This is a genomic window from Blautia sp. OF03-15BH (assembly GCF_003463065.1).
In the GTDB taxonomy this organism is placed as follows: domain Bacteria; phylum Bacillota; class Clostridia; order Lachnospirales; family Lachnospiraceae; genus Limivivens.
In genome coordinates, this window is sequence record NZ_QSCM01000002.1 from 216,762 (window position 1) to 274,432 (window position 57,671).

At 41.6% G+C, this 57,671-nt stretch carries 60 protein-coding genes and 2 pseudogenes (1 of these 62 only partly in view); 43 read left to right on the forward strand and 19 right to left on the reverse strand.

Annotated features, from left to right (window positions below; translation table 11 throughout):
- The first annotated feature begins 259 nt into the window (after positions 1-259).
- From DXA57_RS03805 to DXA57_RS03830, 6 genes are all read left to right on the forward strand, one after another.
- The gene (locus tag DXA57_RS03805) at positions 260-1,357 is read left to right on the forward strand and encodes a hypothetical protein (RefSeq protein ID WP_117764769.1); all 1,098 of its coding nucleotides are present in this window, start codon (positions 260-262) and stop codon (positions 1,355-1,357) included.
- A gap of 27 nt (positions 1,358-1,384) precedes the next feature.
- Complete coding sequence (locus DXA57_RS03810) at positions 1,385-2,221, forward strand: TPM domain-containing protein (protein WP_243005704.1); 837 nt, start codon at positions 1,385-1,387, stop codon at positions 2,219-2,221.
- A 65-nt stretch (positions 2,222-2,286) separates the two neighbouring features.
- Positions 2,287-3,936 carry a histidine kinase N-terminal 7TM domain-containing protein gene (locus tag DXA57_RS03815; protein ID WP_117764773.1) on the forward strand — a complete coding sequence of 550 codons (1,650 nt, stop codon included), beginning with the start codon at positions 2,287-2,289 and terminating at the stop codon, positions 3,934-3,936.
- Complete coding sequence (locus DXA57_RS03820; RefSeq protein ID WP_243005705.1) at positions 3,909-5,201, forward strand: ATP-binding protein; 1,293 nt, start codon at positions 3,909-3,911, stop codon at positions 5,199-5,201. The genes DXA57_RS03815 and DXA57_RS03820 overlap by 28 nt, the downstream gene beginning before the upstream one ends.
- Positions 5,202-5,243: 42 nt before the next feature.
- Positions 5,244-5,870 (forward strand): response regulator transcription factor, encoded by a 627-nt coding sequence (locus tag DXA57_RS03825; protein ID WP_117764775.1) that lies wholly within the window; start codon positions 5,244-5,246, stop codon positions 5,868-5,870.
- Between the two features lie 35 nt (positions 5,871-5,905).
- Positions 5,906-6,781 (forward strand): hypothetical protein, encoded by an 876-nt coding sequence (locus tag DXA57_RS03830; protein WP_117764777.1) that lies wholly within the window; start codon positions 5,906-5,908, stop codon positions 6,779-6,781.
- A 47-nt stretch (positions 6,782-6,828) separates the two neighbouring features.
- Here DXA57_RS03830 and DXA57_RS03835 read toward each other — a convergent pair whose 3' ends face one another.
- Complete coding sequence (locus tag DXA57_RS03835; protein WP_117764779.1) at positions 6,829-8,007, reverse strand: response regulator; 1,179 nt, start codon at positions 8,005-8,007, stop codon at positions 6,829-6,831.
- A gap of 35 nt (positions 8,008-8,042) precedes the next feature.
- Entirely contained in the window at positions 8,043-9,827 is a 1,785-nt protein-coding gene (locus DXA57_RS03840) for a sensor histidine kinase (protein WP_117764781.1), read from the reverse strand.
- A 311-nt stretch (positions 9,828-10,138) separates the two neighbouring features.
- Here DXA57_RS03840 and DXA57_RS03845 point away from each other — a divergent pair, with 311 nt between their 5' ends.
- From DXA57_RS03845 to DXA57_RS03925, 17 genes are all read left to right on the forward strand, one after another.
- Positions 10,139-11,485: a carbohydrate ABC transporter substrate-binding protein gene (locus DXA57_RS03845; protein ID WP_117764783.1), complete on the forward strand. Its 1,347-nt coding sequence runs from the start codon at positions 10,139-10,141 to the stop codon at positions 11,483-11,485.
- Between the two features lie 144 nt (positions 11,486-11,629).
- Positions 11,630-12,511, forward strand: coding sequence for a carbohydrate ABC transporter permease (locus DXA57_RS03850; RefSeq protein ID WP_117764785.1), 882 nt, complete (start codon positions 11,630-11,632; stop codon positions 12,509-12,511).
- An 11-nt stretch (positions 12,512-12,522) separates the two neighbouring features.
- A complete protein-coding gene (locus DXA57_RS03855; protein WP_117764788.1) occupies positions 12,523-13,350 on the forward strand; it encodes a carbohydrate ABC transporter permease in 828 nt (275 codons plus the stop codon).
- A gap of 263 nt (positions 13,351-13,613) precedes the next feature.
- Entirely contained in the window at positions 13,614-15,473 is a 1,860-nt protein-coding gene (locus tag DXA57_RS03860; RefSeq protein ID WP_117764790.1) for a TIGR03960 family B12-binding radical SAM protein, read from the forward strand.
- A complete protein-coding gene (locus DXA57_RS03865) occupies positions 15,463-16,161 on the forward strand; it encodes a TIGR03936 family radical SAM-associated protein (protein WP_117764792.1) in 699 nt (232 codons plus the stop codon). The genes DXA57_RS03860 and DXA57_RS03865 overlap by 11 nt, the downstream gene beginning before the upstream one ends.
- Positions 16,154-17,383, forward strand: a complete 1,230-nt coding sequence (locus tag DXA57_RS03870) for a ribonuclease E/G (protein WP_117764794.1) — start codon at positions 16,154-16,156, stop codon at positions 17,381-17,383. The genes DXA57_RS03865 and DXA57_RS03870 overlap by 8 nt, the downstream gene beginning before the upstream one ends.
- Before the next feature lie 121 nt (positions 17,384-17,504).
- On the forward strand, positions 17,505-17,810 hold the full coding sequence (gene rplU / locus DXA57_RS03875; protein ID WP_117764796.1) for a 50S ribosomal protein L21: 306 nt from the start codon (positions 17,505-17,507) through the stop codon (positions 17,808-17,810).
- Positions 17,811-17,815: 5 nt separating this feature from the next.
- Entirely contained in the window at positions 17,816-18,136 is a 321-nt protein-coding gene (locus DXA57_RS03880) for a ribosomal-processing cysteine protease Prp (RefSeq protein ID WP_117764798.1), read from the forward strand.
- Positions 18,137-18,140: 4 nt separating this feature from the next.
- The gene (gene rpmA / locus DXA57_RS03885) at positions 18,141-18,425 is read left to right on the forward strand and encodes a 50S ribosomal protein L27 (protein ID WP_117764800.1); all 285 of its coding nucleotides are present in this window, start codon (positions 18,141-18,143) and stop codon (positions 18,423-18,425) included.
- Positions 18,426-18,495: 70 nt separating this feature from the next.
- Complete coding sequence (gene obgE / locus DXA57_RS03890) at positions 18,496-19,785, forward strand: GTPase ObgE (RefSeq protein WP_117764802.1); 1,290 nt, start codon at positions 18,496-18,498, stop codon at positions 19,783-19,785.
- Positions 19,786-19,798: 13 nt separating this feature from the next.
- Positions 19,799-20,089, forward strand: coding sequence for a ribosome assembly RNA-binding protein YhbY (gene yhbY / locus DXA57_RS03895; RefSeq protein WP_117764804.1), 291 nt, complete (start codon positions 19,799-19,801; stop codon positions 20,087-20,089).
- Positions 20,090-20,106: 17 nt separating this feature from the next.
- A complete protein-coding gene (gene nadD / locus DXA57_RS03900; protein ID WP_117764807.1) occupies positions 20,107-20,745 on the forward strand; it encodes a nicotinate-nucleotide adenylyltransferase in 639 nt (212 codons plus the stop codon).
- 37 nt (positions 20,746-20,782) lie between these two features.
- A complete protein-coding gene (gene yqeK / locus DXA57_RS03905; protein WP_117764809.1) occupies positions 20,783-21,382 on the forward strand; it encodes a bis(5'-nucleosyl)-tetraphosphatase (symmetrical) YqeK in 600 nt (199 codons plus the stop codon).
- A complete protein-coding gene (gene rsfS, locus DXA57_RS03910; RefSeq protein ID WP_117764811.1) occupies positions 21,379-21,738 on the forward strand; it encodes a ribosome silencing factor in 360 nt (119 codons plus the stop codon). Before yqeK ends, rsfS begins: the two co-directional genes overlap by 4 nt.
- A gap of 234 nt (positions 21,739-21,972) precedes the next feature.
- Positions 21,973-22,344 (forward strand): hypothetical protein, encoded by a 372-nt coding sequence (locus DXA57_RS03915; RefSeq protein WP_117764813.1) that lies wholly within the window; start codon positions 21,973-21,975, stop codon positions 22,342-22,344.
- Between the two features lie 810 nt (positions 22,345-23,154).
- Entirely contained in the window at positions 23,155-24,915 is a 1,761-nt protein-coding gene (locus DXA57_RS03920) for an ABC transporter ATP-binding protein (protein ID WP_117764815.1), read from the forward strand.
- Between the two features lie 550 nt (positions 24,916-25,465).
- Positions 25,466-27,352, forward strand: coding sequence for an ABC transporter ATP-binding protein (locus tag DXA57_RS03925; RefSeq protein ID WP_117764817.1), 1,887 nt, complete (start codon positions 25,466-25,468; stop codon positions 27,350-27,352).
- Between the two features lie 253 nt (positions 27,353-27,605).
- Here DXA57_RS03925 and DXA57_RS03930 read toward each other — a convergent pair.
- A pseudogene (locus DXA57_RS03930) lies at positions 27,606-27,992 on the reverse strand (transposase); the annotation flags it as partial.
- A 356-nt stretch (positions 27,993-28,348) separates the two neighbouring features.
- Here DXA57_RS03930 and DXA57_RS03935 point away from each other — a divergent pair.
- A complete protein-coding gene (locus DXA57_RS03935; RefSeq protein ID WP_117764819.1) occupies positions 28,349-28,612 on the forward strand; it encodes a hypothetical protein in 264 nt (87 codons plus the stop codon).
- Between the two features lie 186 nt (positions 28,613-28,798).
- Entirely contained in the window at positions 28,799-29,869 is a 1,071-nt protein-coding gene (locus tag DXA57_RS03940; protein ID WP_117764821.1) for a phosphotransferase, read from the forward strand.
- A 107-nt stretch (positions 29,870-29,976) separates the two neighbouring features.
- Here DXA57_RS03940 and DXA57_RS03945 read toward each other — a convergent pair whose 3' ends face one another.
- Complete coding sequence (locus DXA57_RS03945; RefSeq protein WP_158571227.1) at positions 29,977-30,507, reverse strand: transposase; 531 nt, start codon at positions 30,505-30,507, stop codon at positions 29,977-29,979.
- Between the two features lie 713 nt (positions 30,508-31,220).
- On the opposite strand from DXA57_RS03945, the gene DXA57_RS03950 reads away from it, so the two are divergent.
- From DXA57_RS03950 to DXA57_RS04015, 13 genes are all read left to right on the forward strand, one after another.
- Positions 31,221-31,484 (forward strand): hypothetical protein, encoded by a 264-nt coding sequence (locus DXA57_RS03950; RefSeq protein ID WP_117764825.1) that lies wholly within the window; start codon positions 31,221-31,223, stop codon positions 31,482-31,484.
- A 125-nt stretch (positions 31,485-31,609) separates the two neighbouring features.
- Positions 31,610-31,927: a hypothetical protein gene (locus DXA57_RS03955; protein ID WP_147345651.1), complete on the forward strand. Its 318-nt coding sequence runs from the start codon at positions 31,610-31,612 to the stop codon at positions 31,925-31,927.
- A 428-nt stretch (positions 31,928-32,355) separates the two neighbouring features.
- Positions 32,356-34,074 carry an ATP-binding cassette domain-containing protein gene (locus DXA57_RS03960; protein WP_117764829.1) on the forward strand — a complete coding sequence of 573 codons (1,719 nt, stop codon included), beginning with the start codon at positions 32,356-32,358 and terminating at the stop codon, positions 34,072-34,074.
- A complete protein-coding gene (locus DXA57_RS03965; RefSeq protein ID WP_117764831.1) occupies positions 34,071-35,741 on the forward strand; it encodes an ATP-binding cassette domain-containing protein in 1,671 nt (556 codons plus the stop codon). The genes DXA57_RS03960 and DXA57_RS03965 overlap by 4 nt, the downstream gene beginning before the upstream one ends.
- A 179-nt stretch (positions 35,742-35,920) precedes the next feature.
- Positions 35,921-36,214: a helix-turn-helix domain-containing protein gene (locus DXA57_RS03970; RefSeq protein WP_278309132.1), complete on the forward strand. Its 294-nt coding sequence runs from the start codon at positions 35,921-35,923 to the stop codon at positions 36,212-36,214.
- Between the two features lie 239 nt (positions 36,215-36,453).
- The gene (locus tag DXA57_RS03975; RefSeq protein WP_117764835.1) at positions 36,454-37,203 is read left to right on the forward strand and encodes a LytR/AlgR family response regulator transcription factor; all 750 of its coding nucleotides are present in this window, start codon (positions 36,454-36,456) and stop codon (positions 37,201-37,203) included.
- Complete coding sequence (locus DXA57_RS03980; protein WP_117764837.1) at positions 37,185-38,486, forward strand: GHKL domain-containing protein; 1,302 nt, start codon at positions 37,185-37,187, stop codon at positions 38,484-38,486. The genes DXA57_RS03975 and DXA57_RS03980 overlap by 19 nt, the downstream gene beginning before the upstream one ends.
- Positions 38,487-38,824: 338 nt before the next feature.
- Positions 38,825-39,469: an NUDIX hydrolase gene (locus tag DXA57_RS03990; RefSeq protein WP_117764841.1), complete on the forward strand. Its 645-nt coding sequence runs from the start codon at positions 38,825-38,827 to the stop codon at positions 39,467-39,469.
- A gap of 22 nt (positions 39,470-39,491) precedes the next feature.
- Complete coding sequence (locus DXA57_RS17695) at positions 39,492-39,713, forward strand: hypothetical protein (protein ID WP_330423188.1); 222 nt, start codon at positions 39,492-39,494, stop codon at positions 39,711-39,713.
- Positions 39,682-40,122 (forward strand): hypothetical protein, encoded by a 441-nt coding sequence (locus DXA57_RS04000; protein WP_147345652.1) that lies wholly within the window; start codon positions 39,682-39,684, stop codon positions 40,120-40,122. Before DXA57_RS17695 ends, DXA57_RS04000 begins: the two co-directional genes overlap by 32 nt.
- A 411-nt stretch (positions 40,123-40,533) precedes the next feature.
- A complete protein-coding gene (locus DXA57_RS04005) occupies positions 40,534-40,971 on the forward strand; it encodes a YhcH/YjgK/YiaL family protein (protein WP_117764845.1) in 438 nt (145 codons plus the stop codon).
- 18 nt (positions 40,972-40,989) lie between these two features.
- Positions 40,990-42,219, forward strand: a complete 1,230-nt coding sequence (locus DXA57_RS04010) for an SGNH/GDSL hydrolase family protein (protein ID WP_117764847.1) — start codon at positions 40,990-40,992, stop codon at positions 42,217-42,219.
- A 39-nt stretch (positions 42,220-42,258) separates the two neighbouring features.
- Positions 42,259-43,260: an aldo/keto reductase gene (locus DXA57_RS04015; RefSeq protein ID WP_117764849.1), complete on the forward strand. Its 1,002-nt coding sequence runs from the start codon at positions 42,259-42,261 to the stop codon at positions 43,258-43,260.
- Between the two features lie 83 nt (positions 43,261-43,343).
- Here the strand turns inward: DXA57_RS04015 and DXA57_RS17785 are convergent.
- Together DXA57_RS17785 and lexA are read right to left on the reverse strand one after the other, a co-directional pair.
- A pseudogene (locus DXA57_RS17785) lies at positions 43,344-43,403 on the reverse strand (RsfS/YbeB/iojap family protein); the annotation flags it as partial.
- 131 nt (positions 43,404-43,534) lie between these two features.
- Positions 43,535-44,152 carry a transcriptional repressor LexA gene (gene lexA / locus DXA57_RS04020; protein WP_117764851.1) on the reverse strand — a complete coding sequence of 206 codons (618 nt, stop codon included), beginning with the start codon at positions 44,150-44,152 and terminating at the stop codon, positions 43,535-43,537.
- Positions 44,153-44,376: 224 nt separating this feature from the next.
- On the opposite strand from lexA, the gene DXA57_RS04025 reads away from it, so the two are divergent.
- The 4 genes from DXA57_RS04025 to DXA57_RS04040 all read left to right on the forward strand — a co-directional run bounded on the left by DXA57_RS04025 (position 44,377) and on the right by DXA57_RS04040 (position 47,098).
- Complete coding sequence (locus tag DXA57_RS04025) at positions 44,377-44,721, forward strand: LysM peptidoglycan-binding domain-containing protein (RefSeq protein ID WP_158571228.1); 345 nt, start codon at positions 44,377-44,379, stop codon at positions 44,719-44,721.
- Between the two features lie 213 nt (positions 44,722-44,934).
- Complete coding sequence (locus tag DXA57_RS04030) at positions 44,935-45,165, forward strand: hypothetical protein (protein ID WP_117764974.1); 231 nt, start codon at positions 44,935-44,937, stop codon at positions 45,163-45,165.
- A gap of 45 nt (positions 45,166-45,210) precedes the next feature.
- On the forward strand, positions 45,211-45,879 hold the full coding sequence (locus DXA57_RS04035) for an SGNH/GDSL hydrolase family protein (RefSeq protein ID WP_117764855.1): 669 nt from the start codon (positions 45,211-45,213) through the stop codon (positions 45,877-45,879).
- A 157-nt stretch (positions 45,880-46,036) separates the two neighbouring features.
- Positions 46,037-47,098 carry a tyrosine-type recombinase/integrase gene (locus DXA57_RS04040; RefSeq protein WP_117764857.1) on the forward strand — a complete coding sequence of 354 codons (1,062 nt, stop codon included), beginning with the start codon at positions 46,037-46,039 and terminating at the stop codon, positions 47,096-47,098.
- Between the two features lie 5 nt (positions 47,099-47,103).
- Here DXA57_RS04040 and DXA57_RS04045 read toward each other — a convergent pair whose 3' ends face one another.
- The 11 genes from DXA57_RS04045 to DXA57_RS04095 all read right to left on the reverse strand — a co-directional run bounded on the left by DXA57_RS04045 (position 47,104) and on the right by DXA57_RS04095 (position 56,044).
- Complete coding sequence (locus DXA57_RS04045) at positions 47,104-47,733, reverse strand: DUF4317 family protein (RefSeq protein ID WP_117764859.1); 630 nt, start codon at positions 47,731-47,733, stop codon at positions 47,104-47,106.
- Between the two features lie 323 nt (positions 47,734-48,056).
- Positions 48,057-48,347, reverse strand: a complete 291-nt coding sequence (locus tag DXA57_RS04050) for an HPr family phosphocarrier protein (RefSeq protein ID WP_243005706.1) — start codon at positions 48,345-48,347, stop codon at positions 48,057-48,059.
- Positions 48,348-48,753: 406 nt separating this feature from the next.
- Entirely contained in the window at positions 48,754-49,203 is a 450-nt protein-coding gene (gene dtd, locus DXA57_RS04055) for a D-aminoacyl-tRNA deacylase (protein ID WP_117764861.1), read from the reverse strand.
- Positions 49,200-49,835: a cytidylate kinase-like family protein gene (locus DXA57_RS04060; protein ID WP_117764863.1), complete on the reverse strand. Its 636-nt coding sequence runs from the start codon at positions 49,833-49,835 to the stop codon at positions 49,200-49,202. The genes dtd and DXA57_RS04060 overlap by 4 nt, the downstream gene beginning before the upstream one ends.
- Before the next feature lie 118 nt (positions 49,836-49,953).
- Positions 49,954-50,868, reverse strand: a complete 915-nt coding sequence (locus DXA57_RS04065; RefSeq protein ID WP_117764865.1) for an RluA family pseudouridine synthase — start codon at positions 50,866-50,868, stop codon at positions 49,954-49,956.
- A 12-nt stretch (positions 50,869-50,880) separates the two neighbouring features.
- A complete protein-coding gene (lspA, locus tag DXA57_RS04070; protein WP_117764867.1) occupies positions 50,881-51,390 on the reverse strand; it encodes a signal peptidase II in 510 nt (169 codons plus the stop codon).
- Positions 51,380-52,501 carry a 3-dehydroquinate synthase gene (gene aroB, locus DXA57_RS04075; protein ID WP_117764869.1) on the reverse strand — a complete coding sequence of 374 codons (1,122 nt, stop codon included), beginning with the start codon at positions 52,499-52,501 and terminating at the stop codon, positions 51,380-51,382. The genes lspA and aroB overlap by 11 nt, the downstream gene beginning before the upstream one ends.
- Positions 52,502-52,519: 18 nt before the next feature.
- Positions 52,520-53,275, reverse strand: a complete 756-nt coding sequence (locus DXA57_RS04080; protein WP_117764871.1) for a YlmH family RNA-binding protein — start codon at positions 53,273-53,275, stop codon at positions 52,520-52,522.
- A gap of 11 nt (positions 53,276-53,286) precedes the next feature.
- Entirely contained in the window at positions 53,287-53,883 is a 597-nt protein-coding gene (locus tag DXA57_RS04085) for a cell division protein SepF (RefSeq protein ID WP_117764873.1), read from the reverse strand.
- Between the two features lie 15 nt (positions 53,884-53,898).
- Positions 53,899-54,594 carry a YggS family pyridoxal phosphate-dependent enzyme gene (locus DXA57_RS04090; protein ID WP_117764978.1) on the reverse strand — a complete coding sequence of 232 codons (696 nt, stop codon included), beginning with the start codon at positions 54,592-54,594 and terminating at the stop codon, positions 53,899-53,901.
- Positions 54,595-54,625: 31 nt separating this feature from the next.
- Positions 54,626-56,044: an HlyD family efflux transporter periplasmic adaptor subunit gene (locus DXA57_RS04095; RefSeq protein ID WP_117764875.1), complete on the reverse strand. Its 1,419-nt coding sequence runs from the start codon at positions 56,042-56,044 to the stop codon at positions 54,626-54,628.
- 135 nt (positions 56,045-56,179) lie between these two features.
- On the opposite strand from DXA57_RS04095, the gene DXA57_RS04100 reads away from it, so the two are divergent.
- Positions 56,180-56,398 carry a DUF378 domain-containing protein gene (locus DXA57_RS04100; RefSeq protein WP_117764877.1) on the forward strand — a complete coding sequence of 73 codons (219 nt, stop codon included), beginning with the start codon at positions 56,180-56,182 and terminating at the stop codon, positions 56,396-56,398.
- A 54-nt stretch (positions 56,399-56,452) separates the two neighbouring features.
- Here DXA57_RS04100 and DXA57_RS04105 read toward each other — a convergent pair whose 3' ends face one another.
- Both DXA57_RS04105 and DXA57_RS04110 read right to left on the reverse strand, forming a co-directional pair.
- Entirely contained in the window at positions 56,453-56,872 is a 420-nt protein-coding gene (locus DXA57_RS04105) for a twitching motility protein PilT (protein WP_117764879.1), read from the reverse strand.
- A 73-nt stretch (positions 56,873-56,945) separates the two neighbouring features.
- On the reverse strand, positions 56,946-57,671 hold the 3' portion of the coding sequence (locus DXA57_RS04110; protein WP_243005707.1) for a D-alanyl-D-alanine carboxypeptidase family protein. Its footprint extends 357 nt past the window's final position; 726 of the gene's 1,083 nt are visible here — the last part of the coding sequence; its start codon lies beyond the right edge, outside the window; the stop codon is at positions 56,946-56,948.

Below are 57,671 nucleotides of genomic sequence, written 5' to 3' on the forward strand. Positions count from 1 at the left end.
TCCGCAGCAGGGTAACATGATGAATCAGGGTTATCCGCAGCAGGACAATATGATGAACCAGGGCTATGGAGCAAGCATGGCACAGGAAAGCACTGGAGATTCATGGGTATGCAGCTGTGGTGCCAGAAATACCGGTATCTTCTGTGAATATTGCGGAGCGCCGAAACCGTGACCTGTAGAAAGAAAAGGAACGCTTCTGAATCACAATAAAAAATGAGGAAGCGTTCCCTTAAAAGATAAGAAAGGGCGAACGGAAAATATGTCTGATGTTATAGAATATAAATGCCCGTTTTGTGGCGGTGCAATGGAATTTGACTCAAAATCCCAGCATATGAAATGCCTGTATTGTAATACGGAAATGACGGTTGAAGAATTTCAGCGCACACAGAAACCGGAAGCTGAAACAGCAGCCGAAAAGAAAACGGCAAAAGAAAACTGGTTCTCCCTGAGCAGCGGCCAATGGCAAAAAGATGAGACAAATCATATGCGTGTCTATTCCTGCCAGTCCTGCGGTGGTGAAATTGTGGCAGATGAAACAACAGGAGCCACGACCTGCCCGTTCTGTAATAATAAAGTAACGATTAAGGGACAGTTTTCTGGGGATCTTAAGCCGGATTATATCATCCCGTTCAAGCTGGACAAGAAAGCTGCCAAAAAAAGATATTATTCGCATCTGGAAGGAAGAAAATATCTGCCGAAGGTATTCCGAAAAGAAAATCATGTCGATGAGATCAAAGGTGTCTACATTCCGTTCTGGTTGTTTGATGTGGATGCGGATGTTCAGATTACATATGAAGCGGAAAAAGTTCATGTACAGGAATCCAATGATACGGAGTATACAACCAGAGAGATCTATCGGGTTGTTCGTGCCGGAAGTATCAGCTTCGAGCATATTCCGGCGGATGCCTCCAGAAAAATGGACGATACCTTGATGGAAGCGATAGAGCCCTTTCATTTCCGGGATGCGGTACCATTTCAGCCGGCTTACCTGGCCGGTTATCTTGCCGATCGTTATGATGTCAGTCTGGACGAACGTATGGACAGAGCAAGAGAGCGGATCCGCGTCTGTGCCGAACGTTCCTTTCAGGCAACCGTAACCGGCTATAATGGTGGTAAAAGAGTCCAGGACAGTGATATAGAGATCAATCAGGCCGGTTACTGGTATGCCCTGTATCCGGTATGGCTTCTGAACACGACCTGGCGCGGAGAAAAATTCACTTTTGCAATGAATGGACAGACCGGAAAAATGGTCGGAGACCTGCCTCTGGATCGGTTTGCCTTCTGGAAATCCGTCCTGATCCGTACCGCGTTGATCGCAGGTCTGCTCTACACGCTGATGTACCTTGTCGTTATCTGATGCAGCAGGAAGGAGGAAAAAATGAAGATGAAAAAGAAAATATGGCACGGGCTGTCTGTTTTTCTCTGTCTGTTTATCCTGATGCTTCCTGCAAAAGCTTCTTCCATTCCCGCAGAACGGCAGAAACCGCTCCTGGTAGATGATGCCGGTCTGCTTACAACAGAAGAAAGTACAGCTCTTTTAGAGAAGCTGGAGGAGATCAGTCAGAGACAGCAAAATGAGGTGGCGATTGTCACCGTCAATTCCCTTGACGGCAAGACCGCACAGGCGTATGCGGATGATTACTATGATTACAATGGGTATGGTTACGGAGAAAACGATGACGGTATTCTGCTCCTGATCAGTATGGGCGAAAGAAAATGGGCGATTTCAACCTATGGCTATTGCCATCTTACAGCTTTTACAGATGCCGGTATTTCTTATATCAGTAATGAATTTCAAAGGAAACTCAGCAGTGGAAAATATGCACAGGCTTTTGACTGCTTCGCCGATCTGTGTGATCAGTTCCTGACACAGGCGGCAACCGGTGAGCCGTACGATGTTGGAAATATGCCCAGCGGTCATGTGGCTCCCTTTTGGTTATTTGTGGATATCCTCATCGGATTCCTTATTTCTTTCTTTATGGTTAGGAGAAAAGCCGGGTCGCTGAAATCGGTGGTAAAACAGGATTCTGCAAGAGCCTATACCCGTGATGGTTCCATGACAGTCACGGTGGCGAGTGATCAGTTCGTCAACCGTATCGTTACCGAGCGGCGCATTCAGCGGGATACGCCCACCTCTTCCTCCTCGTCCTCTTCCGGAGGAAGTTCTTCTCATACCAGTTCTTCCGGACGTTCACATGGAGGAAGCAGCGGTTCCTTCTGACAGACAGCCGTAAGGTTTTAATGAAACAGAAAAATCTCTTGTTTTAACAATGCAAAGGAATCAGAATGTCCTATCAAAAGAAAAGAAGGCTATCCTGTATCGTCGTTTTGCTGTTCGTTTTGCTGGCATATATCTGCAGGTTCATAGAAACAGACAATGAACTGATACAGACACTTGCCGACCAGTGCCGTGCCTGTACTTACCTTGGGATCTATTGTGCCTGGGTCATTTATCTAAACAAACATGTCGTACAGAAGAAAGTGCGCCAGTACCTGACTGCTATCGGATGTCTGATGGTATGCTGGTTCTTTTTGCGTACCGTGAAATACCATATTCTTCTGGATCCTCTTGGCGGACATATCTGCTGGTATCTGTACTATATACCGATGATCCTGATCCCGACCTTTGGATTATCCGCCACTTTACTGATAGATGAAGCAGAAAAGAAAACAACAAAATGGATCACTGGCATCCTCTTATTCTTCTCTGTGGTATTGATCGTCTGTGTTCTTACCAATGATCTTCATCAGCAGGTTTTCCGGTTTGAAGGACCGGTTCCTTATTCTGATAAAAATTACAGTTATGGTATTCTTTTTATGTTGATCCAGCTCTGGATCATTGCCTGTCTGGTCATAATGGAGCTACTGCTTGTTAAAAAGAGCCGGATCCCCGACAGGAAACGGTTCTGGCTGCCGGTCATTCCCGGTTTGCTGCTGCTTGGCTGGAACATCGCTAATCTCCTCCGTTTGCCCTTTATCAAAACCTTTGCAGGAGATATGACAGCAGCCTGCTGTCTGCTTATGGCAGCGATTTTTCAGGGATGTATCCTTTGTGGACTGATACAGACCAACAGCCGTTATTTTGAACTGTTTCAGGCGACGGGCGGACTGGACGCCGAGATAACCGATGCTTCCTTCCGACGCTATTATTTTTCCGGAGAGTTTCCGGAGCTTTCCAAAGACCTGCGGGATTCCATTATAGCAAAATCATCCGTCCAGGAACGAGGGAGCCGCATCAATCATCTCCCTGTCAAGGGCGGACATCTGTTCTGGGCCGAAGATATTTCTGTTCTGCTGGATCAGTATCAGGATATTCAGGAACAGCAGGAAGAGCTGACTGCCAGGAATCAGCTTTTACGGAAAACCTATAAGAAAGAAGCAGAACGGCGAAAACTGGAAGAACAGAACCGGCTTTTAAATATCATACAAAGCCAGACCTCCAGACAATATGAACTGCTTTCTCACTATATGGAAAAGCTGGAGCAGACAGAGTCACGGGAAGAGTATGAGCTGATCTTAAGTAAAATAGTGGTTGTTGGAACTTATCTGAAACGATGGAAAAATCTGATGCTGACCAGATACAGTTCCCGGGAAGATTCCCTGACTATGGCGGATCTGAAACAAAGCCTGGCAGAGTCCTGTGAAAACCTGAAATTATGCAACATCAAAGCAGCCTATTTTTTGCAGGATAAAGAAAAACAGCTTCATGCCGATGACGTCTTGAAATGCTATGATTTCTTTGAATGGCTGGTAGAGCAGCTGTTTGATGTCATGAACTCTGTATTTTTCCGCGTGACTCAGATTGAGGAAAAACTGCAGATTTCTGTTCATATTACGAGCCAGGAGGATATTCGTCCATATCTGACAGAGAAGCAGGGACTTCTGATCGAGCAGGAGGAGGAGCAGGAATGGTTTATCCGATGCCCAGTTTCATAGAAAGCAGTATGAAAATCCAGAACATCATCATGATCCTTATGGAAATCTGCCTGATCCTTGAACTGATCCTGCTTTTTTCCAGAATGATCCGTTCCGTTGGAAAGCGAAAAATCATGATCACAGCGGTAGAGTTTTTCCTTTCTTTTCTTTTTATGTCCGTACTTCTGAATGAGCACAGACCTCATGTGGATCATGGTCACTACAAGCCCTTGTTTCATTCCTTTCCGGCATATCTGATGTTCATTCTGGTGATCCTGCTGACTGTTTATCTGGTTTTTGCTATCCGAAAAGAAATAAAGGAATATCATCATTCTTTGTCACCATGGTCCGTTCATGAAGCTGTGAACCATGTTCCCTGCGGCGTCTGTTTTTCCGATCCTCTTGGACGGATCATTCTGTGCAACATTAAGATGCAGGAATTGAGCAGAATGCTCACCGGAACATATCTGCAGAATTATGAGTCTCTCCGCCATGCTATCCATGCGGATTCCAGGCAGAAAGACGTAATACAGCTAAGCTCCGACAACCATGTGTTTTATTTTTCGGACGGTTCTGTCTGGATGTTTCAGGAATATCCGCTGAAAGAGCCCTCACTCGACGGATACCTGCAGACCGTTGCTGTCAATGTATCTGAGATCTACTATAATGGGGAAGAGATCAAAAACAATAATGAAAAACTGGAATTTCTGAACCGCAGGCTGGAAGAAATGTATGAAAAGATCGGTGATGAGATACGGGAACAGGAAACGCTGTCCATGAAAATGCAGGTACACGACAGCTTCGGAAGAAGTCTTCTCTCGATCCGAAGGATCCTGGAGAAAAAAGAAGAGCCGGAGAATATGAAAGAACAGCTGGATACTCTAAAGCAGCTGGTTTATATTCTCACTGGCACAACGGTAGAAAAAGGAGAAGATCAGTATAAGGATACGGAAAAACAGGCCGAAAAGCTTGGAATCACACTTCAGATCCGTGGCAGTTATCCGAAGGATCCGGTCAACAGGCTTCTGACAGACCGTGCGATCCGTGAATGTGTGACAAACTGCGCCCGCCATGCACATGGAACAACGGTTTATGTACAGCTGGAAACAGCTGACAAATATCTGTATATCCAGATCACCAATGATGGGGACGCTCCGGAAAAAAATGCAAAAGAAGGCGGCGGTCTGTCTGCCCTTAGAAAAGCTGTGGAAGCAGAAAAAGGAAGCATGAAAACGATTTTTGAACCGGTCTTTTGTCTGCGCATACAGCTGCCGTTCAAAGAGTAACATAGAAAGGGCTCAAAATGTCCTGAGGAAGGGAATGATGTTATGGTACGTGTACTCATTGTAGAAGATCAGATGATCATGCAGAAATATTTTGAATACCTGATCCTGCAGGAACCGGAATTCAAGCTTGTGGAGACTGTAGCAGATGCCAGGGAAGCCGTAAAGATCTGCAGCTATTCTGCGATCGATCTGGTGCTGATGGATGTGCAGACCTTTCATAACCATGACGGACTGACAGCAGGAAAAACGATCAGGGAAGAGCATCCGGCTACAAAAGTGATCATTATCACTTCATTGATCGATCCTAAAATACTGGAACGGGCAAAAACAGGCTGTGCCGACAGCTTGTGGTATAAGGATCATGGAGAAGCGGAGCTTCGGGATGTGATCCACAGAACACTTGACGGAGAGCATGTTTTTCCGGATACGACACCCGATGTGGAAATGAACTGGATCACCAGCGGAGAGATCAGTCCGAGACAGCTGGAAATGCTGCGCCTTTATATCTGTGGAATGTCTTATTCGGAAATTGCAAAAAAAATGGACTGTTCTACCTCCGGAGTACGCTGGAATTTCCAGGAAATGATCGCAAAAGCCGGCTACAGCTGCAAGGAGGATCTGATCGCAGCGGCATTGGAGAGCAAGCTGATCGTCACCACGCTGAAATAACCAAACTCTGTTTTTATCAGAAAGGAGAGAGTACAATGAAAAAACTTTCCATTACCATCGGAATCAGTGCATTGCTTCTGGCTTTTATACCTTTGGGCTGCCTGGCAGAAGAAACGCAGCAGGATGTACTTTATGACGCAAATGCCAGCCAGGCAGTTTTTCAGGACGTTTTAAGAGAAGAGGAATGCCAGGCCGGCATGGCATTTCTGGGTTATATCGGAGAAGAGAATGTTTCTGCCCAGGATATCCTGGACTATGCAGAACAGACCGATTATTGGTACTACTATCCGTTTCTTCAAAACGCTGCGGTTGTCGATGCCGGCGGTTGTGAGATTTATGTGATCGTGCCTGCTTCTGAGTGGTCCGTCTGTGTTTATCCGTCAGAAATGACAGAAGAGGCCAAATACAGAGACGATCTGGAAGCGCCTTATTATGAAGGATCGCCGGATGAAGTCATTCTCCTCCGGTGTAACATCAGTGAGATCTATTCAAATGTAATGGTCTCCGTCCGGGAAGGCAATATGAGTGTTACTTATCGTCCGGCTGTCTCATTAAAAGACGGTCACCTGGCAAAAGAGCAGCGCTGCTATGACTTTACCATTTATTCTGACGAATGTGATGGCGATGGATGTGATGATGCTTCTGAGCATGACGAAGAGGCTGCGGCCATACAGAATGCGTACGCTCTTCTCTGCCAGACGGATAAAGTCAGCCACTACCTAAACCTTGGGATGTCTGTGTGGTATGACGGAACAAAAGAGAGGATCGATGGAAAAGAATGTCTGGTATTTGTTCTTGGTACCGAACACGAGGAATGCATCGTCAGAGAAAATTATTATGCCGTATCTGACAACCAGGTTTATTACTATGACGCGATCGGTGATGCATGGAATATTCTGGGAGCCGGGTAATGTAGAAAAATCGCCAAAAGCAAATGGAATCTGGGTTCAAAAGCTAATTATTGATGAAATCGTTTCCCATATTCGGATGGTGAAATTCCCATGCATTTTTTGAATAATCGGCTAAAATACAGTTGATCGTCAATTCCTACCATAACAGAGATCTCCTTTAGTGAGAAGGTATTCTCTTTTATCAGGGTAGCAGCTTTTCTTATTCGCAGATTGTTTAAGTAGCTGGTAATACTTGTCCCCACTTCGGACTTGAAAACACGGCATAAATAGCTGGTGCTGAGATTGACATTTGCCGAAATGGAAGATAATGTGAGACGGTGCATGTAATTATTTTCTATGTATGTAAGGGTTTTGGCAACATCATTTTTGTAATGCCCCTCACTTTGAAGAAAATCCTGATATGTGGTCCTGGCCTCTTCATAATTTTGCAAATTTTCTTTATAGGGCATATCTGGCGCAAAGGACTGGTACATGGTAAAACGGTTATACAGTTTTTTTACCAGCTGTTCCACCTTTACCTGACTGCACGTTAACTCTTTTTGAGAAAATACTACAAGCGCACTATGGGCATTAAGAACAAGAATGTATGGCTGCAGCACTCCCTGAACAGCATCCAGTATCATATCACGCAGCAGATTTCCGGATATGGAAAATGCATCATTTGACAAAAATTTTTCAAACGTTACATAGCATACTGCACAGGAATGTCTCATGAATCCAAATTTTTCGGCCCCATATCTTTCAATGAAAGAATCAAGCGACTCTTCTCCCTGAAAAAAGGAGAGAAGATGATCGGTTACGGGTTCGGTGATGTCCGCTTTCAGAATGGAATCTTTTCGGCCAGCTGTATTTTGCATTTTTTCGGTGGTTTTGTTCAGACAGGCAAGGAGCGTATCCGGCTGAATTTTGATTTTTAACAGGTAGTCCGCAGCACCTAAAAGCAGTGCACTTCTTACGGAATCGAAGTCTTCGTAGTTGCTTAGTACCAGTATTTCTCCAGGATATTCTTTTTCCTTCAGAAAACGGATCAGTTCCAGTCCGTCCATTTCAGGCATTTTCAGGTCAGTGATAATGATATCCGGATGATGTTTTTCAATCAGTGGAACAGCCTCAAGACCATTTGATGCTGTTCCACAAATGAAAAAGCCATGCTCTTCCCAGGGAAGAATGGAGCGAAGCGCAATTTTTACGATTGGTTCATCATCAATAAGTAATATACTGTACATAAAAGTCCTTTCTGTTGACAAAAATGGTTGTGATTTTAGCTGTTATGATCTTTTGACAGTTCTTGTACATATAATAGTGGAAGAGTCAGCGTACATGTGGTTCCTTCGCCAGGGTAACTACTGACCTTAAGTCCATATTCCTTTCCAAAATTCAGCTGTATTCGGTCATTCACATTCGTAATTCCAATCTTTTTCCGATTTGTATGAGATTCCAACGCTGCAGGTGTTACTTCAAATCCTTTTCCATTGTCATAGAGTTCTATGATAAGATGATTGTTTTCTTCCCAGCAGGTGATCAGAATTTCCATAACGGAGCCGTCATCCGAAGAACCGTGCATAACAGAATTTTCTGCAAGGGGCTGCAGGATCAGTTTCGGAACAAGGCAGGAGAGCAGTTCTTCCTCTTCCACGTCAAAAGAGTACTCAAAGCTTCCAGCATACCGGATTTTTAAAATCGCGAAGTAGTTTTCCAGGTTCTCAAGCTCTTCCTGAATGGTTATATACTCGTTTTTATTAGTCAGTGTATTTTGCAGAAGACTGCTGAGAGCCTGGATTCCATCACTTACAATCTGATCTTTATGCATGGCAGCTACAAAACGCAGACTGTTTAACGTGTTGAAAAGAAAATGAGGATTTAACTGATATTGAAGCATCTGCAATTCCAGTTCTCTTTTTTTCTTTTCCTGACTTTTTTGTTGTCTCATCAGGCTCTCAATGGTATCTGCCATATGGTTCATGCTTCCGGAAAGATCGGAAAGTTCGTCTTTGTGGTCATCCTGGATCCGTACGGAAAGATTTCCCTTTGATAATTCCCTACAAAAATCCAGCATGCTTCTGATGGGGGATGTAATTCCAGGATACACCATGGCTACAATTCCAATGCAAAGCAGAACAAGGAAGAATGCCACAGCCAGGATTTTCCCAAACATAGCGTTAACTTCAGAATTAATATAATGATAGGGCATGGTGTATACAAACAGCTGATCCAGGTTTTTATTGAAAATATAAGTAACCAGCTGTTCTTCGCCATCTTTGTAAATGCTGAAAGAATCTGTTTTGCCTGGAAGTTTCGCCTGGATATTTTCCAGCAGATTTTTTTCGGTTTTTTGCCCCAGTTGAATACTACGATCCCAGGAAGAAAGGATCGTTCCATCCATATTCAGATACATAATATTGGAAGAATCGGCCAGACCTACCGGTTCCAGCACTGTTTTTGAAAAAATTTTTTCATCAATAGAAATCAGAGTATAACCAATTACACGGCTCTGACTGTATTGTTCATAAATTCTTCTTCCAAGAATCAGGATATCCCGGTCACGATAAGTATGTACGTATGCCCATACATCCTGATTTTCATCTTCAAGGCGACTTAGGATTCTATCTACATCATCCGGATATAACCCGTCATATCCCAGATCATAAAAAATATTTCCCTCTGTATCGTATACTGTAATGTTTTTTGCCTGTGCTGGATAGATAATCTTACTTCGGACCATATGCTGGATCTCAGTAATGGTCCGATTTTTTTCTATATCTGTCATGTCCTTTTTCAGGAGACCGTCCTTGATTTCCTGACTGGTGCAGATGGAGCCACAGAGATATTGGTACTTTTCAATCTCACTTACCATATTCAGATTGATCATGGATAAAGTCTGGGAGATGGAAGTGGAAAGTTTTTCCCGAAGTGCTTCTGAAAAAATATGAAACGAATAGAAGCTGATTCCTGTTAATGGTATAATGGAGATCATGAAAAGGGCTATGACCAGCCTGGTTTTAATGCTGAATTTTCGAAATCCCTGATACCGTTGTCTTTTTTCCATGCCGCTGTCCCTCATTTCTAAAAAAATAATCCGTACATGGTCCGATAAATATGGAAAAACATTCTGATTTTCATGACTTTACCGGATTGTGACAGATTTATTATACAGGAAAAAAACAAGATAATCCATTTAAAATACAAATAGAAAAAGATTGTACATATATGCCGCAAGAAAATCCATATTATATAAAAACAACAGAAAAATGTTCCATATAAAGGATCATTTTGTAAATTTACCACAAGAACCCTTTTCATTATACTAATATCATCAGGCAAACGTAATAAAAGCCAACAAGAAGGAGGAAACAACCTATGAAAAAAAGATTTGCAGCTTCTGCGATAATCCTTGCTATGAGCGCAGCCACAGTGCTTTCCCCGCTCACTGCATTTGCAGAGACAGAAGAACAGGAACTGAACATTGCCATTTTCCAGGGTGGATACGGAGATGCTTACTGGAATCAGATGGTAGAGCTTTTTGAAGAAAGCCATGAGGGCGTGAAAGTAAACATGACCATCAGCCCTACCATTGGAGATATCATCCGTCCACAGATCGTAGCTGGAAACGCACCTGATTTCATCTGCCTTAATGATGGTGGTGAGGATGGTGTGATCCTTTCCCTGATCAAAGAGCATGCACTTCTTAACCTGGACGATGTTTTTGACGGAGAAAATTATGCCGGAACCGGTACCCTTCGTGATGATATTACAGACGGGATCCTTGAAAGCACCAAATGTGCTCCTTACGGAGACAGTGAAATTTATCTTGCACCATTTAACAGCGGTCCACAGGGTCTGATCTACAACAAAACATTCTTTGATGAGAATAACCTGGAAGTGCCAAAGACCTGGGATGAGTTCTTTGCACTTGGTGATAAGGTAAAAGATATTGACGGACGTGCACTTTTCACATATCAGGGAATTTATCCGGGATACATGGAAGAAATGCTCTGGCCGGCAATTGCAAATGAGTGCGGCGAAGAAGCCCTTACCAAGATTGCCAATTACGAAGAAGGTTCCTTTAATAATGAGGGTGTGTTAAAGGCTTTAAGTCATATGAAAGAGATTGCAGATAAAGGCTATCTGTTAGAGGGCACTGTTGGCATGAACCATACAGAGTCCCAGACAGAAATGATGCTTGGAAAAGCTGCATTTATCACAAACGGAACCTGGATGGAAAATGAGATGCAGGATGCACCCAGAGAAGATGGATTTGAATTTGCAATGGCTCCAATCCCAACCGAGAGCGCAGACGATGTACACTATGTATTTGACAGCTGCGAGCAGTTTTCCATTCCGGCAGCTGCCAAGAATCCGGAGCTTGCAAAAGAATTTCTCCGTTTCCTCTACAGTGATGAATCTGTATCTGCTTTTGCAGAAGCTTCCGGTGCCCTCTATGCTACCAAGAGTGCCCGTGAAGTAGCAAAAGATAAGCTGTCTACTGCAATCTACAACATGTACGGAATCTACGAAGAGGCAAATGCCTCCTCCCTGATCATGAGCTTTGCAGCAGTTCCGGCTGACTGCAAGATCAACCCGAAAGATGAGATTTTCAATCCAATCACATCTGTTATGAACGATGAAATGACAGTGGAAGAGTGGGCACAAAGTGTGGAAGATACTTTCGCACAGGTTCGTGCTGATATGGAAGCTTCCAACTAAACTTCATATGCCAGCCGGATAAAAACGGTAAAGCAAGGAAAGGCTGCTGCATAGTGTATGTGGCAGCCTTTTGTAACCATGAAACAGAAATTTTCATGCGGCAATCTGCTGCATTTATTAAATACTTTGAAGAGGTGAGCAAGCGTGGTAAAAAAGCCCAGATTATTTATAGCCCTGTGTACACTTCCTGCATTGATCTTAACCATTATTTTTATGATTGTGCCTATGGTAAATGCCATTTATTTGTCTTTTACCAGTTCTACTGCACTTAGCGTAGGCTTTAACAGCAAATTTGTATTTTTTGATAATTACAAATATATGTTCCAGGATAAGAATTTCCTTCAGGCACTGCTTAACACTCTTAAGCTAATGTTGGTAATTCCGGCTGTGACCATATTTCTAAGTCTTGTATTTGCATTTATCCTTACGCAGGGTCAGCTTAAGGAGAAGTCATTTTATCGGACCGTATTCTTTTTCCCAAGTATTGTCTCCATGACTGTAGTTGGTATTGTGTGGTCTTTTGTTTTTAATCCGACAAGAGGAATTCTGAATCATATACTGGATCTGTTCCATCTCTCAACCTGGAAACACGCCTGGCTTGGAGAGGGAAAAACGGCTCTCTGGTGTATCGGTGCAGCCCTGGTATGGCAGGCCATTGGTTATTATATGGTCATGCATGTAGCTTCCATTGACGGGATTTCCCAGGAAATTTATGAAGCTGCTTCCATTGACGGTGCAACAGGAGTTCAGAAGTTCTTTAAGATCACCATTCCCCTGCTTCGTAGATCTATTGGAACGACCTATATACTTTCCCTGTCTGGCACTATTAACTTAAGCTTTACCCTGTCCAACGTTATGACAGGAGGCGGACCAAACGGTGCTTCCAGTGTGCTTTTACAGTATATGTATACCCAGGGTATGCGGAACGCTAATTTTGGATATGCCATGGCAATTGCCATGTTTACCCTGATTCTTGCAATCGTACTTGCAATGATCTCTAAAAAAATATCATCTGAAAAAGAATAGGAGGGAAACTGATGAAAACTGTAAGAACCTGGTGTATCAGAATCCTGATGATTCTGTTTACCATTCTCTTTTTGTATCCTCTTTTCTGGAATCTGATGTCTGCGTTTAAAACAAATGCAGAATATCTGACAGATCCCTATGCATTGCCCACGGCTTTGAATCTGGACAATTTTGTGACAGCATGGCAGAAAGCAAATATCGCCGCTTATTTTGGGAATTCCATATTTGTGACAGTGCTTTCCACTGTATTGCTTCTGCTTTTGGTCATTCCTATCTCTTATGTACTGGCAAGATACCGTTTTGTGGGCAGCAGGCTGATCTCTACAATCTACATGGCTTGTATTTTTCTGCAGGCTACTTATATTATGATTCCTTTGTTTCTGGAATTACAGGCTGTGAACGGATTAAATAACCTGCCGGTATTATGTCTTGTTTATGCAGTGATGCAGTTTCCCTTCTGTATCTTTACCTTACAGGGATTTATGTCTGCGGTACCAAGGGATTATGAGGAGTCTGCAAGAATTGATGGTGCCACCAATATCCAGCTGTTATTAAGGGTTATGGTGCCTCTCGCAAAACCCGGAATTGCAACCATTACGATGTTAAGCGCCATGGGCTTCTGGAATGAATATCCATTGGCACTTGTTCTTCTCACGGAAGATGCAAAGAAAACCCTTCCCATCGGAATGGCAAACCTATTTGAGGTGCAGAAATATGCCACGGACTGGGGAGCACTGTTTGCAGGGCTCGTAATCGTTATGATTCCAACAATCATTATTTATCTGATTGGACAAAGATATTTGCTTCAGGGAATTGGTGCAGGCGGACTGAAAGGGTGAAAATGAAAGGGGGAATGCTTATCTGCGTTCAAAAACGATGGAATGCAAAATTGATGCAGATTACCTACTTGAACTTCTAATGCAATCCATATATAATAGAAATATTGCAGTGGTCCGTACTGATAGAAAGAAATCCCCTGCTTATTGCCTGATGCAATAAAAGCAGGGGACTTCTTTGATTCGAGTGAAATGATCCGTACCGTCCACTGGCACAAAACAGTCAGGCTGGAAATAATCGCCTGACAGATCTCGAAAGGAATAATATGAGAAAACTAGCTTTAAGCGATGAAATTTTACTGAGCATTGAAAAGCCCGCCCGTTATATCGGCAATGAGATCAACTCGGTAATGAAAGACAAAGAACAGGTAGATGTCCGCATTGCCTTCTGCTTTCCGGATGTGTATGAGATTGGTATGTCCCATCTCGGCATCCAGATTCTTTACGATATGTTTAACCAAAGAGAAGATATCTGGTGTGAACGCGTCTACTCTCCCTGGACAGACCTTGACCCGATCATGCGTGAGAAAAAAATCCCTCTTTTTGCCCTGGAATCCCAGGATCCGGTAAAGGATTTTGATTTTCTCTGCTTCACGATCCAGTACGAAATGTGCTATACCAATATTCTTCAGGTGCTGGATCTTTCCAATATCCCCCTGAATGCTTCTGAGCGTTCAGAAGATGATCCCATCGTCATTGGTGGAGGCCCCTGCACCTATAATCCGGAGCCTCTGGCTGATTTCTTTGATATTTTTTACATTGGCGAGGGTGAGACCGAATATTTCCATCTGATGGATCTTTATAAGGAATGTAAAGCAAAAGGCTGTTCCAGAAAAGAATTTCTTCATGAGGCGGCAAAAATCCCTGGACTCTACGTTCCCTCCCTCTATGAGGTGACTTATAAAGAGGACGGAACCATTGCTTCTTTTGATCCCGTATGTCCCGATATTCCTTCTGTGATCGAGAAACAGATCGTTATGGATGTGACAGATACTTATTATCCAAAGGCTCCGGTGGTTCCCTTCATACGGGCTACACAGGACAGGGTAGTGCTGGAGATCCAGCGTGGCTGTATCCGTGGCTGTCGGTTCTGTCAGGCCGGTATGCTGTACCGTCCTTTAAGAGAACGCGACCTCACCATGCTGAAGGAGTATGCCCTTGCCATGCTGAAGAATACCGGGCATGAAGAGATCTCCTTAAGTTCCTTAAGTTCCAGTGACTATTCCGATCTGGCAGGTATTGTAAACTTCCTCATCGATCACTGTGAAGGGCAGGGGATCAACATTTCCCTTCCTTCTCTCCGTATCGATGCCTTTTCTCTGGATGTTATGAGTAAGGTTCAGGATATCAAAAAGAGTAGCCTGACCTTCGCACCGGAGGCCGGTTCCCAGAGAATGCGTGATGTGATCAACAAAGGCCTGACAGAAGAGGATATTCTGAAAGGCTCCGGTGAAGCTTTTGCCGGCGGCTGGAATAAGGTAAAGCTTTATTTCATGCTGGGTCTTCCCACAGAGGAAGAGGAAGACATCAAAGGCATTGCTTATCTGGCAGAAAAGATCGCCGAGAATTATTACGAGATCCCAAAGGATCAGAGAAACGGAAAATGTCAGATCACCGTCAGCACTTCCTTCTTTGTTCCCAAGCCCTTCACTCCATTCCAGTGGGCTCCTATGAACACCCGTGAGGAATTTCTCGGAAAAGCGTATACCGTCAACCATACGATCAAAGACCAGCTGAACAAAAAAAGCATTAAATACAACTGGCATGAGGCGGATGTGACGCTGCTGGAAGGCCTGCTGGCCCGTGGAGACCGGAGAGTGGGCAAGGCTATCCGGAAAGCCTATGAAAACGGAGCCCTTTATGATGCCTGGAGCGAGACCTTCCACTATGATATCTGGGAAAAAGCAATGGAAGAGACCGGCATTTCTTATGATTTTTACAATTTCCGTACCAGAACCTTCGATGAGGTCCTTCCATGGGATTTCATCCATATCGGAGTTACCAGAAAGTTTATGGAACGGGAATGGGAGAAAGCAAAACAGGGTATCGTAACGCCCAACTGCCGCCAGAGCTGCTCCGGCTGCGGTGGAAAAACCTATGGCGGAGGTGTATGCTATGAAGATTAGAGTAAAATTTTCCAAACACGGGGCTATGAAGTTTATCGGTCATCTGGATATCCTCCGGTATTTTCAGAAAGCGATCCGCAGAGCAGAGATCCCCATTGTGTTCACAGAAGGATTCAGCCCTCATATGGTCATGTCCTTTGCCTCTCCGCTGGGCGTAGGCATTGAAAGCGAAGGCGAATACATGGACATTGAGATCAGAGAACCGCTTTCCACAGAGGAAGCCGTACGGCGTCTGGATGCTGTTATGAGCGAAGGTATGCGGATTCTGGATTTTCGTCAGATCCCCGACGAAAAAGCCAGCAATGCCATGGCTCTGGTAGCTGCTGCAGACTACCGCATCCGTTTTCGCGACGGTTACGAACCTGATCTGGACTGGAAAAAACTTTATACTTCTTTCCTGGAACAGCCGTCCATCTCCATTATCAAGAAAACGAAAAAAAGTGAAACGGAACTGGATATCCGCCCGCTGATCTATGAAAGCCGTCTGGAAGAAGACAGCATTTTTGTCCGTCTTTCTTCCGGCAGTGCTGCAAATATCAAACCAGAGCTCATGATGGATGCCTTCGCCGCCTATGCAGGCTTTTCACTGGAGCCCTTTTCTCTGATGATCACACGACTGGATCTTTACGCAGACGGACCAAACGGATGTTTCGTTTCTTTAAACGAACTGGGTGAGAAAATTGGATAAAAAGCTACTCATCGTACGCTGCCGGGGCAGGATCCTGACGGCTTTAAAAGAAGGCGATAAGGTCGTCGAACTTCATCTGGATGAAGAAGAACGCAATTCGCTTCTTGGAAACATCTACATCGGCCGCGTACATAATATTGTAAAAAACATCCATGCCGCTTTTATCGAGATCGGAAACGGGATGCAATGCTATTATTCGCTTTCTGACAATAAGGCGCCGATTTTTCTGAAAAAAGGGAAATCGAGCCAGCTTCAGGCCGGAGATGAGCTTCTGGTGCAGGTCTGCCGTGAAAACCTGAAATCCAAACCTCCGGCAGTCACCTCCAATCTGAATTTTACGGGAAATTATGTGGTGCTTACCACAGAGAATAAAAGCACTGGTTTTTCTTCCAAGCTTTCCAAAGAAGAAAAGCAGCGGCTGGGAGAATGGCTGCAGCCCTTTATCAGTGAACGCTTTGGCTGTATCGTGCGGACCAATGCCAGAGAAGCTGATGAGAAAACCTTTCAGGCAGAGCTGAAACTTCTGACTGGCCTTTATGAAGAAGTGACAGAAAAAGCGAAATTCCGCAAACCTCTGACACTTCTTCATCAGAATAACCCAACCACCTGGCTTTCTACTTTACGGGATACCTATAAGTCCGGCCTCACGGAGATCGTGACCGATGATCCGTCCCTTCATGAGAAAATCAGAAATTACCTGGAGCATTACCAGAAGGAAGATCTGGATAAACTCCGCTTTTATGAGGATCCGCTGCTTCCGCTCATCAAACTCCACAGCCTGGAAAGCGTTCTGGAAAATGCACTGAAAGAGAAAGTCTGGATGAAATCCGGTGCTTATCTGGTGATCCAGCCGACAGAGGCTCTGACGGTGATCGACGTAAACACCGGCAAATTTGACGGAAACAAAAAACAGCAGGATACCTTCCTGAAGATCAACCGGGAAGCAGCCCGGGAGATTGCCCGGGAGATCCGTCTCCGGAATCTTTCCGGTATCGTCGTGGTGGATTTTATCAATATGGAATCTGCGGAAAACCGTAAGCTTCTGATGGAAGAGTTTTCTTCCTGGCTGAAGTTAGATCCGGTAAAGACCACACTGGTGGATATGACAGCCCTTGAACTGGTAGAGATCACCAGAAAGAAACTCCGCAAGCCGCTTCTGGATCAATTTCTGGCTACTCGCGGGGCGGAAGAAAACAGCTCGAAAAAAGAAAATGAGTTTTAGCAAAAACACTTGACACATGCGAAAACTCATGTTATTATATGCAAGTATGCCGCACAGAGAGGTATAAGAGCTGAGAGATCAGTCACCATATCTGGCGAGTAATGATAATAGGAGGTGCCATATGTACGCAATTATTGCAACAGGTGGTAAACAGTACAAAGTAGCCGAAGGCGATATCATTAACGTAGAGAAACTGGGTGCAGAAGCAGGAGAGACCGTTACCTTTGATAACGTTCTTGCTGTAAGCAACGAGGGTCTGAAAGTCGGTGCTGACGTAGCAGCTGCTACCGTAACTGCCAGCGTTGTAAAGAACGCTAAAGCAAAAAAGGTTATCGTTTACAAATATAAACGGAAATCTGGCTATCACAAAAAGAACGGCCACAGACAGCAGTACACTCAGGTTAAGATTGAGAAAATCAACGCTTAATTGTTATGATCACAATTACAGTTTTTAAGCATCAGGATCAGTATCACGGCTTTCGCAGCTGCGGGCATGCCGGTTATGCAAAGGAAGGATCTGACATCATCTGTGCGGCCGTTTCGGTTCTCACAGTGAACGCCATCAATTCCATTGATACATTGACTGAAGATGCCTTTGACGTCCGTCAGGACGAAGGATATCTGGAACTGATACTTGAAGGGACATGCTCCAAGGAGACGTCCTTACTTCTGGATTCTCTGGTCCTCGGGCTTGAGTCTATCCAGGAGAGTTATGGAAAGAAATATATAAAGATTGCAACCAAGGAGGTGTAACGATATGTTAAAAATGAACCTTCAGATTTTCGCTCATAAAAAAGGTGTTGGTTCTACTAAGAACGGCAGAGATTCCGAGTCCAAGAGATTAGGAGCCAAGAGAGCAGACGGACAGTTTGTAAAAGCTGGTAACATCCTTTACAGACAGCGTGGTACCAAGATTCATCCGGGAGTAAACGTTGGACGTGGCGGTGACGACACCCTGTTCGCTCTGGTTGACGGCGTTGTTCGTTTTGAGAGAAAAGGCAGAGACAAGAAGCAGGTTTCTATCGTTCCTGTTTCCGAATAATGAGTGACACTTTAGGGCTTCAAATCATCTCTTGGTTTGGAGCCTCATTTTATATAGAAGGAGAATTTTCATGTTTGCAGACAGAGCAAAGATATTTATCCGCTCCGGAAAAGGCGGAGACGGTCATGTAAGCTTCCGCAGGGAACTTTTCGTACCCAACGGCGGTCCTGACGGAGGAGACGGCGGAAAAGGCGGAGATGTGATTTTCGAGGTGGATGAAGGTCTCACCAATCTGTCCGAATATCGTCACCGTGCAAAATTTACTGCTGAACCTGGTGAACAGGGCGGCAAAAAACGCTGTCATGGTGCCAATGGAAAAAATCTGATCCTGAAAGTTCCCGCCGGAACGATCATTCGTGAGGCGGAATCCGGAAAAGTCATTGCCGACATGTCCGGTGACAATAAACGACAGGTGATCTTAAAGGGAGGCCGTGGTGGTCAGGGAAACATGCACTATGCAACAGCTACCATGCAGGTACCAAAATACGCTCAGCCGGGTCAGGCAGCTCAGGAACTCTGGGTCAATCTGGAGCTGAAGGTCATTGCTGATGTAGGACTGGTTGGTTTTCCGAACGTAGGAAAATCCACTCTGCTTTCCAGAGTGAGCAATGCAAAACCAAAGATCGCCAATTATCATTTTACAACTTTGAATCCCATGCAGGGTGTCGTGGATCTGGGCGACGGAAGCAGCTTTATCATGGCTGATATCCCCGGTCTCATCGAAGGTGCTTCTGAAGGTGTCGGACTCGGCCATGAGTTTCTTCGCCATGTAGAGCGTACCAAGATCCTTCTTCACGTAGTAGATGCCGCTTCTACAGAAGGCCGCGACCCCATTGATGATATTTATAAAATTAACGAGGAACTGAAAAATTACAACGAGGAGCTGGCTTCCCGTCCGCAGATCATCGCTGCCAATAAAACAGATGTGATCTATGCAGAGGACGAGGATCCCGTAGAAAAGATCCGCGCTGAATTCGAACCTCAGGGCATCCGGGTATTCCCCATTTCCGCAGTCAGCGGAAAAGGTGTAAAAGAGCTTCTCTCTTACATCTGGGAAGTGTTAAAAGAGCTTCCGCAGGAGCCCGTTGTCTTTGAGCAGGAATACTTCCCTGAAGAATACAACAGCAACGATAATCTTTCCTACACTGTGGAACAGCTGGATGAACATACCTTTGTGGTAGAGGGTCCCAAGATTGAGAAAATGCTGGGTTATACCAACCTGGATTCCGAAAAAGGCTTCCTGTTCTTCCAGAACTTCCTGAAAAACACCGGTATTCTGAAAGATCTGGAAAATGCCGGCATTCAGGATGGTGATACCGTCCGCATGTATGGTCTCCAGTTTGATTATTATAAAGAGTAGGAGAAAAATCTATATGACAAGCAAACAGCGTGCTTATTTAAAGAGTCTGGCCATGACGATGGATCCCATCTTTCAGATCGGAAAAAGCAGCCTGACGCCGGAAAACACCAAAGCGATCGACGAAGCTCTGGAAGCCCGGGAGCTCATTAAGATCAGTGTTCTCCAGAACTGTCTGGACGATCCGAGAGAGATCGCAGCTGTTGTGGCAGAACGCACACGTTCTCAGGTAGTTCAGGTCATCGGCAAAAAGATCGTCCTGTACCGTGAGGGCAAGAAAGAGAAAAAGAAAATCATTCTCCCGTAAAAGGAGCGATAAAAGAAATGACAGGAAAGCGCAAGAAAAAAGGAATCATGGGTGGCACCTTCGATCCGATCCATATTGGTCATCTGATCCTTGGAGAAAATGCCTGCCTTCAGTTTGGTCTGGATTCTGTTCTTTTTATGCCGAGCGGCAACCCTCCACATAAACCGCACCGGCCAGGCAGAGCCACTACAGACCAGAGGGTGGAGATGGTTCGGCTCGCCATTGCGGATAACCCGCATTTTGAACTTTCACTGGCAGAAACTCATGACCAGGGTTATACGTACACAAAAGAAACTCTGCGTCGTCTGACCGCTGAGAATCCGGATACCGATTATTATTTCATTATGGGTGCCGACTCTCTTTTTCAGTTTGAACACTGGAAGGAGCCGGGAGAGATCTGTCAGCTGGCCACTCTGGTCGTTGCTGTCCGCGATCACGTTTCCGATGAAAAACTGAATGAACAGATTCTGCATCTGAAGGAGACTCTGGGTGCCAGAATTGAAAAACTGGATACTCCAAACATTGATATTTCTTCGGAAACTCTGCGTTCCTGGATTTTCAGTGATCATTCCATGCGTTATTATGTTCCGGATCCCGTCATTTCTTATATAGAAAAAGAGAGAATCTACCGACGTAAAGAAGAAGGCTGTCTCTGAGACAGCTGCCATTTTCCACAGAAGAGAGCGTAAAAACATGGAAGAGTATAATATCTTACGCATGCAGAACCGATTGAAAGAATATCTCACTCGCGACCGTTTCATCCATACGCAGGGTGTGATGTACACAGCAACAGCTCTTGCCATGTGTCATGGAGAAGATCTTGTCAAAGCTCAGGTGGCCGGCCTGCTTCACGACTGTGCCAAATGCATTCCCACCGGAAAAAAGCTCAAGATCTGCAAGAAGAACGACATTCCCCTCACCAGATGGGAGGAAGAGAATGAAGCCCTTCTCCATGCCAAAGTCGGAGTTTATATTGCGAAAAAGAAATACGGAATCGATGATCCTGCCATCTTGAATGCCATCCGCTACCATACAACAGGTAAGGCAGATATGACTGTCCTTGAAAAGATCGTTTATATCGCCGATTACATTGAACCTGGTCGTTATAAAGCAAAGAATCTCCCGGAAGTCCGCCATCTGGCCTTTCAGAATCTGGATGAAACCATGTACCAGATCCTGCATGATACGATCCTTTATCTGAATGGCAGCACCAACACCATGGATCCTTCCACAATACAGGCATTTGAATATTACCAGAAACTGCACAACGAACGAAAAGGAGCAAACACATGAGCGAATATACATCCAAAGAAATTACAAAGCTTGCCTGCGAAGCCCTGGCTGACAAAAAAGCGGATGATATCAAAGTCATTGATATTTCTGAGGTTTCCAGCCTCGCCGATTATTTTGTCATCGCCGGCGGTATGAACCGCAACCAGGTTCAGGCCATGGCCGACAATGTAGAAGAAACTCTCGGAAGAAAACTGGAGCTTTCCCCGAAGCAAATTGAAGGATATTCTTCAGCGAACTGGGTTTTAATGGATTACAGAGATGTTGTCATCCACATTTTTGACCAGGAAAATCGTCGGTTCTACGACCTCGCCAGAATCTGGAGAGACGGTAAAGAAGTGGATATTGAGAGCCTATAAGGGCGATTTTATTGTTAAAATCAACAAAATAGATAGCTCTGTTTTGTAAGTTTTAGACAAAGTAAATAATCTGCCGGAAGAAAAAAGCCCATCAAAAACACGTATATTGATATATGAATTGATGTAAAACCAATCCTGCATTTATACACGTAATATTCATTGATTTTTATGCATGCATCATTTTATACATTGATGCATGCTTTTTTATTGCTTTTATATGTATAAATATACAAAATGGATAAAGATTATAAAGTAGACAATAACATTTCGATAACTAAGTGTGATCAAGTTGTCAAAAGATTATATTCAACGCAAATTTGGGGTCATAAAGATTTAAAATTATTGTTGTTAGGTAAGGATGTTCCTGGAAAATGCAGAGAATCAATCGCACAGAAAAGAAGCATTTTAAGAAAGAACGGGTTCCTGCTGGCAGAGATACCAGAAGATATTGAGGTTACAATAAGAAGAAGCAAAGACCCTGCAAAAGGCAAGGAATATAAGATAAAATTAGTGCAAAGCCCAAAGCAAAATATAAACATACAATACTGGAGCAATGAAGAAATCACAGCATTATTAAATGGTGATGAAGTTGGCCAGTACTTATGAAGAAATAACAGGAAAAGAATAGAGGGCCGGAACAATAATATAATTAAAATTCTTGAAAAAGGGATATGACGTTGCAAAACACTTTTGTCTTGTTTTTTAAGTCTTTTGATTGTGGGAGAGATGGTGCTGATATATTTCGAGGACAATTTTTGACTATTGGAGACGGCTTTCGGTAAATGATAAAAAAATATGTTATACTACATCAAACAAAACATACAAAACAAAAATGAGAAATAAATGCAAGAGGGTGACTCTGATGAAGAGTATTAGTGCTTTTTGATTGTTATGTGGACCAAGGCGGTAAATAGAAGAATACTTTGGAATTGAGATACCAGATGAGTATTTAGTGATGGAATTTTTTGAAAGTGAAGAGCATGTAATTGATGTTATCCAAAAACTGATGAATGAACAAAGGTAACAAAAAATTGCCCTAAGTCGATTGGTGAAAAATATAATACAATTAATTATGTCTATCGCAAAATTTTTGGGTTTATTAAATGCTTTTAAAAAATGGGTGATTTTTTGGAATAGAAATCTGACAGCCTTGCGAAATAAGGAAAGAAGATTTTAAGAAGTTATTATAAATGGAAGGAGGGATGAGTGTGCAGAGGTTATATAAGCCGAAATATAGAAAATGTTTGGTCTTAATCAAGCTTTATGCTGGTGGGGCAACTAACGAAGGATGTAACTGTTGTAGTTGGTAGGTTGATTAATAAGTAGTGATTCCACGTCGGATTTCAACATTGAATGTGGTGTAGAAATCCGACGTTTGCATAAATAAGTAAAATGCCAAATAGGAAGATATGATTAATGAAGAATATTAGGAATAATACATGGTACATATTATCAAAAACATGGAAATATGAGAAAAGACTGATAATCATTATCCTTTTTCAGATAATGATTGGTGTGATTTTACCTCTTGCCACGGCAGTGCTTCCAGCGTGGATTGTTGATGCTATTGGAAATGGTATGAATCATATCACAATAGCGAGGCTTGCAGTAGTAATCATCCTATTAATGATTTGCAATACTGCTGTAACATATATTGCAAGTATACAAGAAACATATTTACTGAACAGTAAAATGGGGTTCCTGTCTTCTTTGCTTAGAAAAGAGATGGAAATAGATTATGCGTATGCAGAAAGCCCTGAGGGTCAGAATAAATTTCAGAATGCATTTATGTCAATAGTGAATGATTATCAGGGAATTCCTGGGATGCTTTCCTTAATTGCTCCGCTTATAGGCAATATTTTAAGTTTGACTGTAAATGTGTTTATTATTATTGAATTTAATGTGTGGATTGTAGTTGTACTTACTGTAACAGCAGTTGTCCATTTTTGGATAGCAGCCAAGATTCGAAAGAAGCAGGATGCCTTGAGGGATTCCATGGCTGATTCATCGCGAAAGCTGGAATATATATATGAATATATGTCCGGAAATGCGAGCACCAGAGAAATCAAAATATTTGATATGCAGAAATGGATAGTGGATGTCTTGAATAATGTGACACAAATACGCATCGGACTGGCTAGAAAAAGTGCGGGATTTAACTTTTTTTTATCTGTTTCGGACTGTGTTATATTGGCGCTTAGAGATGCTTTTGCTTATTTTGTAACATTTTGGGCTGTATATACGGGGAAAATAGAGGTTTGGGAATTTGTTTTTTATCTTGGCATTATAACCTGTATATCTTCCGGTTTTACAGAATTGACAAATACATTAGCTTCTTTTGGGCAGAGAAATATGGAAGTTAGTACATTCCAGGAGTTTCTTGATTTGGATTGTTCTGATGAAGGTATTGGATTAGAAAACATGAAGCCAGTCACGATTGAACTTAGAGATGTATCCTTTCAGTTTTGTGATGATGGACCTTACATATTAAGACATATAAATCTGGTATTGCATGAGAGTGAGAAAATAGCTTTTGTAGGCGAGAACGGAGCAGGAAAGAGTACGCTGGTAAAGATTATTTGCGGGCTGTATAAACCTACAGAAGGGAAGGTATTGGTCAATGGAGTGAATCTTGAGGAAATAAAACTGTCGGATTATCACAGGCTTTTGGCAACTGCTTTCCAGGATATCCATATACTGCCTATGACGATTGGTGAGAACATTGCTTTTGGAGAAGTGGATTCTTATGTGGAAGAAATTAGAAAATGTATAAAAGTAGCTGGTTTGGGTAATGAATTTTGGGATATTATGAAGCCCCTCACAAGAATGTTAGATGCAAATGGATTGGTACCATCCGGCGGACAGGAACAAAAGCTGATTTTGGCAAGAGTGGCATTTAAGCTTTTATATAAAAATGCTCAGATTCTGATTTTGGACGAACCTACTGCAGCCATGGATGCAATATCTGAAAAGGCGTTTTATGAAAAATATATGCGTTTGTCGAAACATAAGAGCTGTATATTAATCTCTCATCGATTGAAATCAACAAGTTTTTGTGATTCTATTGTTGTTATGGAAAAAGGACAAATTATAGAGTGCGGAACACATGAGGAACTTATGGATAGAAATACGCACTACAGAGCCCTGTATGAGCTTCAGAGTAGCTATTACCAATAAAGAAGAGTGGGGGAAGATTGAAAATATAGGTTTATGCAGATTTTTAACCCCTGATTCCTTGCGATGAGAATTAACTGTTCTACAGTAATTTTACGGTCAGCGGGTGGCAGGTCGGATTTTTTGTAAAGATTTGTATGCTGAATTAAAAACATCTACAGATGAACAGTCGAATGTTAGCAATTTCATAGAGAGGCCACTTTTGTAAATGATAAGAAGCCCTTGACTGAACTATCACGCAATTAAACTAAGGAACTTAAACAATTCTTAGTGTAGGGACTTGAAGTATCACTTGTTTTTACTTGAAAAGGCAGAACATTACATTGATTGAAATGCTGTCTAAAATGATACGTTTTTTACAACTTCTTCTTCCGTACTTTGTAGTATAGCTTCTTACAAGTTATTTTACATCATAGAGTGGAAATTGAAAATTTTTATTGCTATTTGTGCCGCTATACGAAGGCGGCGGAATAGTGATTATATTGAAAAAAACTCAAGCAAACATTTATATAACGGTCTATGCTTGGGCAAAGCGAAAGGAATAGATATAATCATGAAGGAAGTTAAAGCTTATATGAGTAATTTAATGCAGATGTTTCACTGCTTATACCGTTTGGTTCCGCAGTTATTCAGATTGCTTTTGTTTATTGCCGTGTTTGAGGCAGTGCTTCCCTATGTAAATATCATTGCGATGCAATTGATGATTGATGGTCTTGTGGATAAGGAAGCAGTCAAACATTTAATGATTATTGTGATTGCTACAATAGGAGTCAATGTTTTTTTAAGACTGGTTCTGGGAGAATTGAGGAGACGGCGCGAGATTTTGGAAGTCCGTTTAGAGTTGAAATTTCAGAAGAGCCTTAGTATTCATGAATCAAATTTGTCCCTTATGGATATTGAATCTGCAAGAGTCAAGGAACTGAAAAGAAATATTGAGCAAGCTAAGATGAGAAATGGCGGGGTGGAGAATGTTGTTTTTGATTTTGAAATAATTATAAGAAATATGGTGTCGTTGATAACAGCGGTGATTATTCTTTCACATATATTCATTATGCAGACGAGCGAGGGAAAAACATCCTTCTGGACATCTCCGTACCCGATAATTATTTTAGTATGCATTGTTATTATAAGTACATTGGTTACTTTTCGCCTGCAGGCGACGCAAAATGTTCGTGTGTCAGAGCTGAATGATGATGTAAATCAAACAAATGGAAGTGCTTTTGCGTATATGCAATTTATTTCCAATTATCATTTCGGGAAAGACATACGTGTGAACGGCTTGAAGGATTATTTATGTGGTTTCTTTGATAATCTTTGGACATCCTCTATTGGATATACGCTTTGGCAGAAGCTTGGAAAAGAGAAAGCAAAGATACCCTGTATTACCGTCGTTAGCAATGAGATACTGAATATTTTTATATATATACTTGCGATAGGAAAAGCTTGTGCGAAAGAGATTTCTATCGGTAATGTGGTGGTATATATCAATAGTATTCAGTATTTCATTCAGTCTATTGTTGCATTGGTGGGGGCGAGCGGAGTAATCATTGGTCATGGTGCTTTGATGAAACCATTTCTTGAACTTTTAGACATGGAAGAAGAAGTGTCAGCTGAAAAGGGGATAAAGGTCCCTTCGGATTTTCAGAAATTGTCTTTTGAACATGTTTATTTCAAATATCCAGAGCAGGAGCAGTGGGTGCTTGAGGATGTTAGTTTTACTCTGAAAAAGAATCAAAGGCTGGCTTTGGTAGGAGAGAACGGAGCGGGAAAGAGTACGCTGATTAAACTAATCTGCCGGTTTTACGAGCCAGATCAGGGCTGCATTAAAATTGATGGTATTGATGTGCGTGAATTTGATAAAAGACAGTATTGGGATATTATTGGTGCTGTTTTTCAAGACTTTTCTTTGCCCGCGCTAGAACTGGGGAATGTTATCTCCTGTAAGAATGATTTTGATGAGCGAAAAGAACGGATTATTCTGCAAAAGGTTAGGATGGATAAATGGCTGACAAAGCATAATATTACATTTGACCAATGCATCTATAATGATTTTTCTAATAACGGAATGGAGATATCAGGGGGGGAAAGCCAGAAAATAGCAATTGCCCGTGCTGTATATAAGGATACGCCTCTTATAATTCTGGACGAACCCACTGCGGCACTTGATCCTATTTCCGAGGCATCTATTTACCAGAATTTCCATGAAATCTGTAAAGATAAATCTTGTATTTTTATTTCTCACAGATTGTACAGTTGCAAGATATGTGACTTTATTCTGGTACTCCATAACGGGCAAGTGGTTCAACAGGGAATACATGAAGAATTGCTGCGCTGTGATGGAAAGTATAGAGAGCTTTGGAATGTGCAAGCGGAATTGTATAGCGAGATGAGGGGGAAATGGGATGGAGATGTTATAGAGGATGAATACGGAATTTTGTGAACAGAAGAGATATTTAAAGACTGGTGATAGAACTAAAAATATTAAAATTCCAAAGTTCAAATATTGGGCAAAAGGAATATACGAATTAACCTGAATTATTCACGGCAGCATAAGTGTGCATGACATCTGCCGTAGTTGCCGTTACAACCATTCTTAATACCTCACCCTGCCAAAAGATAGCCTGAAAATGGGCAGACTTCTCCTGTGATAGGTTTAAAAGTTTATTGTGGTTGTCAAGGTTCGTTAAAAGTTGTCATTCCAACTGTGGTTGCAGATTACGGATATTTTCCAGTGTCTCATAGAATTCTTTCTTGTAGGGACAGCTGCTACACAGCTTGAAATATTTGTATCGTGCTGATTTTACCATTCTTGCGGCAATTTTCAACAATTTTAAACGAATGGTATCGATACGCTGTTTTCTCATACTTACAGCAAGTGCCAATCGCCTAAACCAATTGAATACATTATAGGCTAACGCATGAACAAGAAAGCGGTTTGCATTTACCAGCCTGGAGGAACTACTTACAGAGGCAAAGTCAAAGCCACTTTTGCCTTCTTTGATGAAATTTTCCATCTTACCTCTGCCACAATAGAACTGAATCACTTGGTAGGGGTCCATTTCCATCGTTGTGACAATAAAGGCATCCTTGTCTAAAATAGCTGTCATGACCGGCTCATTGGTCAGCTCATCCGCACAGTCATCCTCAAAGTATGCGCTGATAATCTGATAGATTACCTGCATCGGAGGATAAATCACCTCCGTCAAAATTTATTCTAATTTGGCTATTGCTTTCTAAGCTTACGGTGTTTAAAATATCCATAAAGAGACCTTCTTTCTGATGTATTTGTTTGGATTAGACACCTAAATTTTACCACAGATAGAGGTCTTTTTCTATTCACTAAATAAGTGAAAAGCAATATTCAATTGAAATACAGTAACTATGCGGATATCAGCAGTTGATGCTATTGTTCCGTGAATAATTCAGGATAATTAATGTGAAAGGAATTATTTTTCCATCTGTAAATGGTAATTACAAAAAGAGTTCAAATTATGAAATTATAAAAAGGAATTGCTATTTTGAAAAAGAGCCTGTATATATTGAAGATTGGCTAGGGATTGAAAAAATACTAGAACCGATATCCTATGGATATATTTTAGAGAAACTTGTATGTTTAGAATTATATAGAATGGAAATTAATGTTACGGAATTTAGAAGATGTGCTGATAAAATTATGCATCTAATTAAAAACAGGTCTTAATCATACATGAAAAAGAGAAATTTTAACCTTTAGGTCTAATTCTCCGCCGCTTGCGGTGTCCAACCTCATATCGAGCGAAATGAGGTTGAGGAGAATACTTCGCTCCTGTAAAGCAGGAGGCAAATACCAACGTGTATTTGAGGGCTTGCCCCGGGGAAGTTTATTATTAGAAGAGAAGGAGAAGATATGGGGCAGAAAGAGAAAATACAAGTAAAAAATATAGCGGATTTGGAAGTACTATTAATTAATGATATAAGAATTAAATATGGAATTCAAGTTTTAAATATAAAAAAAATGGAATTAGGAACTGCAAAATGTTACGAGATAAACGCAGATAAGAAAAAGTATTTTGTGAAGATCTATCAAAAAAAACATGATTGTAAACAAATATCTAGAGAAATAAGGATATGCGATTATTTAAAAAAAAGGGGAATGAGTGTATCTGAATATATAAAAAATTCTGAGGGAAACTATATAAATATACAAGAATATGGGATCTTTACGGTTCAAAACTTTATTGATGGAATTACATATGAAAAATTTCATGTTCCTATGAATATTTTATATCAATCTGGCGAAATTTTAGCACAAATTCACGATTATCTGGATAAAATTTCAACGTTTAATGTTGATTTTTCACCGGAATGGATACGAAAAATGGCAGATGGTGATGAAAATATGATTAAATTAGAGGGTGTAATAAAAAGTGCAGAAAAGATGCCGGATCATCAGATGAAAAGCATAATTATAGAAGACTGTGATTGGAAACTAAAAATGTTGCCAGAGTTATCTAAATGGAAGCAAAACTTTGGAAATTTAACTAGAAAGAATAGCCACGGTGACTATAATACATATCAATGGATTTGTGAAGATAATAAAATAAAAGCAATTATAGATTTTGGAAGCTGTAGCAATGTACCTGTTGTCTGGGAATTAATTCGATCTTATACTTATGCGGTATCGGAATGTGCAAAAGGGGAAAAGGTGGATGCTGCTTCTTATTGCAATTATCTTCAGTATTACCTTAGGAATAGCACATTATCATATGATGATTTGCAAAGAGGTTTTTCATTTTACTACTATACACTTCTTCCAAGCACTTTTGGGTATAAACAATATATAGAAGATTATAAAAAAGGACAATATAATGATTTGATTGAGTTTGCATTGTGGAGAACTCGTATGTGTCGTTACTTATATAGTCATGCGGAATTTCTGGATGAATATGTTTATAAAAAAATAAAAATGGAATTGTAGGGAGGAAAAGAATAATGAATTGTGGATTGATTGGATGCGGACGTATTGCCCATAAACATCTTGCTGCAATGAAAGAAAATGATATTTGCTTATAGCAATCCAATAAATTATTGCACATAATTACACGAACGAAACCACCCTATGCAGTCCTTTGGACGAATTGTTAAAAATCCTTTTGAAATAGCTGATGGTAATTCCGATGCAATCCGTATCTTTTCTTTCCTTAAAAATGCTTTGAGTTTTGACCACATCTTTTCAATCGGATTCAGATCCAGACGATACGGGGGCAAATACAGATAGGTTACTTTTGAGCTGTCCAGTAGCTGTTTCACCGCTTTTGCATGATGGGAACGCATATTATCCATAACGATAATGTCTGCTTCTGAAAGCGTCGGCAGCAACTTTGTTTTCAGGTATTCTGCAAACCGCTCTGCAGTAGTTCCTCCCGGATAGACTGTATAGGCACAGTCTCCATTCAGACGTATGGAAGAAAGAACGGTTGTATTGCAGGGCGTGTTGAGTGGAGTTTTATCTACTGCTCTCCGGTTTTTCCATGCTCTGGCATAATGTCGCGTCATATTGATGTTTACTCCGCTTTCGTCCAGAAAGACCAGATGATTTATGTCTTTCTCCGACATATGCTTTTTCCAGTTTCTGCGTTTTTCCCTGACATCGGGGACGCTCCTGCTCTGAGGCATGAAGAGATTTTTTCTTGTAAGAATACCCGAGTTTAATAACTGCCTTGCGGACTGTTTCATTACAAACATGCAGACCAAGTTTATCAATGATTTCATCAATTGTGATATCTGGTTCCTGCTGAACCACCCGGTCAATGTTTTGGAGATCTTCCGGTGTCAGGGCATGTTTACGTCCTCTCTGTGATGTTCTTGTTTTTACAGAACCTGTTTCACGCATTTGTTTTTCCGGCCGGTAAACAGTACTGGTATTCACAGAAAAACACTCTGCGATTTCTTTTGCATTGTGCGTTTTATTCCAAGCTTCAATAAGCAGTTTTCGTGTTTCATCATGTAACATAATAATCACCTCTTGACTCTATCATAGACCTGTTGTCAAGAGTGTGCATTATTTTTTGGGAGTGCTATAGTAAGCGCTCAATAAAATAATGGCTATGTTTCCACAAGATATTCAGCTATAGTTGAAGTAAAATGCTCCAACTTCAACTTCTCGATTATATATTCCGTTCCAAGTGAACCACTTGCACGGTCATTTAGACCCATCTTCACGAATGAACTGACCCACCTTCACGAGAGGGAGAGCCATTCAGATATATTTATCCTATAATGAGATTGGCACACAGATGTGTGACTATCATTATAGGAGGTCGATAATTATGGTAAATTATCGAGAGATTCTCAGGCTTGACAGCCTCAGATATTCGCAACATCAAATTGCTGCAAATGTCCACAGTTCACGTAACACAATACGTGAGGTTCTTCATGCGTCAAAAATGAAGGGGCTTACATGGCCGCTTGAGGACACATTGACGAATGAAGAGATTTTAACACTGCTATTTCCCGCAAAAGTGGAAATGGCAACCAAACGGAGGAGCCCGATTATACTTACATTCACAGGGAACTGGCTCGTCCAGGTGTAAACCTCACGCTGCTATGGACAGAATACTGTAGCACCTGCAATGCAGAGGGCGTAATGCCTTGCATGTATTCGCAGTTCTGCGATAAGTATCTTCATTGGGCACATGTTACCAAAGCGACCATTGAGATGAATCAATTAAAAGAAGTAGTAAATGCTGTCCTCGAACAGCAAAAGTTACAACTTGCCCCATCGACATACGATGCACGGAAAAATTACTTAAAGCATCTGGTCGACAAAGAAGCAGGAACAAAAGCTCTTACACCGGAAGGGAAGCTCTATAACGAGCCGAAGATCTCTCTCTCCAGTGAAGCAGATGAGATTTTCAAAAATCTATCCTTTCCGGTCAAGGATGGCCGGATTGATACAGGTCATCTGATACGTCGAGCAGAAAAAGAAATGACCTATCTCAATCTTTCTACATCTACCAGATGGCAGTACATGTAGGCATGGCGAGAATTATATACTTTTCTCTATCTTTCCGGAAGTACCGTATTCACTCGGGAATCCTGTAATGCTTTTGTTGAAGATACCACACAAAAGTATCAGGTTGGCTCTTTGAATGAATGGAAACGAAAAATCCGACGTCGTTCTGTCTGTGTACTGCTTAAAGTGGCGGATATCGGCTGCTTTCAATATTCAGCATGTGTTTGCCAGTGTTTAAGCATAGCGGGCATCTCCGAAAAAAGTTTTCCTTTAACGAAGGGCGAAGCCCCCGATTTTGAAACGTTTGTCAATACCTTTTTTGGGAAATATTCAAAAATCCATGCAAAAACATGAGGTGAACCCCAAAATAGAACAACAAAAAAAGAGCGGAACTACGGGCTTTATCGAGTTTTCGAGACCGCTCTAATTATATAACGAGGTGAAAAGAGATGGAAAAGAATAAGACGGCAAAATTAATTATTAAAAATATAATGAAAAAATATTGGGTTTATAGTTCTTCATTATTGATAGGAGTAACAATATCTGGTGTGGTCAATGGAGCAGCTTATACTGAGGTATTAAGACGTATTACTCAGTCGATATGGGACGGGGAGCGCGGACTTTTGATCAGCACATTATATTTATTTAGTTTTATCATAATCGTTAATTTTTTGCTAAATATGATACAGCGCAGGAATATATTTCTGTTAAAGATGAAATTAACTTGCGCCTGTGAAGACACCATTTATGAGGTATATTCGAAAAAAGAATATTGGATTCCAGCGGAGCAGGATGAGGTATTAGGGCATATGCGGAAAATTGTACCGAGTACAATGGGATCTGTAATTACACAAATGGTAGAATCATTTCGGATCGGGGTTATTATAGTAAGCGGCTGCATTTATGGGATATGTTTAGATGCAAATATTGTTATTATCTCAATGGCACTGACATGTGGCATGGTATTTTTCAGCAGAAAAGCGATGAAACAGGCGGCTGAGCTTTTCAAAGAGTTCGGAGTGCGAAACAGCAGATTGGATAATTTGCTGTGGGAACAGGTAAGAAACAGGGAGATTGCTAAATTCCTGGATCAAGACAAAGTCGTGGACGGATATGTAAAAGAAAGCAGCGATTTTTTGAATATCCTGTTGAAAATCAAGAAAGCTACCAATGGTACAGGACTTTTTTCGCAGTTTTCCAGTACGATATTGATTATCGTGGTGTCATTGCTGGGAGGAACACTTGTGCTGAGAGGTAAGATGCAGGGGGCAGATCTGCTTGCATTGATTACATTGGTTCCGGTCGTTTCCGCTCAATTATTCCGAATACCGGAGCAGATACAAAGATGGATCGAGGTGAGAAGTAATTGCGCGAATATAAACGCATTGCTTGAAGAAGGGGATAAAAGAGAAGGTTCTTTAAATCTATCCGGACAGAATATTGCGGAGATAGAGATTAGAAATTTGACGTTTTCATATGTACAGAATGATGTTGAGCTATTAAGGAATATTAATTTGAATTTAGTTCAGGGAAGGATTTATACTCTTGCGGGTGCGTCAGGATGTGGTAAGTCCACATTGCTAAAGCTGATTGCACGGTTGATCCCATATCAACAGGGAGAAATTTTTGTGAATAAGCGTCCGTTGAAGCAGATGGATCGCGAGAAATACTGGGATCAAGTATCGATGATTGAACAAAATCCGGTTATTGTTCCGGGAACTTTATTGTACAATATTACATTAGATGAAGATTCTTACAATACAGAAAGAATGAAGCAGGCAATCAGAGATGCAAATCTAGAAACGTTTGTCAAGGAGAGACCGGAAGGCTTACAAAGTGTGCTGACAGAGAAAAGTTTATCGAAAGGTGAAATAGTACGAATTAACCTGGCTCGGGTTTTTTATAGAAATGCAGCGTGTTTGTTATTGGATGAAATAACAGAAGGACTTGATCCAAATTCAGAACTTCGTATTATGAAAGCCTTGAAGCGCCGCACAGAGGAGGACGGTTTACTGGTACTTTGTATATCCCATCGAGTAGCGGTGTTGAGTGCTGCGGATCAGGTGATCTATATGAAAGCTGGACAGGTTGCAAGGATGAATACACATCAAACATTACTTGATGTAGATGATGAATATAGAGAATTGGTTCAGGAGGTGGCGGAATGAGAAAGTTATTTAAGGGGATTTCTCTTACATGGAGTATGTTGAAAAAACTGGCGAAACCGCATCGGAAAATGTTAGGTGTTCAGACATTGGTTTACAGCCTGATTCTCTGCTACAATGTGGTTATCGTTCCGCTTATTATTTCAAGAGTGTATCAGGCCCTGGAAATGCAGGATGCAAAGGAACTTTATATTACATGTATGGTAGGAAGTTTGTTGATTTTAGTTTCATTCATATTATGCTATTTAAACAATGTATACCTCGATTTGAACAGCTTTCGGATCAGTTTAACTGCGGCTAAAAATGCATGTCTTTCCTTATTTAGTCTGAATTATGATAAAATGAATGTGGATTACACAGAAGGTGAAATTCAAAACCGAATTTCTGCCGGTGTGGATCAGATTGCAGGCGTTTTTCCTCTGTTGGTATCTGTTTTTACAAATATGATCAGCATCATGATTTTGCTTATGATGGCAGGGGAAATTTCACTGGTTCTTTTGTGTATGTCGGTATTGGTGACGGGTGCTGGTTATCTGGTGTCCAAATATGAATCGAAATGTAAAGAGAAATATGAAAAGATACGCCAGAGCCAGAATGATAAAATGGCGGATAGTCTTTATTATGTGATTCATCGAATTTCATTTTCAAAGATGTATGAAGCTGCGGACAAATCCTGGAAGGAATATCAGGAAATTCGTGAGACAGCGTGGAAACTTCAATGGAAACAAGAGCGTACGGGATTATATTCCCAAGCTTGTATGGATATGCTGACATCCGTTTTACATGGGTTTTTAGGATGGTCATTATTTGGATATTATCAAAGAGGGAAGGTGGATTCGGAAAATATTGCATCTTCCTTTACCATCTTTGACCAGTTAAAATCCGTTACAGTTAATTTTTCGTTTCCCATCAGTGTAATGCGTACATCCATGGTTTCTGTTCGACGTTTGGATGAATTGTTTGGTTATGCATGTCCGGTGGAAAAAAATATTTGCAAACAAGACGAGCTGCTTCGTGTCAATCAGGTCTGCTATAGAAATATTCTGGAAAATATCTCCGTATCAATCCGGCAAGGTGAGAAAGTGGCAATAATCGGAAAAAGCGGCTGTGGGAAATCTACTTTACTGCGTTTGATAAGCGGAATGTACCATCCGGAATCGGGGCAGATTGTCATTGGAAATAAAGAGCCGGGAAGCATGAACAATAATTGTTTACGAAAGTGGGTTACCTATATGCCTTCAACAAGCTATCTGTATTCCAAAAGTGTGAAAGAAAATATTTTAATGGGCACTACTCAGGAGAATGTCAGAGAGTTGGATGAGGTGTGCAGAAGAGCTGATATATGGGAGATAGAAGAGGAAAATGATGCTTTGAGCTTATCAGGCGGCCAGGCACAGCGTGTAAATATTGCTCGAGGAATGTTAAACAAAGCGCCGCTTTTGCTGGCGGACGAGCCAGATGCCGGACTTCCTCTCGCACAGGGAGAAATTATTATGAAAAATATACTTTCCAGTTCAGATACAGTAATCGTGATCACTCACCATTATCAGTATTTGGATTTGTTTACCAGAGTTCTTTTGATTGAAGATGGAAAATTAATTGCAGATAATGCCCCGGAACAGATAAAGTCACATCCGGGATATATTAGTTGGCGTGGCGAAGTGGATTAGGGATACATTCTTACCAAACAATCGGGCAATTATAGGGTATTAGGGGGAGATTCCCCCTAACAAGAATTAATATGGTAATGGCTTTTCTAATTGGACTCGGAGTGGCTTTTTCTGTTGGACTCAGATTGGTTGTTTCTGCTGGTCTTAGGCTGGCTGTTTCAAGCGGACTCTAACAACGAATAAAACAATATATGGAAGAACGTGATTGGTCTGATTATAAGTTGGCAAAAGAAGCAAATCTTTCCACTTCAACGGTAACGAATATTTTTAGCAGAAATACAACTCCGACATTGCCAACGCTAGAAGCAATTTGTAGAGCTTTTGGAATTACGTTAGCTCAATTTTTTACAGAGGATGAGGAGCCGTTTGCACTGACAAGTGAACAAAAAGAATTGATTATAAGATGGAACACATTAGGAGCCGACCAGAAAAAATTCCTGTTAGATCTTATAAAAATAATGCAGTGTCGGTAAGTTGTGAAATATATTTTATTTTGAAAATCTATTAAGGCGTTGATTTTCCATGGTTTGCTATAAAAATCCTATTTTACGATGGTAAACCTTGGAAAATTGCGTTCATATCATGCTGTTCAGCAGTATACTCAACAATTCGAGGACAAAAACGTGCATTTAGAGGACAAAAATATGCACAGACATAAAAATCTGTTATAATATATAAAACTTGACTAAAGAGAAGTGTAGGGGTTGAATAGATGATAACAGAAGAAGCATTGGAAAGGCAAGCAAGTATAAGAATTGCAATTATAGATGATGATGAAAATAGTCGTGAGCAGATTAAAACAATTACAGAAAAAACTTTGAGCGAGCAGAACCAGAATTGTTTTGTAAAAACATATGCAAGTGCAATAGATCTTTTGATGGATTTAGAAAATGGAGTGTACTATGGTGCTTTTTTGGTGGATGTAGAGATGCCAAAAATGACAGGACTTGAGCTGGCCAGAAAGATACAAAAGTATTATGCGGATGCAACGATCATATTTGTTACGGATTATGTTCAGTATTCGCCGGGAGCATTCGAAGTAAACGCATTTCGCTATATAATGAAAAGAGATTTGCATGAGAAACTGCCGATGGCGTTAAAAAAAATGATTCCTAGATTAGAGAATAAAGCCACAGGGTGTTATATTATCAGGCGCTACCTGGATGCAGAGGTATTATTGTATCGCGAAATTTTCTATATAAAAAAAGAAGGAAAGAACGTGGTGTTTTGCCATACTCACGGAGAGAGTTCTGAAAGAAAATCGTTAATAAAGATAGCAGAAGAATTGCCACAGGGGCAATTCGTTGAAGTATCTAGAGGTTATCTGGTGAATGCGTCCTATGTTATGGCCTTGAAAAATAAAGAACTTATTATGCGAAATGGAGATAGAATACCAGTCGCAAGAGGAAGTGTTGAAAAAATTTTAGAAGGGATTGCTGCATATTGGAATTCGGAAAAATAATTATTTATTGCTTACAAGCAATAGAGTTTTGGCTTGGATTTTGCTTATTATTTCCAGAGATGCTCAGTAGAGACAAAAGCGATTTCAGGAAAAAACGTATTATAATAATATCAATAATTGTTTCTGGTGTCTATGCTTATAATGGAAGTTCTGTAAGTTGGATTTCAGTTGTAATGACTTTGCTTTTTCCAATTATTATAGGAATATTGTTTGCAATGTTGTGTAAAAAATATACACTTATAACTATGGTTTGGACATTAAGTTATCTTATTTTTGTTAATTTACTGAAATTGGCAGTGTTGCTTTGGGAGGGGATAGAAAACCAGAAAAATATTATAAATGTCAATCGATTTGGTTCTGATATTTGGATTATGTTAACAGAATTAGTGTTGAATGCATTACTGTTAGTATCTGTTTATTGGGTAAAGAGAGAAAAAATTTCAATTCGCCGTTTGTGTAAACAGTGTTGGTGGGTGTTACTTTTGGCTGACATTGTAGAGTATAAATTAATAAATTATGTTATGGAAAACTGCGTACAGGAAATACAAAAGCCCTACTTAGTAATAAATTTTTGCGGTGTATTACTCATTATATTAGGTCTGTTTACTATGCTGATTTTAAATATGGTTTTTCAGATTAAATCAGAGAGAAATCTGCTAATAGTAAGTCAGAATATGCAGAATAATTATCAAATGCAGCTCCAGAAACAATATGAGGAAATGGCAAAGAAAAGCCATGATATTCAACACGAGAGGAATTATATTATACAATGTCTGAACGAGGGGCAGTTAGAGTCAATTAGATTATTTCTGGAAGAAAAAATGGGAATGAGTTTTACAGGAACAGAAATATGGACGGGACATACGTATATAGATTTTCTTATTTCAACAAAGAAAAAAGAGATGGATTTGAAGCATATTTTATTGCGATTATACAGTGATTTTATGAGCCTTCCAATGAGCGAAAGTGATTTTGGGATTGTGCTGGGGAATTTGCTGGATAATGCCATAGAGGCGGCAGAAAAATGTGAAGTAGACAAGCGGTGGATTCAGATGGATTTGATCGGTAAAGGCTGTACATTTCAGTTGAAAGTAAAGAATGCAAGCATGGAGTTACCGCAAAGGAGAGGAGAGCAGTTTTGCACAACAAAGAAGGAGAAGCAGGGGCATGGATGGGGGTTAAAAAATGTAGAAGAAATTGTGCGAAAATGGAAGGGAACAATAAAGTATACTTATACGGAGGAGACATTCGAAGTACTTATTTTACTCTATGTTTTAAATTAGGAAAATCCCAATAGGATTTTGATAAATAAGATATGTGACTGAGAAAATTAAAGTAGTAAATAGGGTCAAAGGAATTTAAAATACAAGAATTGAGTAAAGACGAGAAGAGAGTTTTGTTGGATAAAGTCTGTTTTACACCGGATGATGAAAGTTTTAGTTATACATGGGTTTACATGCCAAAGACTAATGTAGATATGAAAGTTTATAATGCACAGAAAATAAAAGACTTTATAATAAGAAATATACCTATGATTGGTTTTACATTTGGTACGGAATGTAAAACATATGAATTGTTTGCTGAAATAAAAAAATATATACACATTTAGGAGGAGCAGATTATGTCAGAACATTATGTGGATGTTTTCGATGAAAACTATCAATGGAAGGGAGTAGCTCTTAAGTCCGAAGCGCATAATCAAGGCTTATGGCATAGAGTCTTTTCATGTTTAATAGTGGATAGTACAACTAGAAGCGTATTTTTTCAGAAAAAACAACCATTTTGCTATTCATTTGAACGTCCAGATTATATAGATGTATCAGTTGGGGGACATTACATTGCTGGAGAAAAAATTGAAGAAGGGATTAGGGAGTTTAAAGAAGAAACAGGAATCGAAATTCAATATTCTGATTTAATAAATTTGGGCATCAGAAGATCGGTTTTTTCTATAGGAGATTATAAGTGCTTTGAATATCAGCATATGCATTTGTATGACCTAAAAGGCGAAAGACCGGGATTTAATGGTGATATGAAAGAGATAAAGGCATTTGTTGAAGTAAATGTCGATCAAGCAATTTCTTTATTGTTAAAGGATAGTTATGAAATTGATGCAATACAGTATTATAAGAATGAAATCGCTGTATATAAAATGACATATAATGAGATTGATCCGGCATATATGACAGGTGATAAGTTAATGTTACGGTTATTAATTGCTGCGTTACGTTATATGCAGGGAGAGGATAAGCGACTGATTTTTTTGTAAATCAAATGTCAGGATTAAAATTATGGGAAAACATACAATTATGGTTATTTTTGGAACGCGTCCAGAAGCAATTAAGATGTGTCCTTTAATAATAGAATTAAAAAAGCATTTAGAACTTAATGTTATTGTATGTGTTACTGGTCAGCATCGTGAACTTTTAGATCAGTTTTGGTGTACCTACAATTGGCCTAGACATTGGGACAAAAGAAGCTATGAGAGAATTGATTCAAAGAATCAATCGTGAACGAGGAGTGACCATTATCCTTACCAGTCATGATTTAAAAGATGTGGAGAATATCTGTCAGAGAATTATTGTGATTGATGACGGTCGAGTGGTATGTGATAAAGGAATTCAAAGTCTGGCAAAGGAATATTCGATGGATCGAGGGCTTTTGCTTACACTGTCAGAGACGCAGCAGGGGCTTCTTGAAAAAGTGAGAAGTCTGGATGGGATTTCCTATGCAGTAATGGAGGAAGTCACAGGATACACCACGAACTACTCGAGTGACTGGAGTGACTGGAGAATTGATGAAGGTTTAGCCATGCAAGTGAAGTACATGACGATTACATACAACGGTATCGTTAAGAACCATGTACCAGTCACTTTAGTCAAATTCCTCAGAGATACACAATCTCCACAACAAGCACAGTAGATGGAATGAATGCAGACCTGAAATTCACTGTAACAGGAATGGACTGTACACAGAAATGATGGATTGCTTTTGTGACAATGCCGTCTTGCGGGAACGGTATGTGTTTCAAGACATAGCCAGTCTGTATTGACTATATAGAAAGAATACCTCTAAAAAAAGTCCTGTAAAGGGATATAGAGTTAATTTGCACTTTTTTACATGAGAAATTAATCAGAAACAATATGAGAAATGTGATAACAAGATTGCAATAAGTTAGAGCTGCTCATGGATAGTTCATGAAACAACCCTGGACCTTTGTGATAATCTCTTGAATAGTTCCTTGAAATACGTTATACTGGATATAAATATTGCCCTGTATCAAAACAGGTTCTGCAGTATTTTACATTCAACACATATCTGAGGTGATAAACAATGATTTTTGATAAAACTTCTAATCTGAACCTTTATGCATCCCTCATTCCCCATCTGGATGAAATTCTGGAATTTGCCCGTACAGCCTCTCAGAAGCCTGTAGGGACTTATCCCTATCCCGGAGGAAGGATCATGATCCAGGAGGGGGAAACCAGTCCTCTGGCAGAAAAAGACTTTGAGTCTCACAAAAACTATCTTGATCTTCAGTGGATCCTGAATGGTAAAGAAGTGATGGAATATGCCAATATCCACGACCTCACAGAAACCGTTCCTTATGATCCGGAGAAGGATATTCAATTCTGGGAAGGAAAGGGCTGCCTGATGGAAGTCCCGGCAGATACTTTTTATCTGGTATATCCGGAAGACGCCCATAAGCCCTGTTGTCATATGAATGAAAAGACTGCATACCGGAAAATCGTCGTCAAGATTCCGGTGTGATAATTAGGGAGGAATTTCATGATTTTACCACGCAAAAAGCTTCTTTCTCTGATGCTTGCCAGTTCTCTGCTTTCGGCTTCTGTCAGCGGCACCGTTTCTTTTGCCGCTGAGACAGCTGATCCGGGAACGGCAGTCACTCTGATCCAGCTTATGCCATCTGTCCCTACTCAGCAGGGGCGTTTTGTGACGACTTCCAAAGGTGTAATGTTTCGTCTGCAGTCCGGCGGTTATCTGAAAAACTGCTGGGCGAGGATCAATGGTCAGATTTATCGTTTTGATAAAAATGGCTATCGAAAGACCGGCTGGTTTTCCTGGCAGGGAAAAAAATACTATCTGAGAAAAAATGGTGCGCTTGGATCTAATCTCTGGGTACGCAGTGGTTCCCAGAAAATGTACGTTCAGGAAGACGGCACCAGAGCCACCGGTTTTGTCCAGTATAAGAAGTATACCTATTACTTCAATTCCTATGGCTATATGGTCCGCGGTTTCCGCAGCATTGACGGAAAGCTTTATTTTTTCCATAAAAATGGTACCATGGCAACCGGATGGCGGTGTTTCCCGCAGAAAACTTACTATTTTACTTCTGATGGTTCGGCAGCTACCGGATGGAAAAAGATCGGTGGTTCCTGGTATTATTTTTCTTCCAGAGGTGTTATGGTGACCAATCGCTGGGTGAATGGAAATTATCTCGGTGAAGACGGAAAAAGGACAACCGGAATTACTGAGGAAACCCGTTACAAAATTTTCTGCGGAGATTCCCGTACAAAACAGCTCAGAAATGCTGTGGCTTCCTCTGAGAACGGATATGTGGCCAAATACGGACAGGGATATAACTGGTTTTCAAATGAGGGACTTACAGAGTTGAAAGAACTTCTTCGTATGCACCCACAGGCTGATGTCGTTTTGAATTTTGGAGTAAACGATCTCTACAATATTTCCAGATACATCCAGCTGTACCAACAGCTTATGACAACCTATCCGCAGGCACGTTTTTATATCATGTCTGTCAATCCGGTGGAAGATGACAAATATCCGGTTCTTGTCCAGCATAAAAAGAGCACAAAACTGGTAAAAATCTTTAACAGCCGGATGAAAGCAGCTTTTCCATATCGTTATATCGATGCCTACAATTATCTGACGACTTCCGGTTTCGAGACTCTGGATGGCTGCCATTACACAGATGTCACTTACCTGAAGATTTATCAGTATGTTTTAAAGGAGCTTCAGAAAAAAGGCAGCAATCCATAAATTGTCATTCTGTTTTGCAGAAGAAAAGGAGATTATATCATGGGAGATCTTTATTTAGCCAGCGAAAAACGGTATGAGAAAATGACCTACAACCGGGTTGGAAAAAGCGGTCTGAAATTTCCTGCCGTTTCTCTTGGATTCTGGCATAATTTTGGAAGCAAAGACAACTATGACAATATGAAAGCAATGTGTAGAAAGGCCTTTGATCTTGGTATCACACAGTTCGACCTTGCCAACAATTATGGACCAGTCTATGGAAGTGCAGAAGAGAATGCCGGACGGATCCTGCAGGAAGACTTCCGTCCTTACCGGGATGAACTGGTAATTACCTCTAAGGCCGGTTATGACATGTGGCCGGGGCCCTATGGCGACTGGGGAAGCAAAAAATATCTGACTGCAAGCATTGACCAGAGCCTTTCCCGCCTTCAGCTGGAATATGTTGATATTTTCTATCATCACCGCATGGATCCGGAAACTCCACTGGAAGAAACCATGGAAGCTCTGGCATCTATCGTCCACAGCGGCAAAGCCCTCTATGCAGGTATCTCTAATTACAATGAAGAATATACCAGAAAAGCCGCTGCTATTATGAAAGAACTTCACTGTCCACTGATCGTCAACCAGCGCCGTTATTCTATTTTTGACCGTACCATCGAAGAAGATGGTGTTAAGAAAGGATGCAAGGAGATCGGCATGGGTATCATTGCCTTCAGTCCACTGGCTCAAGGGCTCCTGACGGACAAATACCTGCACGGAATCCCGTCCGACAGCCGGATTGCGAGAGACCACCGCTTCCTGAAAGAATCCGCACTGACACCGGAGCGCCTTCATCAGATCGATGAACTGAACCATCTGGCCTTGGAAAGAGGTCAGACACTTGCACAGATGGCTCTTTCCTGGATCCTGAAGGATGACGAAGTTGCTTCCGTTCTCATCGGCGCTTCCCGTCCGGAACAGATAGAAGAGAACATCTCCATTGTGGACCATCTGGATTTTACAGAGGAAGAAATCCGGAAAATTGATGAGATCAGCCTGAAATAACATTACCCTTACAGATGCTAAAAATCGTCGTTTTTACCATCTCTCCAGATTCTGGCGAGGTCGTAGAAGCGACGATTTTTCTATCCAAAAATGTGGATGACTACATCTCTGTAGTCCATTAAAACCCACTTCGCTGAAGAATATCTTCTGAACCGTCATATAGTTTACATAATTTACTTATGTAAACTATATGAAAAATTTAGGAAATATCACTTTCACAGACAAAACAAGGCATGTATCTGTCTCATCGATACATGCCTTGTTGACCTTCTGGTCAATGCAGAAACCGGAAAACTCCAATGACCTTCCCAAGAATCTGTACCTCATCTGTAATGATCGGATCCATCGCATCATTCTGCGGCTGAAGCCGATAATGTCCGTTCTCTTTATAAAAAGTCTTAACGGTTGCTGAATCATCCAGAAGAGCAACCACAATCTCACCATTCTCAGCAGTATTTTTCTGTTCGATCAGAAGATGATCCCCATTAAAAATCCCGGCATTGATCATACTTTCACCTTTTACTGTAAGCATAAAAGTAGGATTCTTCGGAACATATTCGGCTGGAATCGGAAAATAGCTGTCTACATTTTCTGTAGCCAGAATTGGTTCACCGGCAGCGACACGACCTACCATAGGAACATTTACCAGTTCCCGGCGGACCATATTGAAATTCTCATCCAGAATCTCAATCGCGCGAGGTTTGGTCGGATCCCGGCGGATATAACCGTTTTTCTCAAGTGTTTCCAGATGTGCATGAACAGAAGAGGTAGATTTGAGATTAACTGCTTCACAAATCTCACGTACTGCCGGCGGAAATCCGCGGTTCATGATCTGGTCTTTGATATATTCCAGGATTTCTTCCTGTTTTTTTGTGATTTTTCCATATGCCATAACTGAATACCTCCGGAAATTCAACGGATCTGTTTTTGATCCTTTCAAATGCTGTGCATTTTGTTAATTAGAAAAATTATATCATGTCCTCTCTGAAATTGCAAACAAATATTCGACAGTTTTTATCCGAAAATATGTTCGTTTTTCTGTTGACAAACATTTGTTCGTGTATTATAATTGTTTTCATCAAGCAAACAGATGTTCGCATTCAGGGAGGTTATGATATGAACGAAAGGAAAAATCAAAAACACCGTAAAACAAGAATCAGAAGATATACCTGTCTTTCCATTCTTTTGTTTGTTCTTTGTCTTACAGGGATCACTTACAGTAAGATGACTGTGGAGGCGACACAGAAAAAAGCGCAGGGACCTTATAAATACTATACAGAGGTACGAGTACAGCGCGGAGATACCTTATGGGGAATTGCAAATGAATATATAGATGACCGCGTATATGATTCTCTTGATGCGTATATCAATGAGATCCGGGAGATCAATTCCATCAGCTATAACCGTATTTATAACGGTCAGCAGCTGATTGTTCCGTATTACTCTGATACACTGCGTTAAATATCTTTCTGCCGGCAGAAAACACTCCTTTTTGCCGGCAGTTTTCTTTTTCTACTTGCCTGTTTTTTCAGAAATGCTATAATGAGATTATTCAGACACAAATGGATTGAGCGAGTGCAAAGAAAGCATTTATAAGCAGATGACAGAAGATAAGGCACATTGCTGATAAACGCTTTCCAGACAGTAAACAACAGCAGAAAGGACTTCTTGTATATGCGCAGAGAAAAATTCAAAATGGAACGTCCGAATCTGGTCCAGCCAGGTGATCATGTGGAGATCACAGAGATCCAGACGAATATGAATTACAGTTATATCATTGAACCGGCTGTGGCCATGTCCGGATGTTTCAAAGCTCCGGAACGGCTGAAATCCAGAGAAGGAACCATCATCAGTGTAGATAATACACCAAGAGGCTTCATTGTGACTGCAGAATTTGATGAATGAATAATCAATGGGGAACTTTTCCCCGGAAAGGCAGAAGATAACGTTATGAAAACTATTTTTAAAGCAGAAAGTACTGTATTGTTTCAAGGAGATTCCATCACCGACTGGGGACGTGACGGCGGTTTACTGATGGATATGTTTCCGGAAGGAGGCGGTGCTCTGGGAAAAGGCTATGCTTACAGAGCTGCCAAAATTTATGAATTGTTATTTCCGAATCATCCGGTAAAATTTATAAACAGAGGCGTTTCCGGCGACAGATGCCAGAATCTGCTGGAAAGATATCAGAAGGATATTCTGGAAGTACATCCGGATTATCTGTCCATCATGATCGGAATCAATGACACCTGGAGAAGGTATGATTCCAACGATATTACTTCAAAAGAACAGTTTGAAGCGAATCTGACCGAACTTCTGGAGAAGATCAAAAAAGACCTTCCGGATACAAAGCTTATGCTTATCGAACCATTTTTGGTTCCAACAGATCCGGAAAAAGAAGTTTTCTGGGAAGATCTCGGCCCCAAGATTGAAGTTACACGCCACCTTGCCAGAAAATATGCAGATGTATATCTGCCGATGAACGGAATCCTGACCAATTGCCTGATCGAGAAAGTGCCGACAGAAGATCTGAGTTATGATGGCGTGCATCTTTCTGATCCCGGCTGTGCAATTATGGCCAGAGAATATCTGAAAGCATGGGCATCCATAGAAGCATAAAATCTGATTCCAATCCAAATGGAAATTTTTTATCCTGAAAGCCATCAAACATAAGACAGTAGAAAATTGGTAAATCTCCACAGATCTATTTGAAAAACATGTGTTTGTCGTATAGATCTATGGGGTACTCTTTTCCAGATCAGAAAGGATTTTTTATATGCCTGAGCGAATCACTTACCACGACGAACAAGATGTGGAAAACACCTTAAAGCTTCGTGATGTTTTAAAAACACTTCCCGGATTTTGCCGGGATTATTTCCGTGCCATGGAACCGACTACTTCTACCAAAACCAGAATCTCTTACGCATATGATATCCGTGTTTTTTTTCGTTTCCTGAAAGAACGAAATCCATCCCTGCGTACCATGGATATCCGGGATTTCCCGGTATCTGTTCTGGATCAGCTGGAGGCTGTGGACATCGAGGAATATCAGGAATATCTGAAGGTCTATGAGGCTTCTGACTGCGAAAAACAGATTACCAACGGGGAACGTGGGCTGAAAAGAAAAATGTCGGCTCTCCGGAGCTTCTATACCTACTATTACAAACGTCAGGTAATTTCCAGTAATCCGACTCTTCTGGTCGATATGCCGAAAATCCACGAAAAATCCATCATCCGTCTGGAAGCCAATGAAACAGCCTCTCTCCTGGATTATATCGAACATGGAGGCGATGAACTTACCGGTCAGCGGAAAATGTACTATGAAAAGACAAAAGCCCGGGATCTGGCTATTGTGACCCTTCTCCTTGGAACCGGTATCCGTGTTTCTGAATGCGTGGGGCTTGACATTCAGGATATTGATTTTGACAACAACGGGATCCGTATCGTACGAAAAGGCGGCAATGAAACCATTGTTTATTTTGGTGACGAGGTTGCGGATGCCTTGAAGGCTTACCTTCCGGTACGGGCTGCCATCACTCCTGTCGCCGGTCATGAGAACGCTCTCTTCTATTCTACCCAACGCCGCCGAATAGGTGTTCAGGCTATAGAAAATATGGTAAAAAAATATGCCCGTGCGATCACGACGACCAAAAAAATCACACCGCATAAGCTTCGCAGTACCTATGGCACAAGCCTTTACCGCGAAACCGGTGATATCTATCTGGTAGCCGAGGTGCTCGGACACAAAGACGTCAATACGACCCGTAAACATTATGCTGCCATGGGCGAAGACCGCCGACGTCAGGCTGCTTCCGCCGTTCATCTGCGGAAAGATTGATCAGATCACAGTTCCAGTATCTCCCGGATCAGTTCCATGTGAGGATGATCGAGATCTGCCTGGAAAATATCAATACCATTTAAATTAGCGCATCTTTCGGTAAATGCCGGGAAAAGAAAGCCACATTCCGGTCTTCCTGGTTCATAATCGCCGTGTACAGGGCAAATAGCACAGATTATGAACTGATAGACCTCTTCGGATTCCCACTGGCTTTCTTTGTCCATTCCCTTTCTTGGGACATCGTAGCTTCCGTGGAAGAAATAGACGGCATAGGGGCCATGGCTTTTGTAGATCCCGCCGATCTTCTCATAAAACACATCCAGAAGCGCATCATTCTTCAATCCACAGCTTTTCAGAGCCATGAGAAGCTGCCAGACGCTTCCCGGTTTCTGGTCATTTTCCGTGAATGTGTACTCTCTCAGATTCTTGTTTGTATCTGCAAAAGGAATCTCTTTTGCAATCGCCAGATTTTCCGCCTGCTCGTTGAGCTTCAGCTTCAGAAAATGGCGGTTAAACGTGGCATCCACATAACCCTCCTCATCCATATAAGCTCCCGCGATCCGGTCAAAACAGTTTCTTTTTACCGTCATTCGTCTGGTAAGCTCCAGCATATCTTCCCGGTTGATCTTACGCATCGTTTCCTCCTTCTGTAACATTTGAACGCAGATAAGTGGTTTTATTTTTTTGAAAACGTTTTCCTATTTTCTTCAGATAAAAAACGGTCAAAATCGTTCTTTCCTATATAGTGAAGTGAGAAAAAGCCTGTCACTGAACTTCTGTCAGCAACAGGCTTCTTACTCATAGGTTTTTCTGTCTCGCCAATGATGTCAATTTTTTGTCTCGTCACTTGATGTCATTATTTCTGTCTCGTCATATGATGTCGTTTTATCTCAAATCCAAAAAGTCTTGCTGTGCAGGCACAAACAGCCTTTTGAACTTTCGATCATGATATCTAATATTATGCTACAGCAAATTTCTGGACTGTTTTATTGAAATCCTGATTCTCTCCATGGCACTGAACCACAAGAATATTACCAGTCCCCAGGCTGATCACTCCTAACAGTGACTTTGCGTCTACAATAGCACGACCATTCGCCAAATCAATATCGAAATCACATTTTTCAGCTGCCTGTACCAGCTCAGTGGCATCTTCCACTGCATTTAATTTAATCTTAGTCTGAGCCATAAAAATGGAACCTTCCTTTCCCAGATTGCAGATGTTTTCTGCGTTTTTCTTCTGACTGATCATACTATACACTGCTCGCTTTTATTTGTCAACAAAAATGAAAATCTCGGTTTTCCATTGAAAAATCGTGATTTTTTATTGATTTTTACTTGCTATACAAAAGATTTTCCTTGTTTTTTCGGTAGTATGCCAGTACTTTTGAAAAGAGGGCTTTTCTATGAAAACGTTTCCAAAGCTTTTTACAAAAAACTTTCAAAAAATTTGTATAAGAGTTACGTAAAAAACGCCGGAAGCAAACTCCGGCGTTTTCCTGGTCAAGCGGATATTCGCAATCCGCTTCGCTACTTGCTCATAACCGAATGCTGCTTTGCAGCTTATCAGGAGTGGCTTGCACCACTCCTAATACAAGCAAGTCCCCTGCTTATTGCTTTGCACAATTGAAGCAGGGGACTTGCTTGATTCGGTTAACCTATGCAAAAGTATTTTCATCAAGAATGATGGTGAAAGGTCCATCATTACAGAGTTCCACTTTCATCTCTGCTCCGAATACTCCATGTTCGACTACCGGAACACTCTCTCTGCAATGCTTCAGCATATATTCATAGAGCTTCTCAGCTTCAGCAGGGGGGCCTGCTTCTGTAAAGCTTGGCCGGTTTCCATGACGGCAGTTTGCGTAAAGTGTAAACTGCGATACCAGAAGGATTTCTCCATCTACGTCCTTCAAAGAAAGATTTGTCTTTCCATTTTCGTCTTCAAAAATCCGAAGACCAAGCATTTTTTTCAGATACTTGTCAGCGATCGCTTCATCATCCGAAGCACCTATTCCTACAAAAACCAGAAAACCCTTTTTGATCTTTCCGACAACTTCCTGATCTACCGTGACGGATGCACGGGTCACTCTCTGTATTACTAGTCTCATTTCTTACTGGCAGCCGCTTCCTTGATCGCAACAAAGTTCAGGATTGCCTCTACAGAACCCTCAATGCCACAGGCACTGCTGTCTATGCAGAGCTGATAGCTGGCTGCATCTCCCCATTTCTTATTAGAATAATAGTTATAGTAGCTGGCACGTTTTTTATCTGTTTTCAGAATGGAATCCTTTGCCTTGGAATCCGTCAGATCATATTTGGCTGCAATACGACGGATACGGCTTTCAAGCGGTGCATGAACAAAGACAGACACCAGATTCGGATTTTCAGCCAGTGCATAATCTGCACAACGTCCAACCATGACACAAGGACCTTCTTTAGCGATTTCCTTGATGGCGTTAAACTGAGCCAGAAAAACTTTATGATTGATCGGCATATCTGCAAAAGCAGAAGACGAATAACCCATGGAATAGGTATCCATTACCAGAGAATACAAGAAACTGTTCGTCGGGCGCTCATCGTGATTTTCAAAAATCTCCTGACACATACCGCTGTCTTTCGCTGCGCGGTCAAGAAGCTCACTGTCATAACATTTGATCCCGAGTCTTTCTGCTACTTTCTCACCGATCTCTCTTCCGCCACTTCCATACTGTCTTCCGATTGTAATAATTGATTTTGCCATACACAACACGTCCTTTCCTGATTCACTCAAAACGATATGGCAAGCCATTTACAACCTACCACAAAGAATGAATTCTTCTTTTGTGAATAGTATAGCATGAAAACAAAAAAATGTACATTTATTTTGGTAATTTTTTCAAAAGTTTTTCAAAATATTCTGGCAATGGTGCTGAGAATTCCATATATTCTCCCGTTGCAGGGTGATCAAAGCCCAAGATCATGGCATGCAGAGTCTGGCCTTCCAGATGGAACGGATTTTCTTTCGGACCATAGACTTCATCTCCCAAAAGCGGATGATGCATACTGGAAAAATGAACACGGATCTGATGTGTCCGCCCGGTCTCCAGCTGACACTCCACATAGGTATAATTACGAAATCGTTCCAATACCCGGTAATGCGTCACCGCTTCCTTTCCGTTCTTATAATTAATGGCCATTTTTTTTCGTTCTACCGGATGGCGGCCAATCGGAGCGTTGATCGTCCCTTCCTCTTCTTTCAAATTTCCATATACGATAGCCCGGTATCTTCTGGTAATGGAATGTACCTTCAGCTGTTCAGCGATTGAACGGTGGGCAATGTCGTTTTTACATACCAGAAGGGAACCTGTGGTATCCCGGTCGATCCGATGGACGATCCCGGGCCGCAGAACACCATTAATACCGGAAAGACTGTTTCCACAATGATACAGCAGAGCATTGACCAGTGTCCCGCTGTAATGACCTGCTCCGGGATGAACAACCATTCCCTTCGGCTTATTGACGACAAGAACATCACTGTCCTCATAAAGAATATCCAATGGAATATCTTCCGGAAGAATATCCGGTTCCATGGCCGGAGGGATCCGGATCTCAATCTCATCCTTCTCACGAAGGCGGTAGTTCGCTTTCAGAGGTCTCCCGTTTAACGTTACCATGCCTTCTTTTAAAAGTTTCTGAATATAAGAACGGGAGAGCTCTGAAAGCTCTCCTGACAAAAACTTATCGATCCGTTCACCGGCTTTTTCCGCACTGATTTCATACGTAAATTCGTCCATTTGTCCTCCCTGTCATTTTTTTCTGGAAAGGCAGGAAAACTCCTCCTCTCCCGTAATCAGATATAAAATGGCAAATAATGCCACTCCCACAGTTACATATATATCTGCCACGTTAAACACCGGAAAATCAATCAGTGAAAAGTAAAAAAAATCAATGACATAGCCCAGACGCAGACGGTCAATGAGATTTCCGATCCCTCCGGCTGCGATCATGGTAAGAGATACCAGGAAGGGAATATATTTCCTTTTTTTAGGAAAACGCCGGAATAAAAATATGGTCAATACAAGAATCAACCCAGTTCCAAAAAGAAACATCCAGCGCATATTTTCAAAAATTCCAAAAGCAGCTCCCCTGTTTTCCAGATAAAGCAGTTCAAAAACACCAGGAATCCATACGATGGCATCCTGATCCTTCAGTTTTTGAACTGCCAATACCTTCGTACACTGATCAATCGCTACAAGCAACAGAAGCGCCGCCAGACATCCCAGGATGTACCGGCGGTCATTTTGTTTATTCTCCATCTTCTTCTCCGTTATCAAGGAAATAATGGACGGCAGAGCGGATCTCATCATCTGTCACTTTGAAATCCACATAAGCATGTCCGATGCTCTTTAAAAGAATGAATTTAATCTGACCATGTTCCATCTTTTTATCGGATTTGGTCGCCTTGACAACCTCGTTCTCGTCCAGGGCATCCAGAAAGATCGGGAGATCAAAGCCAACATTCATATCACGGATTTCAAAAAACTCCTCATTGGTAAGAAGTCCTCTCTTCCAGGAAATGTAGGCGGCACAGAGATAACCGAGAGCAACACACTGACCGTGAAGCATCTGAAAATCCTGAAGCTTTTCAATTGCATGACCTACGGTATGCCCAAGATTCAGAAGAGCCCGTTCCCCTTTTTCTGTCGGATCTTTTTCAACAACTGCTTTTTTGATCTTCATGCTTTCCAGAACCATCGTTCTCAGGACAGCCACCTCGCGATCCTGGATCTCAGACATCTGGTTGATGCACCACTCATAATAGGAAGCGTTTTTGATCAGACCATGCTTTAATACCTCACCCATACCACAGGCAAACTGCTCGGCCGTAAGGGTTTTCAACGTGGAAAGATTTGCATAGACAAGCGCAGGATGATGGAACGCACCTACCATATTCTTGTAGCCGTCAAAGTCCACTCCTGTTTTTCCACCGATACTGCTGTCTACCTGTGCCAGCAGTGTCGTCGGAATCTGGATAAAGTCAATTCCGCGGAGATACGTAGCAGCTGCATAACCGGTAAGATCTCCGGTCACGCCTCCACCAAGAGCAGCCAGAATATCTTTCCGGTCAAAATGAGCTCCGATCAGATGACGATAGAGTTCTCTCACCGTATCCAGCGTTTTGGAAGCTTCTCCAGCCGGGAAAGTAAATACACTTACTTCCGCAAAACTTTTTTCAAGAACCGCTTTTACCGGAGTCAGATACAGGGACGCTACTGTACTGTCTGTCACGATACAGATTTTCCTGTTTTCCGGCTCCAGTACTTTTACGGCTTCTGTTATGCCGTCAAAATTCTCTTCCAGATAAATATCATAAGAAGTTTTCTGCCCTGTTTTTACCGTAAGGGCTTTTTTTATTTCTTCACTCATCTCTATTTTTCCTCGCTTTTACAAATATTTCTCTATTTCGATGACATAACGGCCTTTTTTCGTCTGTCCCTCGAACGACAACAGACGGAAACGGCCGAAGCCGCGAACAGAGATCAGATCGTTCTCCTTTAACTGACAACCATTGGAGGTCACCAGCCTGCCGTTTACAAAGACTTTTCCCTCTTCAATAAGAGAAACCAGGCTGCTCCTGGAGGACTTCAGTGCTACAGATATGACGCTGTCCAGACGTACCGTATTCACAGTTCCACGAAGGCGTTCCGTTCGTTCCGTCACCTGTATCTCATCAGGATCTGCAGGTTCTACCCGAACCGGTGTATGACGTACTCTGGTCAATTCCTGTTGCAGAAAAGGGGCAATCCCTTCTTCACAGAAGAAGATTGCTTCTTTTTCCCCGATCAGGATATCTCCGATCTTTGAACGATCCACACCAAGATTTAAAAGAGCTCCAAGGTAATCCCTATGGCTCAGATCCTCTGCAAACTTCTTCTGAAGAGGACGAATCTTTAATGAAACAACAGGAAAGTCATAATTATAAGAAAGAGCATCAGGAAGAAAGGCTGCTATCTGACGCTCTGCATGTTCATAGCCGCCAAAGAGCCTGTATGAAACATATGCAAACTCTTTTACGCAACTATGAAAAATATTCAGTTCATTAAGATTCATAAAATCGGTAAAGACCACGATCCCTCGCCGGTCGGCTGCGCCGGCCAGATCTTTTAATCTCTTTTTAAACAGTTCTTCTTCCCGATTCATCTTTGTTTCTCCTAGAATCTGGAGGAATGAACAGACGGCACGTCAAAGGAACCGCCTAAGATCTCCTGAATATCACCGGATACATCCACCGTAGACGGAGTGATAATAAAGATATAACCGCTGATCTTCTGAAGAGTGCCATTGATCGCATAGCAGGACCCGGAAGAGAAATCAATGATACGCTGTGCAATATCAAGATCCAGTCCTTCCATATTCAGAACTACCGTACAACCGCCAAGCAATGTTTCTGTGATCTCTCTGGCGTCCTCCATGGACTTTGGCTTGATCACACAGACTTCCATTCCGCTGCTCTTTCTCGGACGGATGGGAGAAACCTTACTGCTGGTCACAGGCTGAGCCTTGAGCTGTCTGGGACGCTCGGAAACGGATGCTTTCGGCGCAACTGTCTTGGCTTTTCTGGCTTCTTTGATCTTGAAGTCATCCTGAAAATCATCATCCTCATCAAAATCGTCATTCTTTTTGAAAAAATGTTTTTTTGCAGGGCGTTCTTCCTCAAATTCGTCATCAATCTCATCATCCAGATAATCATCGTCATCATAATCATCGTTTAGTTTCATGACGTTTAAGAATTTGTCTAATACTCCCATTTCTATCTCCTATCTTTATCCAATCTGATAATTTCTTTCTCCGAAGATTCCGGTCCCTACACGGACCATGGTTGCACCTTCTTCAATGGCTACCTCGTAATCGCCGGTCATTCCCATGCTAAGATGATGCATAGTAACATTATCAATGTTTTTCGCGGCGATGTCAACAGATAATTTTCTCAATTTTACAAAATATTGACGATTTTCTTCAGCATTCTCAACAAAAGGTGCGATCGTCATAAGACCTTCTACACGAATGTTGGACAGTTTTGCAATTTCGCGAATTGCTTTTTCTGTTTCCTCTACCAGAAAGCCTGATTTGCTTTCCTCCTGAGCTACATTGACCTCCACAAGGACCGGCATGATACGGTCATGCTTTTTTGCCTCTGCATTGACCGCTTCTGCAAGACGGATGGAATCAATGGAATGGATCAGCACCGCCCGGTCAATCACATATTTGATCTTATTTGTCTGCAGGTGGCCGATCATATGAAAATGGAGATTTTTCGGGAGCACTTCATATTTATCACGGAGCTCCTGCGGTTTATTTTCTCCAAATTCCACGATTCCGGCTGCCATGATCTCCTCAATCATTTCAACCGGTTTTGTTTTGCTCACAGCAACAAGAAGAACCTCCTCCCGTTTCCGGCCGCTTCTGTCACAGGCCGCCTGGATCCGTTTTTCCACATCGTTCAGATTATCGAGCAGCATACTCATTCTTTACACTTCACTTTCTTATCGTTTAATAATGGATCACAATATCCTCGTCATTGACAGTATCTGCATTCAGGGCAATGTGATCGTACTGGGCCAGTCCAAAGGTAGACCCTGCTTCTACAATGCAATATTCTTCATTTTCATCAATAATGGTGATCTCACGGAATACGGCATACCCCTTGTTTATATTATAAACGCCACTGATGGATTCCGTCTCCTGGATCGTGTATGTTTTCTGGCTGTTCTGTTTGCGAAGCTCATCGCCTTTCTGGAAACTGGAACAGTCCACAAGAAAACCATCCTCTGTTTTATCGTACACAGTAACTGTTTTTGTTTTTACAGACTCTGTTCCGTTTTTATCCACCACCGGACACAACACACTGATCTCAGAGGGTGTACTGGTCGTTTCCCGGTCATAAACGGCAAACTCCTCAGGAATCTTGTAGAAACTTTTTATAGCAATAGCAGAATTTGGAATCTTCAGGCCGGTCTTCCGATTCAGTACAAGTTCAATATCAACATAACGTTCCGATGCGTAAAGACTCATACATTTATCCATAGACAGGATCCCGATATACGAATTTCCCACTTTCTGGATCTGAAGTCCTGCATAAAAGATCGTGTCATCTTTTAAAAAGCGAAATTTTACACTGTTGTTTGCAGCCAGCTCTGTCGCCATTTTCTGATCCAGGAGAATACAGAGATACCAGTTTTCCTCTGTCACCAGTTTGTAGATCGGATCTCCGCTCTTAACATTTTTGTTCATCCGCAGATTCTTTTTTTCATAATTTTTCTGTTCAAAATCGGATGCCGTGAGTGATTCCGGAAGCTTTGATTCAAAACCGTCCGTAGAAAAAACAACGATTCCTTCTGTTGGAGCCGTACAGGCATTGACAATCGAACTTCCGTCTGTTCCGGCTGTTTCCGAGATACCGGCTTCCAGAAGTGTGCTTTCCAGATCACCTTTGAAATTGTAAACTGCCTGGAAATTTTCCTGCTGAAAACCCAAAGAGAAACTTTCCATCTCTTCTTTCAGAATCTTCAGGGAATCTTCATCCAGCGTACTCGTCTGCACAGCAGTGGTATCCTTTTCACTTCCCACACTTACCTTTTCCGGAACAAGAGAGGCGGAAAGGGAACCTTCATTCACCGAACAGACTGCCGTTCCACTTCCTGCTTTGCTTCCTTCTCTGACATAATAGCTGACACTGCCGGCATGATCTGCCGTAACGATCGTTTCTGTCCGGAGCGCAAGTGCATTGTAACGATAGTTACCAGCCAGAGGACCAGCCGTTACTTCATAAGCTGTAATATGATCGGTCGTCACATACATGACAAGACAGATAATCATATATACAAAAATAACACCGAACAGAACCGTTCCAATATTGAGGACCGGGCCATTTCTGTATTTTACGATCTTATTATTCTTTTTCCTGTTCAAAGAACTGTCCTCCTTATCCAAGGTATTTTACCACTTATTCCGCCATCTCACAACCGCTTTTTTGATTTCTTTTCTGACACGTATAAATTTCCAAAAATGGTCAACACTAACATAAAATCATAAGGAGGAATTGATATGAATTCAAAATGGCTTGATTATACGACTCTGACTCTCGTCATCGTCGGTGCTGTCAACTGGGGCCTGGTTGGTTTCTTTAAATTTGATCTGGTTGCTTACCTTTTTGGTTCCTTGTCCCTGCTCTCAAGGATCATCTATGCACTTGTAGGGCTTTCCGGCCTTTACGTTCTCAGCATGTATGGCCGTATCATTGCTGTGGGAGAAGAAGGAGAATAAAAAAATAAAGGCTGCCTTCCTGTTTTGAAGACAGCCTTATCTTTCGGATATGTATTACAATGAAACAATTACTTTTGATTTCGCGCATTCCGGAAGATCGCATTCGTTCATGGATACGCTTAGTACAAAATTCACACCAAAAGTTTCACCGATCTTATCAAGTTTTTCAACAGTAGCGCTGATGTCACAGCCTTCCAGTTTTGAAATCTTTAAGAAGCTGTCCAGGTACATCTGCTCCAGATCGTGATCCTGTGAAAGAATACCACAGATAAATCCGAGAAATTCGTCGCTGTTTCCAATGGGGAATGCGGAGGTATCAATCAAACGGATTTTATTGTTTAATTCATACATATGCTTCGCATTTTTGTCCAGGTAAACGATGCTGCCGTGGGCAGTTTTAATCTCCGTATTTACCTTGTCCAGTAATTGTTTTGTCTTTCCTTTGCCTTTCTCACCTGCGATGATCTGTATCATTGTAATCTCCTCCTTTAGTCTATCGACACAAGTATTATATTGCAATTATACTATATGGTTCTCAAAAATACAACTATTTTTCGTTGATTTTACCTAAAAGTTGATTCATTTCCTGATAGAGGCTTTCTTTGTCAGGTTCTTTCATGATTATCGTCACATAGGGATTGCCATATTTGTTCTTTGAGAGCAGGACCAGACAGGCTCCGGCCTCACTGGTAGTACCTGTTTTGCCGCCCACTACCTCCACATCCTTCGGCGGAACTGCCTCATTGATGAAGTAGTGGTTCGTAGATTCCCAGGTGATATTCCGCTCTTCCCCAGCCGTAGTACTGAAGGAAGCATAATAGGAATGACGGCTGATGATATCACGGAAATCGTCATTTTTCAATGCTTCATGAAAGATCAGGTACATATCGTATACGGTCGTATAATGATTTTCATCCTGAAGACCATGGGGATTCATAAAATGTGTGTTCACAGCTCCCAAAGCGGCAGCTTCCTCATTCATCATGGCAACAAAATTTTCCACTGTACCACCGACATTTTGGGCAACCGTCATAGCGGCATCGTTACCGGAATTGATCATCAGACCAAGCAGCAGCTCCCGAAGGCTTAAGACATCTCCAGGCTGGATCTCACAGACAGAGGAACCTATATCGATATCCTTACATTCCTCTCCCACGGTGATCATCTGATCCAGATTACCATTCTTCAGGGCAACCAGACAGGTCATAACCTTGGTCAGACTGGCTGGATAACGCCGCTCATGAACTGCCTTGGCATAAACGGTCTGATGGTC

Excerpts from the sequence above, each read along its gene's own strand:
- DXA57_RS03805 (WP_117764769.1), top strand. The coding sequence starts at position 260 with ATGTCTGATGTTATAGAATATAAATGCCCGTTTTGTGGCGGTGCAATG.
- DXA57_RS03810 (WP_243005704.1), top strand. The coding sequence starts at position 1,385 with ATGAAAAAGAAAATATGGCACGGGCTGTCTGTTTTTCTCTGTCTGTTT.
- DXA57_RS03815 (WP_117764773.1), top strand. The coding sequence starts at position 2,287 with ATGTCCTATCAAAAGAAAAGAAGGCTATCCTGTATCGTCGTTTTGCTG.
- DXA57_RS03820 (WP_243005705.1), top strand. The coding sequence starts at position 3,909 with ATGGTTTATCCGATGCCCAGTTTCATAGAAAGCAGTATGAAAATCCAG.
- DXA57_RS03825 (WP_117764775.1), top strand. The coding sequence starts at position 5,244 with ATGGTACGTGTACTCATTGTAGAAGATCAGATGATCATGCAGAAATAT.
- DXA57_RS03830 (WP_117764777.1), top strand. The coding sequence starts at position 5,906 with ATGAAAAAACTTTCCATTACCATCGGAATCAGTGCATTGCTTCTGGCT.
- DXA57_RS03835 (WP_117764779.1), bottom strand. The coding sequence starts at position 8,007 with ATGTACAGTATATTACTTATTGATGATGAACCAATCGTAAAAATTGCG.
- DXA57_RS03840 (WP_117764781.1), bottom strand. The coding sequence starts at position 9,827 with ATGGAAAAAAGACAACGGTATCAGGGATTTCGAAAATTCAGCATTAAA.
- DXA57_RS03845 (WP_117764783.1), top strand. The coding sequence starts at position 10,139 with ATGAAAAAAAGATTTGCAGCTTCTGCGATAATCCTTGCTATGAGCGCA.
- DXA57_RS03855 (WP_117764788.1), top strand. The coding sequence starts at position 12,523 with ATGAAAACTGTAAGAACCTGGTGTATCAGAATCCTGATGATTCTGTTT.
- DXA57_RS03860 (WP_117764790.1), top strand. The coding sequence starts at position 13,614 with ATGAGAAAACTAGCTTTAAGCGATGAAATTTTACTGAGCATTGAAAAG.
- DXA57_RS03865 (WP_117764792.1), top strand. The coding sequence starts at position 15,463 with ATGAAGATTAGAGTAAAATTTTCCAAACACGGGGCTATGAAGTTTATC.
- rplU (WP_117764796.1), top strand. The coding sequence starts at position 17,505 with ATGTACGCAATTATTGCAACAGGTGGTAAACAGTACAAAGTAGCCGAA.
- DXA57_RS03880 (WP_117764798.1), top strand. The coding sequence starts at position 17,816 with ATGATCACAATTACAGTTTTTAAGCATCAGGATCAGTATCACGGCTTT.
- rpmA (WP_117764800.1), top strand. The coding sequence starts at position 18,141 with ATGTTAAAAATGAACCTTCAGATTTTCGCTCATAAAAAAGGTGTTGGT.
- obgE (WP_117764802.1), top strand. The coding sequence starts at position 18,496 with ATGTTTGCAGACAGAGCAAAGATATTTATCCGCTCCGGAAAAGGCGGA.
- yhbY (WP_117764804.1), top strand. The coding sequence starts at position 19,799 with ATGACAAGCAAACAGCGTGCTTATTTAAAGAGTCTGGCCATGACGATG.
- nadD (WP_117764807.1), top strand. The coding sequence starts at position 20,107 with ATGACAGGAAAGCGCAAGAAAAAAGGAATCATGGGTGGCACCTTCGAT.
- yqeK (WP_117764809.1), top strand. The coding sequence starts at position 20,783 with ATGGAAGAGTATAATATCTTACGCATGCAGAACCGATTGAAAGAATAT.
- rsfS (WP_117764811.1), top strand. The coding sequence starts at position 21,379 with ATGAGCGAATATACATCCAAAGAAATTACAAAGCTTGCCTGCGAAGCC.
- DXA57_RS03915 (WP_117764813.1), top strand. The coding sequence starts at position 21,973 with ATGGATAAAGATTATAAAGTAGACAATAACATTTCGATAACTAAGTGT.
- DXA57_RS03920 (WP_117764815.1), top strand. The coding sequence starts at position 23,155 with ATGAAGAATATTAGGAATAATACATGGTACATATTATCAAAAACATGG.
- DXA57_RS03925 (WP_117764817.1), top strand. The coding sequence starts at position 25,466 with ATGAAGGAAGTTAAAGCTTATATGAGTAATTTAATGCAGATGTTTCAC.
- DXA57_RS03940 (WP_117764821.1), top strand. The coding sequence starts at position 28,799 with ATGGGGCAGAAAGAGAAAATACAAGTAAAAAATATAGCGGATTTGGAA.
- DXA57_RS03945 (WP_158571227.1), bottom strand. The coding sequence starts at position 30,507 with ATGTCGGAGAAAGACATAAATCATCTGGTCTTTCTGGACGAAAGCGGA.
- DXA57_RS03950 (WP_117764825.1), top strand. The coding sequence starts at position 31,221 with ATGGTAAATTATCGAGAGATTCTCAGGCTTGACAGCCTCAGATATTCG.
- DXA57_RS03955 (WP_147345651.1), top strand. The coding sequence starts at position 31,610 with ATGAATCAATTAAAAGAAGTAGTAAATGCTGTCCTCGAACAGCAAAAG.
- DXA57_RS03960 (WP_117764829.1), top strand. The coding sequence starts at position 32,356 with ATGGAAAAGAATAAGACGGCAAAATTAATTATTAAAAATATAATGAAA.
- DXA57_RS03965 (WP_117764831.1), top strand. The coding sequence starts at position 34,071 with ATGAGAAAGTTATTTAAGGGGATTTCTCTTACATGGAGTATGTTGAAA.
- DXA57_RS03975 (WP_117764835.1), top strand. The coding sequence starts at position 36,454 with ATGATAACAGAAGAAGCATTGGAAAGGCAAGCAAGTATAAGAATTGCA.
- DXA57_RS03990 (WP_117764841.1), top strand. The coding sequence starts at position 38,825 with ATGTCAGAACATTATGTGGATGTTTTCGATGAAAACTATCAATGGAAG.
- DXA57_RS17695 (WP_330423188.1), top strand. The coding sequence starts at position 39,492 with ATGGGAAAACATACAATTATGGTTATTTTTGGAACGCGTCCAGAAGCA.
- DXA57_RS04000 (WP_147345652.1), top strand. The coding sequence starts at position 39,682 with ATGAGAGAATTGATTCAAAGAATCAATCGTGAACGAGGAGTGACCATT.
- DXA57_RS04005 (WP_117764845.1), top strand. The coding sequence starts at position 40,534 with ATGATTTTTGATAAAACTTCTAATCTGAACCTTTATGCATCCCTCATT.
- DXA57_RS04010 (WP_117764847.1), top strand. The coding sequence starts at position 40,990 with ATGATTTTACCACGCAAAAAGCTTCTTTCTCTGATGCTTGCCAGTTCT.
- DXA57_RS04015 (WP_117764849.1), top strand. The coding sequence starts at position 42,259 with ATGGGAGATCTTTATTTAGCCAGCGAAAAACGGTATGAGAAAATGACC.
- lexA (WP_117764851.1), bottom strand. The coding sequence starts at position 44,152 with ATGGCATATGGAAAAATCACAAAAAAACAGGAAGAAATCCTGGAATAT.
- DXA57_RS04025 (WP_158571228.1), top strand. The coding sequence starts at position 44,377 with ATGAACGAAAGGAAAAATCAAAAACACCGTAAAACAAGAATCAGAAGA.
- DXA57_RS04030 (WP_117764974.1), top strand. The coding sequence starts at position 44,935 with ATGCGCAGAGAAAAATTCAAAATGGAACGTCCGAATCTGGTCCAGCCA.
- DXA57_RS04035 (WP_117764855.1), top strand. The coding sequence starts at position 45,211 with ATGAAAACTATTTTTAAAGCAGAAAGTACTGTATTGTTTCAAGGAGAT.
- DXA57_RS04040 (WP_117764857.1), top strand. The coding sequence starts at position 46,037 with ATGCCTGAGCGAATCACTTACCACGACGAACAAGATGTGGAAAACACC.
- DXA57_RS04045 (WP_117764859.1), bottom strand. The coding sequence starts at position 47,733 with ATGCGTAAGATCAACCGGGAAGATATGCTGGAGCTTACCAGACGAATG.
- DXA57_RS04050 (WP_243005706.1), bottom strand. The coding sequence starts at position 48,347 with ATGATCAGTCAGAAGAAAAACGCAGAAAACATCTGCAATCTGGGAAAG.
- dtd (WP_117764861.1), bottom strand. The coding sequence starts at position 49,203 with ATGAGACTAGTAATACAGAGAGTGACCCGTGCATCCGTCACGGTAGAT.
- DXA57_RS04060 (WP_117764863.1), bottom strand. The coding sequence starts at position 49,835 with ATGGCAAAATCAATTATTACAATCGGAAGACAGTATGGAAGTGGCGGA.
- DXA57_RS04065 (WP_117764865.1), bottom strand. The coding sequence starts at position 50,868 with ATGGACGAATTTACGTATGAAATCAGTGCGGAAAAAGCCGGTGAACGG.
- lspA (WP_117764867.1), bottom strand. The coding sequence starts at position 51,390 with ATGGAGAATAAACAAAATGACCGCCGGTACATCCTGGGATGTCTGGCG.
- aroB (WP_117764869.1), bottom strand. The coding sequence starts at position 52,501 with ATGAGTGAAGAAATAAAAAAAGCCCTTACGGTAAAAACAGGGCAGAAA.
- DXA57_RS04080 (WP_117764871.1), bottom strand. The coding sequence starts at position 53,275 with ATGAATCGGGAAGAAGAACTGTTTAAAAAGAGATTAAAAGATCTGGCC.
- DXA57_RS04085 (WP_117764873.1), bottom strand. The coding sequence starts at position 53,883 with ATGGGAGTATTAGACAAATTCTTAAACGTCATGAAACTAAACGATGAT.
- DXA57_RS04090 (WP_117764978.1), bottom strand. The coding sequence starts at position 54,594 with ATGCTGCTCGATAATCTGAACGATGTGGAAAAACGGATCCAGGCGGCC.
- DXA57_RS04100 (WP_117764877.1), top strand. The coding sequence starts at position 56,180 with ATGAATTCAAAATGGCTTGATTATACGACTCTGACTCTCGTCATCGTC.
- DXA57_RS04105 (WP_117764879.1), bottom strand. The coding sequence starts at position 56,872 with ATGATACAGATCATCGCAGGTGAGAAAGGCAAAGGAAAGACAAAACAA.